Source organism: Pseudomonas sp. GW822-FHT02D10 (assembly GCF_058802345.1).
In genome coordinates this window covers 56,363-97,534 of the sequence record NZ_JBXAOB010000020.1, presented here as the reverse complement: position 1 = coordinate 97,534, position 41,172 = coordinate 56,363, and the positions used below count along the sequence as shown (strand labels likewise).

Annotated in this window: 37 protein-coding genes, 1 tRNA gene and 1 pseudogene (1 of these 39 running past the window's edge); 12 read left to right on the top strand and 27 right to left on the bottom strand. The window is 59.4% G+C overall.

Annotated features, from left to right (window positions below):
* Position 1 precedes the first annotated feature (1 nt).
* Positions 2 to 74 (bottom strand) — tRNA-Glu (locus tag AC1RPZ_RS24650).
* 370 nt (positions 75 to 444) lie between these two features.
* On the opposite strand from AC1RPZ_RS24650, the gene AC1RPZ_RS24645 reads away from it, so the two are divergent.
* Complete coding sequence (locus AC1RPZ_RS24645; RefSeq protein ID WP_493140147.1) at positions 445 to 1,203, top strand: hypothetical protein; 759 nt, start codon at positions 445 to 447, stop codon at positions 1,201 to 1,203.
* 93 nt (positions 1,204 to 1,296) lie between these two features.
* Here AC1RPZ_RS24645 and AC1RPZ_RS24640 read toward each other — a convergent pair whose 3' ends face one another.
* The 4 genes and pseudogenes from AC1RPZ_RS24640 to AC1RPZ_RS24625 all read right to left on the bottom strand — a co-directional run bounded on the left by AC1RPZ_RS24640 (position 1,297) and on the right by AC1RPZ_RS24625 (position 5,700).
* The gene (locus AC1RPZ_RS24640) at positions 1,297 to 2,160 is read right to left on the bottom strand and encodes a methyl-accepting chemotaxis protein (RefSeq protein ID WP_493140149.1); all 864 of its coding nucleotides are present in this window, start codon (positions 2,158 to 2,160) and stop codon (positions 1,297 to 1,299) included.
* Positions 2,158 to 3,225, bottom strand: a pseudogene (locus tag AC1RPZ_RS24635) (HAMP domain-containing protein); the annotation flags it as partial. The gene AC1RPZ_RS24640 and the pseudogene AC1RPZ_RS24635, both read right to left, overlap by 3 nt.
* 170 nt (positions 3,226 to 3,395) lie before the next feature.
* Positions 3,396 to 4,802, bottom strand: a complete 1,407-nt coding sequence (locus AC1RPZ_RS24630; protein WP_493140145.1) for an aminotransferase-like domain-containing protein — start codon at positions 4,800 to 4,802, stop codon at positions 3,396 to 3,398.
* 136 nt (positions 4,803 to 4,938) lie between these two features.
* On the bottom strand, positions 4,939 to 5,700 hold the full coding sequence (locus tag AC1RPZ_RS24625) for an SDR family oxidoreductase (protein WP_493140143.1): 762 nt from the start codon (positions 5,698 to 5,700) through the stop codon (positions 4,939 to 4,941).
* Positions 5,701 to 5,932: 232 nt separating this feature from the next.
* Here AC1RPZ_RS24625 and AC1RPZ_RS24620 point away from each other — a divergent pair, with 232 nt between their 5' ends.
* Positions 5,933 to 6,937: an NADP-dependent oxidoreductase gene (locus AC1RPZ_RS24620; RefSeq protein WP_493140141.1), complete on the top strand. Its 1,005-nt coding sequence runs from the start codon at positions 5,933 to 5,935 to the stop codon at positions 6,935 to 6,937.
* 152 nt (positions 6,938 to 7,089) lie between these two features.
* On the opposite strand, the gene pyrF is transcribed toward AC1RPZ_RS24620, so the two are convergent.
* Positions 7,090 to 7,788, bottom strand: a complete 699-nt coding sequence (gene pyrF, locus AC1RPZ_RS24615; RefSeq protein ID WP_185015265.1) for an orotidine-5'-phosphate decarboxylase — start codon at positions 7,786 to 7,788, stop codon at positions 7,090 to 7,092.
* Between the two features lie 305 nt (positions 7,789 to 8,093).
* Between pyrF and AC1RPZ_RS24610 the strand changes: the two genes are divergently transcribed.
* From AC1RPZ_RS24610 to xopAW, 3 genes are all read left to right on the top strand, one after another.
* The gene (locus AC1RPZ_RS24610; RefSeq protein ID WP_493140139.1) at positions 8,094 to 8,858 is read left to right on the top strand and encodes a response regulator; all 765 of its coding nucleotides are present in this window, start codon (positions 8,094 to 8,096) and stop codon (positions 8,856 to 8,858) included.
* A complete protein-coding gene (locus tag AC1RPZ_RS24605) occupies positions 8,858 to 9,898 on the top strand; it encodes a sensor histidine kinase (protein WP_493140137.1) in 1,041 nt (346 codons plus the stop codon). The genes AC1RPZ_RS24610 and AC1RPZ_RS24605 overlap by 1 nt, the downstream gene beginning before the upstream one ends.
* Positions 9,899 to 10,011: 113 nt before the next feature.
* Complete coding sequence (xopAW, locus tag AC1RPZ_RS24600; RefSeq protein ID WP_493140135.1) at positions 10,012 to 10,857, top strand: XopAW family type III secretion system calcium-binding effector; 846 nt, start codon at positions 10,012 to 10,014, stop codon at positions 10,855 to 10,857.
* A gap of 50 nt (positions 10,858 to 10,907) precedes the next feature.
* Here the strand turns inward: xopAW and AC1RPZ_RS24595 are convergent, their stop codons facing one another.
* From AC1RPZ_RS24595 to AC1RPZ_RS24575, 5 genes are all read right to left on the bottom strand, one after another.
* Positions 10,908 to 11,960 carry an AI-2E family transporter gene (locus AC1RPZ_RS24595; protein ID WP_493140133.1) on the bottom strand — a complete coding sequence of 351 codons (1,053 nt, stop codon included), beginning with the start codon at positions 11,958 to 11,960 and terminating at the stop codon, positions 10,908 to 10,910.
* A gap of 72 nt (positions 11,961 to 12,032) precedes the next feature.
* Positions 12,033 to 12,839, bottom strand: a complete 807-nt coding sequence (locus AC1RPZ_RS24590) for a DUF4892 domain-containing protein (protein ID WP_493140131.1) — start codon at positions 12,837 to 12,839, stop codon at positions 12,033 to 12,035.
* A 23-nt stretch (positions 12,840 to 12,862) separates the two neighbouring features.
* A complete protein-coding gene (locus AC1RPZ_RS24585; protein ID WP_493140129.1) occupies positions 12,863 to 13,522 on the bottom strand; it encodes a glutathione S-transferase family protein in 660 nt (219 codons plus the stop codon).
* Positions 13,523 to 13,572: 50 nt separating this feature from the next.
* Positions 13,573 to 14,424 carry an alpha/beta hydrolase gene (locus tag AC1RPZ_RS24580; protein ID WP_493140127.1) on the bottom strand — a complete coding sequence of 284 codons (852 nt, stop codon included), beginning with the start codon at positions 14,422 to 14,424 and terminating at the stop codon, positions 13,573 to 13,575.
* Positions 14,421 to 15,227 (bottom strand): alpha/beta fold hydrolase, encoded by an 807-nt coding sequence (locus AC1RPZ_RS24575; protein ID WP_493140125.1) that lies wholly within the window; start codon positions 15,225 to 15,227, stop codon positions 14,421 to 14,423. The genes AC1RPZ_RS24580 and AC1RPZ_RS24575 overlap by 4 nt, the downstream gene beginning before the upstream one ends.
* 192 nt (positions 15,228 to 15,419) lie before the next feature.
* Here AC1RPZ_RS24575 and AC1RPZ_RS24570 point away from each other — a divergent pair, with 192 nt between their 5' ends.
* A complete protein-coding gene (locus tag AC1RPZ_RS24570; RefSeq protein ID WP_493140123.1) occupies positions 15,420 to 18,377 on the top strand; it encodes an RHS repeat domain-containing protein in 2,958 nt (985 codons plus the stop codon).
* 60 nt (positions 18,378 to 18,437) lie between these two features.
* On the opposite strand, the gene AC1RPZ_RS24565 is transcribed toward AC1RPZ_RS24570, so the two are convergent.
* The 5 genes from AC1RPZ_RS24565 to AC1RPZ_RS24545 form a co-directional block, all read right to left on the bottom strand.
* Positions 18,438 to 18,881 (bottom strand): hotdog fold thioesterase, encoded by a 444-nt coding sequence (locus AC1RPZ_RS24565; RefSeq protein WP_493140121.1) that lies wholly within the window; start codon positions 18,879 to 18,881, stop codon positions 18,438 to 18,440.
* A 32-nt stretch (positions 18,882 to 18,913) separates the two neighbouring features.
* A complete protein-coding gene (locus AC1RPZ_RS24560; protein WP_493140119.1) occupies positions 18,914 to 20,581 on the bottom strand; it encodes an AMP-binding protein in 1,668 nt (555 codons plus the stop codon).
* 84 nt (positions 20,582 to 20,665) lie between these two features.
* A complete protein-coding gene (gene sixA, locus AC1RPZ_RS24555) occupies positions 20,666 to 21,115 on the bottom strand; it encodes a phosphohistidine phosphatase SixA (protein WP_493140117.1) in 450 nt (149 codons plus the stop codon).
* Positions 21,112 to 21,459, bottom strand: a complete 348-nt coding sequence (locus AC1RPZ_RS24550) for a DUF4389 domain-containing protein (protein WP_493140115.1) — start codon at positions 21,457 to 21,459, stop codon at positions 21,112 to 21,114. Before AC1RPZ_RS24550 ends, sixA begins: the two co-directional genes overlap by 4 nt.
* A 31-nt stretch (positions 21,460 to 21,490) precedes the next feature.
* Positions 21,491 to 22,516, bottom strand: a complete 1,026-nt coding sequence (locus AC1RPZ_RS24545) for an NAD(P)H-dependent glycerol-3-phosphate dehydrogenase (protein WP_493140114.1) — start codon at positions 22,514 to 22,516, stop codon at positions 21,491 to 21,493.
* A gap of 264 nt (positions 22,517 to 22,780) precedes the next feature.
* Between AC1RPZ_RS24545 and AC1RPZ_RS24540 the strand changes: the two genes are divergently transcribed.
* The 5 genes from AC1RPZ_RS24540 to AC1RPZ_RS24520 all read left to right on the top strand — a co-directional run bounded on the left by AC1RPZ_RS24540 (position 22,781) and on the right by AC1RPZ_RS24520 (position 28,756).
* Positions 22,781 to 23,710: an ABC transporter substrate-binding protein gene (locus AC1RPZ_RS24540; protein ID WP_493140112.1), complete on the top strand. Its 930-nt coding sequence runs from the start codon at positions 22,781 to 22,783 to the stop codon at positions 23,708 to 23,710.
* Positions 23,707 to 25,605 carry an ATP-binding protein gene (locus AC1RPZ_RS24535; RefSeq protein ID WP_493140110.1) on the top strand — a complete coding sequence of 633 codons (1,899 nt, stop codon included), beginning with the start codon at positions 23,707 to 23,709 and terminating at the stop codon, positions 25,603 to 25,605. The genes AC1RPZ_RS24540 and AC1RPZ_RS24535 overlap by 4 nt, the downstream gene beginning before the upstream one ends.
* 297 nt (positions 25,606 to 25,902) lie before the next feature.
* Entirely contained in the window at positions 25,903 to 26,418 is a 516-nt protein-coding gene (fabA, locus tag AC1RPZ_RS24530) for a 3-hydroxyacyl-[acyl-carrier-protein] dehydratase FabA (RefSeq protein ID WP_010211704.1), read from the top strand.
* Between the two features lie 11 nt (positions 26,419 to 26,429).
* Positions 26,430 to 27,650, top strand: a complete 1,221-nt coding sequence (gene fabB, locus AC1RPZ_RS24525) for a beta-ketoacyl-ACP synthase I (protein ID WP_493140108.1) — start codon at positions 26,430 to 26,432, stop codon at positions 27,648 to 27,650.
* 245 nt (positions 27,651 to 27,895) lie between these two features.
* Positions 27,896 to 28,756 (top strand): pirin family protein, encoded by an 861-nt coding sequence (locus AC1RPZ_RS24520; protein ID WP_493140107.1) that lies wholly within the window; start codon positions 27,896 to 27,898, stop codon positions 28,754 to 28,756.
* A 161-nt stretch (positions 28,757 to 28,917) separates the two neighbouring features.
* On the opposite strand, the gene AC1RPZ_RS24515 is transcribed toward AC1RPZ_RS24520, so the two are convergent.
* The 4 genes from AC1RPZ_RS24515 to AC1RPZ_RS24500 all read right to left on the bottom strand — a co-directional run bounded on the left by AC1RPZ_RS24515 (position 28,918) and on the right by AC1RPZ_RS24500 (position 32,632).
* Positions 28,918 to 29,646 carry a dienelactone hydrolase family protein gene (locus AC1RPZ_RS24515; protein WP_493140106.1) on the bottom strand — a complete coding sequence of 243 codons (729 nt, stop codon included), beginning with the start codon at positions 29,644 to 29,646 and terminating at the stop codon, positions 28,918 to 28,920.
* 66 nt (positions 29,647 to 29,712) lie between these two features.
* On the bottom strand, positions 29,713 to 31,617 hold the full coding sequence (htpG, locus tag AC1RPZ_RS24510) for a molecular chaperone HtpG (RefSeq protein WP_493140104.1): 1,905 nt from the start codon (positions 31,615 to 31,617) through the stop codon (positions 29,713 to 29,715).
* 89 nt (positions 31,618 to 31,706) lie between these two features.
* Complete coding sequence (locus AC1RPZ_RS24505; protein ID WP_493140102.1) at positions 31,707 to 32,159, bottom strand: PaaI family thioesterase; 453 nt, start codon at positions 32,157 to 32,159, stop codon at positions 31,707 to 31,709.
* Positions 32,156 to 32,632: a PaaI family thioesterase gene (locus AC1RPZ_RS24500; RefSeq protein ID WP_493140100.1), complete on the bottom strand. Its 477-nt coding sequence runs from the start codon at positions 32,630 to 32,632 to the stop codon at positions 32,156 to 32,158. Before AC1RPZ_RS24500 ends, AC1RPZ_RS24505 begins: the two co-directional genes overlap by 4 nt.
* Positions 32,633 to 32,792: 160 nt before the next feature.
* Between AC1RPZ_RS24500 and AC1RPZ_RS24495 the strand changes: the two genes are divergently transcribed.
* Positions 32,793 to 33,032, top strand: coding sequence for a hypothetical protein (locus AC1RPZ_RS24495; protein WP_493140098.1), 240 nt, complete (start codon positions 32,793 to 32,795; stop codon positions 33,030 to 33,032).
* Positions 33,033 to 33,133: 101 nt separating this feature from the next.
* On the opposite strand, the gene AC1RPZ_RS24490 is transcribed toward AC1RPZ_RS24495, so the two are convergent.
* The 7 genes from AC1RPZ_RS24490 to AC1RPZ_RS24460 all read right to left on the bottom strand — a co-directional run.
* Positions 33,134 to 33,871 (bottom strand): DUF599 domain-containing protein, encoded by a 738-nt coding sequence (locus AC1RPZ_RS24490; protein WP_493140096.1) that lies wholly within the window; start codon positions 33,869 to 33,871, stop codon positions 33,134 to 33,136.
* 222 nt (positions 33,872 to 34,093) lie between these two features.
* The gene (brnQ, locus tag AC1RPZ_RS24485) at positions 34,094 to 35,407 is read right to left on the bottom strand and encodes a branched-chain amino acid transport system II carrier protein (RefSeq protein WP_493140094.1); all 1,314 of its coding nucleotides are present in this window, start codon (positions 35,405 to 35,407) and stop codon (positions 34,094 to 34,096) included.
* A gap of 409 nt (positions 35,408 to 35,816) precedes the next feature.
* On the bottom strand, positions 35,817 to 36,698 hold the full coding sequence (gene sucD / locus AC1RPZ_RS24480) for a succinate--CoA ligase subunit alpha (protein ID WP_123423265.1): 882 nt from the start codon (positions 36,696 to 36,698) through the stop codon (positions 35,817 to 35,819).
* The gene (gene sucC, locus AC1RPZ_RS24475; RefSeq protein WP_008148602.1) at positions 36,698 to 37,864 is read right to left on the bottom strand and encodes an ADP-forming succinate--CoA ligase subunit beta; all 1,167 of its coding nucleotides are present in this window, start codon (positions 37,862 to 37,864) and stop codon (positions 36,698 to 36,700) included. Before sucC ends, sucD begins: the two co-directional genes overlap by 1 nt.
* 182 nt (positions 37,865 to 38,046) lie before the next feature.
* Positions 38,047 to 39,483, bottom strand: a complete 1,437-nt coding sequence (gene lpdA, locus AC1RPZ_RS24470; protein WP_019692318.1) for a dihydrolipoyl dehydrogenase — start codon at positions 39,481 to 39,483, stop codon at positions 38,047 to 38,049.
* A gap of 111 nt (positions 39,484 to 39,594) precedes the next feature.
* Positions 39,595 to 40,812, bottom strand: coding sequence for a 2-oxoglutarate dehydrogenase complex dihydrolipoyllysine-residue succinyltransferase (gene odhB, locus AC1RPZ_RS24465; protein ID WP_493140092.1), 1,218 nt, complete (start codon positions 40,810 to 40,812; stop codon positions 39,595 to 39,597).
* Between the two features lie 42 nt (positions 40,813 to 40,854).
* Positions 40,855 to 41,172, bottom strand: the 3' portion of a protein-coding gene (locus AC1RPZ_RS24460; RefSeq protein WP_493140090.1) for a 2-oxoglutarate dehydrogenase E1 component. Its footprint extends 2,514 nt past the window's final position; 318 of the gene's 2,832 nt are visible here — the last part of the coding sequence; its start codon lies off the right edge, out of view — the gene reads right to left on this strand; its stop codon occupies positions 40,855 to 40,857.

Genomic DNA, 41,172 nt, shown 5'->3' with positions numbered 1-41,172 from the left:
GCGTCCCCTAGGGGACTCGAACCCCTGTTACCGCCGTGAAAGGGCGGTGTCCTAGGCCACTAGACGAAGGGGACACACGTACAACATTCACTCCCTACCGCGTTTTGCTGTTCGCTTTACGCTGTAAGTGGCGCGCATTCTATGGATGGATTGAGGGGTCGTCAACCCCCAACTATAAATTTATTTAAATCAATGACTTCGCTGCCCTTTGCGGGGCAATTCCGGCTTTTCGCCCGACCAGGGTTTGACGCCTATATTCTGACACTCGCCAAGGCGCTATAGTCCTCTCCAGCAGATGATGGCAATGTGCACCCATCCACACATTGCCTATATAGACAGCGCACCGGCTCGACTCAACTCGTCGCGCCACCCTATGCGCTCCCAGGCTTAGCCACTACACTCGCACGCAAACCCTATAAAGAGGTCTTCACGGTGACTCCACTCATGATCACCCTGCTAGTAATAGTCGGGATCGCACTATTGATCGCCATTGGCTACATGAACCATGTGGTGGAAAACAATAAGCTGGAAAAGGCCCGCACCAAGGTCGAACTCAATGATCGGCTGCGCCGCTGTGGCGAAATCACCGAAACCTTTCCTGGCCAGCTGATGACACCGGCGCTCAAGCTGCTGCTGACGCGACTGGAACTCAACGTCTGCCAACGCCTGCTTAATCTGGATAAAGCCAATTCGGCGGTCAAAGCCCGCCTTGACGAACTGAGTGCTCTGGTCGCACAAGGCGAATCCATTCCGGTCAACAACCCACCGGCACCGATCCAGACCGAAGCCAAGGCCAAGGACGTGCGCTTTCTACTTGAGGCCCTGCATGGTCAGGTCACTCGCGCGGCACAGGACGGTTTCCTGCCAGCCAACGAAGCCAAGCGCTGGATCCGCGAAGTTCGGCATATCCTGGTGTTGTTGCACATCGAGTTCTTCAACAACCTCGGCCAACATGCACTGCAACAGGAACAACCCGGACAAGCCCGCCTGGCGTTCGAGCGTGGCGTGCAGTACTTGCGTAAACAGCAAGACCCGCAGGTTTACAGCGAACAGTTGCAGTACCTGGAAAAACTCCTGGCGCGCGCCAACTCCATGGTGCTGACCAACATTGCACCGGTGGAAGGTGAAGTTAACGAGTTGACCGAAGGCCTCAAAGACGTGGAAGCCGACGCAGACTGGAAGAAGAAAGCTATCTACGACTGATAGTGATGGTGTGCAAAGCCGTTCCAAAGGCTTACACAACACCGGTGGCGAGGGAGCTTGCGCCCTCGCCACAGACCCAGAGCGATCTCACGCTTACAACCTGAAATGCCCCACCATCCCCTTCAGCTCAGCCCCCAATTGCGCCAGCTCGATACTCGACGTGGCATTGCCTTGCATGGCCACCGAGGATTGATCGGCACTGGCGCGGATGCTGGTCACGCTGCGATTGATCTCTTCGGCAACCGAACTCTGTTGTTCGGCTGCTGCAGCGATCTGCTGGTTCATCTGCTGAATCAGCGAGACCGCCGCAGCGATACTGCCCAGCGCACTTTCGGTCTGTAGCGCATCACTGACTGCAAGCTTGACCAACTCACCACTGCTCTGGATTTGCTGCACCGAAGCCTGCGCGGCTGAACGCAAGGCACTCACCAGACGCTCGATTTCCTCTGTGGATTGCTGGGTACGCTTGGCCAAGGCACGAACTTCATCGGCCACCACGGCAAAGCCCCTGCCCTGTTCACCCGCTCGTGCGGCTTCGATGGCCGCGTTGAGCGCCAGCAGGTTGGTTTGCTCGGCAACGCTCTTGATCACGCTGAGGACAGTGCCAATGTTCTGGATTTCCGCACTGAGGCTTTCGATGCTCGAACTGGCCGATGTCGCCGAGTCAGCCAATTGCTCGATGCGCTGCATGCTCTGACGTACCACCTGCTGGCCGGTTTCGACCTTGCCGTCTGCCGTCTGCGCCGCCAGCGCCGCTTCCTCGGCGTTGCGGGCAACGTCGTGTACGGTCGCGGTCATCTGATTCATCGCGGTGGCGACTTGCTCGGTTTCTTCCTTCTGGCTGCTGACTTCCAGGTTGGTCTGCTCGGTCACCGCAGAAAGTGATTGCGCGGAACTCGCAAGCTGCTCGATGCCGGCCTGCAAACCACTGACGATACTGCTCAGCCCCGCGCCCATTTGCTGCATGGCCTGCATCAACTGGCCGATCTCATCACGTCGCGTCACCTGCACGGTTGCGCTCAGATCGCCCGCAGCTATTTGCTGAGCGACAAGAATCACGCTGCGCAGTGGCGCAACGATCAAGCGGGTAATCACCCACGCTGCAACCAACCCGACCAACAATGCCAAGGCCGACGAAGCGATGATCAGCAGCGAATTCTTCTTCAGCTCTGCCTGCATCGACTGGTCTTCAGCACCGTATGCCAGGTCGACCCGCTGCACCACTTCGGCGGCGCGCTCATGCAACTGCTGATAGACCTTTTTCTCCTCAGTCAGCAGCCCTGTGTACTCGGCAAGTTTTTCGCTGAAACTGGCAATATGCCCGGTCACTTCGTTGAGCACGGTCTGGTAGCCCGCGTCCTTGACCGCGCTCTTCAATGCCTCAGCCTGGGTCAACGCCTGATCGGCCTGTTCAATCTTGCCTTGCTCGGTGCTTTCGGCGCTGGCCTTGCGGCTTTGATCCAGACGCACTCGCGCCTCGTTCATCGCCTGCAACATCAGTCGCGACACCTGACTGACCTGATTGGCCTGCTCGATAAACTCCGCGCCATCCTTGCCTTGCGAATCCTTGAGCGCATAAGTGCCATCGTCGGCAAGACCGGCCTGCAGCACATCGAGGTTATTGGCCACGCTGGACACCGACCAACTGGCCATTTCCAGCGCCAGGTCCTTGGACTGGGTCAGCTCGACGAACTCATCGAAAGCTTTGCGGTAAGCCCCCAGCGACTGCTCGACATCATTCATCACCGGGACATTAGCCGCTGACTGAGCCTTGAGTTGCGTTGCCAGGGCGATCAACGCATCAACCCCCTTGTGCAAGGCATCGACGGTTTTCGGATCACTGTGCAGGGCGTATTCCTGCTCCAGCAATCGCACCTTGAGCAAACCACTGTTGAGCGACGACATCTGCTTGAGCCCGTCGAAGCGCTGACTGATGGTTTGCAAGGACCAGACGCCGATCGCGGCCACCAGGGCCGTCAGCTGCAGGACCAGAACAAAACCGACACCCAGTTTTTTTGCCATACCGAGGTTGGCAAAACGTCCTTGCACGGCCGAAATCATTGCTCGTAACCCCCTTCCCATACCCAATGGCAACACGGCCATTTCCAGTTATTGCAGGTTCGCAATGGGGTGCCCCCAAGCACAAGTCTTTGGCGCCGCAATAATGGCAAAAAGCTACGAAGAAGTCGTTTTCAGAACGGTCGAAGTCGATCCGGTAATGCGCAGGCCTGAAAAAACGCCAGCGCGCGAGGGTCACTGGCATGAGCCACATTAATGCGTAACCAGTCGCTCGCCTCACCACTGGGACTGAAGGCCGTTCTGGAGGACAGCACAATACCGAATTCGTGAGCCAGCGCGCGGACCCGCGCCGGATCTTGCGCTCGTGGCCGGCACCAAATGTACAACCCACCGGCAGGCTTGCCGAACACCTCCCACTCGGCATCTTCAAGCACCAGCAATGTCACCGCCATATCACGCTTCAAACGCTGACGCTGGCGCTGTACCAGTTTGCGATAGGCACCATTGACCATCAGGCTGCTCAACACCGACTCGCAAAACCGTGAAGCACCCAGGCTGGTAATCATCTTCACTTCTGCCAGGCGGGCAATGATTGCGGCGCTGGCCACGACATAACCAACCCGCAGCGAACTGCTGAGGGTTTTCGAAAAGCTGCCGACATAGACCACGCTCTCCCCTGCGCCCATCGCCGCCAGACGGGTACCCGCACTGCTCTGAAAATCAGCGTAGACGTCATCTTCGACAATGATGAGTTCATGACGCGTCGCCAATTCAAGAATCCGTTGCGCAACGGCGGGTGCCAGGCTGCTGCCAGTCGGATTGTGGAACAGGCTGTTGATGAACAAGGCGCGGGGATTATTCGCACTCAACAGTGCCTCCAGGACTTCAATGTCCGGACCGCGGGGGGTTCGTGGCACCTCCAGCATTCTGACGCCGTGCAGCCTGAGCAGCTCGAACAGATTCGAATAGCCCGGACTTTCGACCACCACGCAATCACCCGGCTTGAGCAGAGCCCGTACGATCAGATCAAGCCCATGAGTGGCCCCCGCGGTGGTGAGTACCTGATTCTCATCGACGGTGATCTTGATCTGTTGCAGGCGCTTGAGAATCTGCTGGCGCAAGGCAGGCAACCCATACGAGGTGCTGTAGTTGAACAATCCAGCCATGTCGGTACGAGAAACCTGGCGAATGGCATAACTGAGATCGTCGCTCTCACGCCAGCTTTCAGGCATACCACCACGCCCTAGCGGCAGCTTGCCCAACGGGCTATCGCCCAACCAGGCGCTGTTTGCGTCAGCCCCCGCGGGGCCCGATTGATCACCACAACGACAGGTCGCAACCAAAGGCCCGGCCACGAAAAAGCCCGAGCCATGACGCGACGCAAGCACGCCTTGGGCGACCATGCGTTCATACGCTTCAATGACACTGGACTGACTGAGCAAGTTATCCCGGGCCAGCTGCCGAATAGACGGCAAACGTGTTCCTGGCTCAACGGCACTTTGGCGAATCCAGCCAGCAAGGGCGTCAACGATTTGCTGCACGACAGGCACCAACGCCTGTCGATCGATTCTCAATTCCATGAGAGACCCACTCCAACTGTTTTTCTGGAGTCAGTTAAGCACAGGCGCTCTCATGAAGCTGTGCGACAACGCCGCTAAAACGCGCTCCTCTAACCCTTTGAAACACAATGCCTGGCGATACGCCGCACGCAAACCATCAGAACGCCGTCACCCCACCGTCCACCGCCAGCGAGTGACCGGTCGTGAACGCAGCACCATCGCAGCACAGATACAGCACCGCACTGGCAATTTCCTCGACCTTGCCGATACGTCCTACCGGGTGCATGGCTGCGGCAAAATCGGCCTTCTTTGGATCGGCTTCATAAGCGCGGCGGAACATATCGGTGTCGATGACGGCCGGACAGACCGCATTCACGCGGATTTTCTTCTTCGCATATTCGATGGCTGCGGATTTGGTCAGGCCGATGACCGCGTGCTTGGACGCCGCGTAGATGCTCATCTTCGGCGCCGCGCCGAGACCCGCCACCGAGGCGGTATTGACGATCGCGCCGCCACCCTGGGCAAGCATCAGCGGCAGCTGGTACTTCATGCACAGCCAGACGCCTTTGACGTTGACGCCCATGATCGCGTCGAACTCATCGACTGTGCCTTCAGCCAACTTGCCCTTTTCGATTTCGATCCCGGCATTGTTGAAGGCGTAGTCGACGCGGCCATAAGTGCTCACCGCCTTCGCCATCAGATTCTGTACATCGCTCTCCAGAGTCACGTTGCACCGCACGAAAACCGCTTCGCCACCGGCCGCCCGAATCAGCTCGGCGGTGCCTTCGCCGCCCGCCACATCGAGGTCCGCGACCACCACTTTCAACCCTTCGGCGGCAAACGCCAGGGCGGTCGCGCGGCCAATACCGGCGGCTGCCCCCGTCACCAACGCTACCTGGCCGGAAAACGTCATGCTCATTGTTATGTCCTCGAAAAATGTGGGTGATCGCGTTTTCGCAGTCTAGCCACCCCGCCCCGTCACGCGGCAGCACTATCAGAGGGCCGGTTGATGGCTTATGAGTTGCAGTGATGAATAACCCCGCCCAACTATCACTCCACTGGATCGGGCTGTATTCGCTGCGTCAGCACACCTTGCGACAACGGCCATGAGGGTCTATCAATCAGACTTCATTCAACCTTGAGTGCCCGCCATGACTGCCCAGACCAACCGTCAATTCCTGCTCGCCAAACGCCCGGTGGGAGCTGCGAACCGCGAGACCTTCACTTATCAGCAAGTCCCTGTCGGCGAACCGGCGGCGGGCCAGATCCTGGTCAAGAACGAGTACCTGTCGCTGGACCCGGCCATGCGTGGCTGGATGAACGAAGGCAAGTCCTACATCCCGCCAGTGGGCATCGGCGAAGTCATGCGCGCGCTCGGCGTAGGCCAGGTGATTGCCTCGAACAACCCGGGATTTGCTGTGGGTGACTACGTAAACGGTGCGTTGGGTGTGCAGGATTACTTCCTCGGTGAGCCCCGAGGTTTCTACAAGGTCGATCCGAAACTGGCGCCATTGCCGCGCTATTTGTCAGCACTGGGCATGACCGGCATGACCGCTTACTTCGCGCTGCTCGACGTCGGTGCGCCGAAGGCCGGGGATACCGTGGTGCTGTCGGGGGCTGCAGGTGCAGTGGGCAGCATTGCCGGGCAGATTGCCAGGATCAAAGGCTGCCGCGTGGTGGGGATCGCCGGCGGCGCAGACAAGTGCAAGTTCCTGATCGATGAACTGGGCTTCGACGGTGCCATCGACTACAAGCACGAAGACGTGGTTGCCGGCCTCAAGCGCGAATGCCCAAAAGGGGTCGACGTGTATTTCGATAACGTCGGCGGGGATATTCTCGACGCCGTGCTCAGCCGCCTGAACATGAAGGCTTGCGTGGTGATCTGCGGTGCCATCAGCCAATACAACAACAAGGAAGCGGTCAAAGGCCCGGCCAATTATCTATCGCTGCTGGTCAATCGCGCGCGGATGGAAGGCTTTGTGGTGATGGATTACGCCGCGCAGTTTGCCGCCGCCGGGCAGGAAATGGCCGGATGGATGGCCAAGGGGCAGCTCAAGAGCAAGGAAGACATCGTCGAAGGACTGGAGACGTTCCCGGAAACGCTGATGAAACTGTTCAGCGGTGAGAACTTTGGCAAGTTGGTGTTGAAGGTTTAACGAAGTATCTGACTACATCAAAACCCTGTGGGAGCGAGCTTGCTCCGGGCGGCGTTCCGACGATGACGGACTTACATTCAACATCAATGCTGACTGTTATGGCCCCATCGCGAGCAAGCTCGCTCCCACATTATTGGATCTTCAGTGTCTGATCAGGCCAGTTCGGCCACGACGTCGGCCAAGGCCTTGGCCGGATCGGCCGCCTGGCTGATCGGACGACCAATCACCAGATAATCAGAACCGGCATCCAGTGCCTGACGCGGTGTCAGGATGCGACGCTGATCGTCCTGGGCGCTGCCCGCTGGACGGATCCCCGGGGTCACCAGTTGCAGCGACGGATGCGCCGTTTTCAAGGCACGGGCTTCCAGTGCCGAGCATACCAGACCGTCCATCCCGGCTTTTTCCGCCAGTGCCGCCAGACGCAATACCTGCTCTTGCGGTTCGATGTCCAGGCCAATCCCGGCCAGATCCTCACGCTCCATGCTGGTCAGCACGGTCACGCCGATCAACAGCGGTTTCGGACCGCTGCGCTGGTCGAGCACTTCGCGACAGGCCGCCATCATGCGCAGACCGCCGGAGCAATGCACGTTGACCATCCACACGCCCATTTCCGCTGCCGCCTTGACGGCCATCGCGGTGGTGTTCGGAATGTCGTGGAATTTAAGATCGAGAAATACTTCAAAACCCTTGTCACGCAAGGTTCCGACGATTTCCGAAGCGCAGCTGGTGAACAGTTCCTTACCGACTTTGACCCGGCACAGTTTCGGGTCCAACTGGTCGGCCAGCTTCAGTGCGGCGTCACGGGTAGGGAAATCCAGGGCGACGATGATAGGAGTCTGGCAGGCGGACATGAGTGGGCTCTCAGGCAAGTCGAAATCGGCGCGCATTGTAGCGGAACGCGAGCCTGTCCGGGACCCGATGATCGGTAAATCATCTTCATCGGTGCCCAATAGCGGATGATAAACCCCGAAGGCACGGCAATTGTGTCGAGTCCGATACACTCACGACACGCCCTCAACACCGCCAAAGACTACCCTCGCCAACCGCAAGACCTCCTACAGCACTTCCCGCCTCACGGCCGGACGCCTATGCTGAAGCCACAACCTCGCAGCCCATCTTTTGTGGTTGGCAGCCTCTCTGGCAGATGAACGTACGCATGCATAATAGCCCCGCTCCTCTGAACGACGATCAAAAAGCCCCCGCCGTCGCTGAAGACAAACGCTGGAACACTCGCGCGCTGATCGTTGACGATGACGTTCCGATCCGCGAATTGCTGATCGACTACCTGGCCCGCTTCAACATCCACGCCAGTGGCGTTACCGATGGCACCGCGATGCGCCTGGCGCTGCAAGCAGAACATTACGACGTGGTGGTGCTGGACCTGATGCTGCCCGGCGAAGACGGTCTGTCGCTGTGCCGCTGGTTGCGCGCCGAATCGGACATCCCGATCCTGATGCTCACCGCCCGCTGCGAACCCACCGACCGCATCATCGGCCTGGAACTCGGTGCCGACGATTACATGGCCAAGCCGTTCGAGCCACGAGAGCTGGTCGCACGGATTCAAACCATCCTGCGCCGCGTGCGCGATGACCGCACCGAGCAACGCGCCAACATCCGCTTCGACAACTGGCGCCTCAACAGCGTGCTGCGCCAGTTGATCGCCGCCGATGGCCTGGTGGTGCCGCTGTCGAACGCCGAATTCCGTTTGCTCTGGGTATTCATCGAACGCCCGCGACGGGTGCTCAGCCGCGAACAATTGCTGGATGCCGCCCGTGGACGCTCGATCGAAGCGTTCGATCGCAGTATCGATCTGCTGGTCTCGCGCCTGCGGCAAAAACTCGGTGACGATCCCAAATCACCTCAGCTGATCAAAACCGTTCGCGGCGAAGGTTACCTGTTCGACGCCCGAGACATCGGTTGATGCGTGCACGCTTCGATACGCTGTTCGGCCGCCTGTTTGGCGTGCTGTTACTGGCGATTATCCTGGCGCACCTTCTGGCGTTCTTCTGGTTCCACCATTACGGCCATCCCCCGCCCCCTCCACCGCCGGAGTTTTCCACCGAGTTCAACGGACAACCGCCGCCGCACTTCAAAAACAGACCACCGCGGCCGTGGTTTGGTGGCCCGATCGTACCGCTGACCTTTCAGCTTATCTCGCTGGTGATTGCTGCCTGGTACGGCGCGAAGCTGCTCTCCCGGCCAATTCAACGCCTGAGCGCCGCCGCCGAAAGCCTCAGCGAAAACCTCGACAGCCCACCACTTGATGAGTCCGGCCCGCGGGAAGCACGGCAAGCGGCGCACACGTTCAACCTGATGCAGAAGCGTATCCGTGAGCAAGTGCAGCAGCGCTCGCGGATGCTCGGCGCCGTCTCCCATGACCTGCGCACGCCACTGTCGCGGCTCAAGCTGCGCCTGGAGCAGATCGACGACGACAAACTGCAAGGGCAGATGCGTCAGGACCTCGACGACATGATTCGCATGCTCGACGCGACCCTCAGCTACCTGCACGAACAACGTACCAGCGAAGCCCTGCAATGGATGGACGTGCAGGCGCTGATCGAATCGCTCTGCGAAAACGCCCAGGACCAGGGCGCTGATGTACAGGCCAGCGGGCACTGTGCGCCGTTGCAGGTCCAGCCGATGGCCTTGCGGTCCTGCATCAACAATTTGCTGGACAATGCTTTGCGTTACGCCGGTCAAGCGCTGATCAACCTTGAAGACAGCCGTGAGCAGGTGATCATTCGAGTGATCGACCATGGCCCCGGTATCGCCGCTGACAAACGCGAAGCGGTGTTCGAGCCTTTCTATCGCCTTGAAGGTTCACGCAACCGCAACTCCGGCGGCGTTGGCCTGGGCATGACTATCGCGCGCGAAGCCGCCGAACGGCTGGGCGGTGCGTTAAGCCTGGAAGAAACCCCGGGCGGTGGCCTGACCGCCGTGGTATGCCTGCCGCGGGTCTGAACAGCCTCTGTGTGCTGTTTCGTACAAATCCCACATACCCACGACAACTCCGCCCCCGAGGCTGCATGGACCGGTGCCTTCACCGGTTTTTTCCATCCGTAAGGAGTGAGCCTATGATCGGCAGCGTCAGCAGTAACTCCAGCTATACCAGCGCCACCAGTGCGGCCTATGCCGCCCGCCTCCAGCAGCGTCAGAAAGAACTGTTCGCCAAGCTTGATACCAATGGCGACGGAAGCGTTTCCAAGGATGAACTGAGCACCGCCCTGGCGAAGAAAAGCGACAGCGGCGTACTGAACAGCCTGAGCAAGCAATTCAGCAGCCTGGACAGCGATAATAGCGGTGGTCTGAGCAGCGAAGAAATGGCTGCCATGGCCCCACCGGCACGCCCCGCTGACAATCAGCCACCCAGCACGGAAATGGCCGACGCGATGCTCAGCCTCCTGGACAGCAACAGTAATGGCAGCATCAGCAGCGATGAGCTGAGCGCGGGCCTGACGAAAGCCGGCAGCACTGCCGACAGCAAGAGCCTGTTCGCCGCGCTGGACACGAACAACGACGGGACCGTGAGCAAGGACGAGCTGGTTGCCGCCCTCACACCGCCTCAGCCGTCGCAGCCGCCGCAGCAACTGTCCAGCCAATCCTTGTTCGGTCAGCTCGACACGAACGGTGATGGCAGTATCAGCGCCAGCGAACTGAACAGCGCCCTGGCTTCAAGCTCATCCACCAGCAGCACCGATAATGGCGCAGCCCTGCTCAAGGCGCTCGACACGGACAACAGCGGTAGCATCAGCAGCAACGAGCTGAAATCGGCGCTGCAAACGAGCAGCAGTCAGAGCAGCGGCACCATTGATCAAAGCGCGGTAGCCGAGGCCCTGAGCAAGTTGATCGTCAGCATGAATCAGCAGTACTCACAGACCAATACGCTGAGCTCAAGCACAAACCTGTCCGCCGCAGCCTGATTCAGGCAAAACCTGAAAAGATCGCAGGCTGCGATCTTTTCACCAGCGACTCAACTCTTGTTGTCAACTCGCCCCTGACTGTTACTCCAGTCGATCAACAGGCTGTACGCCACAGCCAACAAGGTCGGGCCTATAAACAACCCGATGAACCCAAAGGCAATCAACCCGCCAAACACCCCAAGCAGCACGATCACCAGCGGCAGGTTGCCACCACGGCTGATCAGGTAGGGTTTGAGCACGTTGTCGACACCGCTGATGATGAACGTGCCCCAAATGCCGAGGAATATCGCCAGGCCGTATTCGCCCTTCCAGGCCAGCCAGGCAGTGGCCGGAATCCACACCAGCGGCGGCCCCATGGGAATCAGACTAAGCAGGAACGTGACGATACCCAGCACCAACGCGCCCGGCACCCCGGCGATCAGGAAGCCGATCAGTGCCAGGATCGCCTGGGCGGCGGCAGTGCCGATGACCCCGTTGACCACCCGCTGCACCGTTCCGGCCACCAGTTCGATGTAATAACCGGCACGCTCGCCGATCAGCCGCTCCAGCAGACGATGAACAAACACCGCCAATCGCGGGCCATCCCGATAGAAAAAGAACACGAAAACGATGCTCAAGGTCAGCTCGAGAATGCCGCCGCCGATCTGCGCACTGCGCGCGAGCAACCAGTTGCCGACCTGCCCCAGATAGGGTTTGACCGCCAGCATCAGCGCCGCGCCTTGCTGGTCAATGCTGTTCCAGAGTCCTACCAGCCGCTCCCCCACCAAGGGAATCCCGGCCAGCCACACCGGAGCTTCCGGCAAACCTTCAACCTGCACGTCTTTGATGAACGCCGTGGCATCGCGCACATGATCGGCCAGGTTAAAACCGAGCCACACCAACGGCACCGCCACCAGCACCATCCAGCCCAGCGTCAGCAGCGCCGCCGCAAGGGATTCGCGACCGTTGAGCCAGCGGGTCAGCAAGCGCATCAGCGGCCAACTGGCAAACGCCAGCACGGCGCCCCAGAAGAGCGCCGACCAGAAGGGCGCCATCACCCAGAAGCTGGCACCGAACAACGCCAGGAGCAGGATCTGCACCAACAGTCGATCGTTATTGAGCATGAAATGTCTCGAGCAAGGTCAACCAACAAAGAGTAGGCGAACGGTCAATGACACGTTCGCCAGGGGAAAAGCCTAGCGCAGGAACTCGATGTGCAGGCCGCTTGCTGGCACGTTGCCAAGCTCCATCCGCGCCGCACGCACGCCCTGCCCGACCAGCGCCTGACGCCAGGCTTCGGCGTTGGCTCCGGAAACACTCACGCGCAAGGTCGTATCGAGGTTCAAGCCACGTGACAGCAATGTCAGCCAGACCGCTTGCGGATCGCCCGTCAGACGCGGCAGATCGAGCACGCCGGTGTCCTTGAGCTGACGTAGCAGGGTCGCCGAGGTCGGCAACAACTCGCCCATTGGCTTGCTGGCCTCGAACTGTTCGACGTGCAAATAGGCCTTTCGATTGCCGCGAGTGATGCTGTAAAGCGCCACCAGCGAGTTGTCCTGTGGTGCCGCAAGTCGCAGCAGCAGATAAGCCTGTTGATCGTCGGCGCCATAGAGTTTTGCGTTGCCGAACACTTGATTGGCCCACAGGCTGCTTTCGCCGCAATCGCGGGCCTGGCACCAGAACAACAGCTCTGCGCCCTGTTTCTGCAAGGCTTCGCGAGCGGCGGTGAAGGCCTCGGTGGACGAATGCTCCGGCGGCAACTCGTAAGTCACCGACGTCGCTTGTCCACGGGCGCTGACCTGACCGTCGAAACGCAGTTGGCCGCTGATTTTGCGGATCGAGCCCATGGGATAGATCCGTTCAAGCTCGGCAGCCGGGCGATAGTCGACGATCTGCGCATCGGCCAGACGTGGCACCAGCGGCAAATCGTGACTTCCAGGTACATCGGCGGCAAACACCAGCGAACTGAAACACCCCAGCCCCAACACACTGATCAAACGCATGCTTTTCAATCGTGAAGGTACTCTCATCGGATCAGCATGGCCTGAGCGCCTTTGACCACATTGGCGTCGTCGACACGCGGCGGGACCTGCAAGCCACGCTGCACCGCCGGGCGGGCCTCCATCGCGGCCATCCAGCGCTGCAAGCCGGGTAAACCCTCTACCGAAACACCCGACCATTCATGGCCACGAACCCACGGATACGTGGCGATGTCAGCGATGCTGTATTCATCGGCCAGGTACTCGACAGTTTCCAGGCGCGTGTTGAGCACTTCATACAAACGCCGGGTTTCATGCTGATAGCGGTCGATGGCACCCTGAAGCTTTTCCGGGAAGTAACGGAAAAACACGTTGGCCTGGCCCTGCATCGGACCAATACCCCCCATCTGGAACATCAGCCACTGGATCACCACTGAGCGCCCTTTCGGGTCTTTGGGCAGCAGTTTCCCGCTCAGCTCAGCCAGGTAGATGAGAATCGCGCCGGATTCGAACACGGCGAAATCACCGTTGGCGCGGTCGACAATCGCCGGGATCCGGCCATTGGGATTGATCTTGAGAAAGGCTGGAGCCTTTTGTTCCTTCTTGTCGAAACTCAAGGCATGCACCGTGTAGGGCATGCCGAGTTCCTCGAGCACGATAGAGACCTTGTGGCCATTCGGGGTCGCAGCGGTGTAGAGATCTATCATGGTTGTCTCCCATTTCAACCCGCCCAGCCTCGACAGTTGCCCGCTGCAAGTCAAGGAACGGCGAAGAACCGATTGAAACAGTCTGCAACAAGGGCGGCGCCGGGCTCGTCATTCAGGTGCAAATGATGGCCGCCGGGCAGCTGTTCACGGCTAAAGGGTAGACGCTCCAGCAATTCTGGATGCTTGGCGAGCATGCCGTCAGCGGCGACCACCAGTTGCGCAGGACAACTGATGCGCTGAACGAAGGACATCGCCTGTTCATCTGACAGACGCAGTGGAGACGCCAGCGTCAGGCGACTGTCGGTGCGCCAGGTGTAGCCGCCCGGCACGGGCATCAATCCACGCTGAGCGAGTAGTTCGGCGGCTTCGCGACTGACCGCGACCAGGCCTTTCATGCGCGCTTCGATGGCCCGATCCAGAGTGTTGTAAACCGGTTTGCGCTTTTCTTGCAGGTCCAGTTGCGCTTGCAGGGCCATGCCCATGCGTTCGGCGGCGTTGTCGTGAGCGGCGGTGGGCGGAATCACCCCGTCGATCAGCGCCAGGTGCGTCACGCGCTCGGGCAGGGCACCGGCGAGCACCACCGAAACGATCGCGCCCATGGAGTGGCCCAGCAGCGCAAAACGCTTCCAGCCCAACTGTTCGGCTACTCGCAGCACGTCGTGGGCGTAATCCCACAGTGCATAACCGGCGCCCAATGGCCGATGCCCGGAATGCCCGTGCCCGGCCATGTCCAGCGCGACAATCCGCAAACCTTCAAGCTTCGGCGCCAGGCGCGCGAAGCTGTTGGCGTTGTCCAGCCAGCCATGCAAGGCAATCACCGGCAGGCCATCTTCGGGGCCGAACAGGTGCGCGGCCAACTCGATGTGCGGCAGGCTCAAACGAACTTCTTCGACGTTGCTCATGCGCAACTCCGTTCGCTGCGCCCTTCCCAACGACTGAACAGGCTTTTCAGCAACGTCGCGGTGTCTTGTGGGCGTTCGAGGGGAAACATGTGGCCGCCGGGCATCGTCAGCGACTCGCCTTGCGGTAGACGCCCCACGAAGCTTGCGTGATGGCGCATGACCACCCGGCTCTGCCGGCCACGAACCACCGCCAGCGGCACTTTCAACTGGCGAGGACGGCCTGGACTTGTGTGCGGAACGCCACGGTAGATGCTGATCTCGGTGGCCGGATCGAAGCGCAAGCGCAGGCGATCACCGACCTGGTGCAGGCCGTGTTGCAAATAAGCATCGAAGCATTCCGGGTCGAAGCCGCGAAACAGGGTTTTACCGGCGAAATAGCGGCGCGCCGATTCCAGATCGGCGAACTCCTCACGACGTCCCAGGGTACGGCCGGCCGGGGTCAAACGGTCGATAAAACCAAAACGCTTGGCCGCGCGGATGACCCATTGATCGGGGCGCGTCAGCACCGGTGAATCGAGCATCACCACGCCGCGATACAGTTCAGGGCAACGCAGGGCCGCGTGCAGGTGCAAGACACCACCAAAGGAATGGCCAACGCCCCACACCGGTTCAGGTTGCAGCTTAAGGTGATGGATCAGTTCGTCCACCAGGTTGTGCCAGTTATCGTCGGCCGGGAACCGCGGGTCATGAGCGTGCTGCTGCAGATGCGCGACCTGGTACTCCGGCGCCAGCGCGGCGAACAACTTGCCGTAGGTGCCTGAAGGAAAGCCATTGGCGTGGGCGAAAAAAATCTGCTGCGACATCACGGCGTACCCATAAACGAAATCAGGTGTTGATTGTCCGTAAGACGCAAGCTCACAGCAATGACCGTAACTGCCAGGAATGATGACAGTCCTGCCGTGGTAATGGGCTTACCTGTTAGTTCTGACAGTTGACAGCGGGCCCGGTTAGTTCGAAAAGGACCGTTCCCCCAACATCGTTGATATGGGTAGTCCATGACACACGCCAACACGCCGACCCTTGCTGCAATCGACCCTCGCGGGCTAGCGGTGCGGGCAGTGGCTTATCATCGCACGGTGGATTCACACATCACTCAGCAGGTCTACGATGCGGCTGGGCGCGCCGTTCATAGCCGTGACCCGCGTCTGTTCCAGTTGTTCGAAGGCGGCTCCGGGGTGGCGGTCAACCAGTCCACGGTATTCAGCCTGTCGGGCGCAGCACTGCTGTCCGATAACAGCGACGCCGGATGGCGCCTGGGGTTACTCGGTGCTACCGGACAACCGTTGCAAGGCTGGGATCAAAAACGTAACCAAAGCCGCGCGATCCATGACGCTCTCCTGCGACCGAGTGCAGTTTTCGAACAGGCTCACGGTGAACCGGAGCGTTGTACCGAGCGCTTTTCCTACGCCGATGCCACAGCAGAAACCGCAGCCCACAACCGCTGCGGTCGATTGATCCGCCTTGACGATACCGCCGGCACCCAGCACTTCACTGAATTCAGCCTTGCGGGTGCCCCCCTCGAGCAGTCTCGACAATTCATCGCTGACCCTCAGTGGCTGGTGAATTGGCCCGAAGTCGAAACCGAACGCGACGCCTTGCTGGAACTCGAACCCGCTATCACCCGCGTACGCTACAACGCCGTTGGCGAACCGTGCGAACAGACCGACGCCGGGGGCAACCGGCAAATCTTCAGTCAGACCTGCGCCGGCGAACTGCGAGAAGTGCGCCTGAAACTGGACGGCGCTGCCGAAGAGAAGACGCTGGTCAGCGCCATCCGCTACAACGCCTTCGGCCAGATTGAACAGCAACGTGCAGGCAATGGGGTGGTGTCCTACGCGACCTATGCCGCCGAGGACGGCCGGCTACTCCAGCTCAAGGCACAGGCCCAGGGAAAAGCACCGTTGCAAGACCTGACCTACGACTACGATCCCGCGGGCAATATCTACAGCGTCAGCGATGCAGCCCAGCCGATTCGCTACTTCCGCAATCAGCGGGTGGCTGCGATCAATACCTACGAGTACGACAGCCTGTATCGATTGATCTTTGCCAGCGGCCGACAAACCCGTAATGCTCCGGGCGGCCCGCACTTACCAGCCTTTCAGTCACCCGCCGATCCCGGCCAACTGGAAAACTACCAGCAGACCTACCACTACGACCCGGCGGGCAACCTGGAACTGCTGCAACACACGGCCGTCAGTGGAAGCCGCACCGAACACACCGCTGTCGCCGCACTTAGCAACCGCAGCCTGCCGTACAGCGCTGATGGTAAACGCCCCGACGAAGACGAGATTCACGCCGGCTACGACCGCAATGGCAACCTGAAAACGTTACAACCTGGCCAATCCCTGCTGTGGGACCTGCGCAACCAATTGCGTCAGGTCGATCAGGTGGTACGTGAAGAAGAGCCCAACGACGCCGAGTTCTACATTTACGACAGCAGCGGCCAGCGCCAGCGAAAAATCCGCACGGCTTACACCGGGAAACTGACCCGCACTCACGAAACCCGTTACCTGCCTGGCCTGGAAATTCGCACCGGCCCAAGCGAAACCCTGCACGTCATCACCGTGCAGGCCGGACGCTGTACGGTGCAGGTGCTGCATTGGAAAAACGGCCAACGAGCGGACATTCCCGAAAACCAGCACCGTTACGCCTTCAGCGATCATCTGGGTTCAAGCGCCCTGGAACTGGATGACAACGCCGAACTCATCAGCCAGGAAAGTTACTACCCCTACGGTGGGACGTCCTGGTGGGCCGGACGGGACAAGGTCGAGGCGAGCTACAAGACCCTTCGCTACTCAGGCAAGGAACGGGATGCAACGGGGTTGTATTACTACGGCCGCCGATACTACCTGCCCTGGCGACAGCGCTGGCTGAGCGCTGATCCGTCGGGGTTGGCGGATGGGTTGAATCTGTACGCCATGGTCGCCGGCAACCCAATAAGCCATGTGGATATGCAAGGCTTGATGAAGGTCGATGCCAATCGCTTCAACGCAGCCGCGGCAGCAGCAGTGCGCGACGGAGCTGCCGCTGCCTTCGGCATCGGGGTGCAACTTGCAACACGGCATATACTCGAACAAATCCCACCGAGCCCCGAAGTCAATTTTGGCCTGCATATGCTAGCCGCATCATTAGAGGGGGGAGCAGCCTTGTATGTCGGCTACGGGCTCACAAAAGGCTATACGCAAAGCAGTGGCATAGCCGCAATTGTCGGCGGTGTAGGTGCTATCTCTGCTGCAACTCCTGCGTTGCTCAGTGAACAAGGTGTCCCATCGGCCGGTTCAGATCCAGAACTCCACAGCGATGCCATCGGACGCATCGCCGCCGTGCTCGGTGGATATGCACGCCAATTTGCAGCGGATACGTTCACCCCTGGCGCAGCAATCAAATTCCAAGCGACTGCCGGCTTCTCCGAAAAATCCCCCTCAGTGCTTAAGACATCGCTGGGATATGGGGTCATTCGAGCCGGCATAGGCGCGCTCAACTCGCTCCTGCCCTCGTCGTTCAGTGGAATCCTGGGTCCTGTGGCCGAATCGATAGATGGTTTTCTAGGGACCTATATGCGGCCCTATCCTTCAGACCAGACCTACTACGACGACAGCACCAACGCTGCCATACCGAGTAACTGGGGAAACACTCTTCATGGGGGCGCTGGGCGTTCGGTATCGGGCTCCACGTACCGTTTTCTGAACGGATTGCTCACCCCTCACATCAAGAGTCTGCATCCAGCACTACAGGGAGCACTGAGCGGCCTGCTCGGGTTCTACACTGAAGGTCGCGGACTGGCCATGGAGCAAGTCAAGAAGGGGTATATCAAAGATTCTCTATCCCCGCTGTTTGACATTGAAGCGCCTGGTGCTGCGAAACGAGGTAGTGATGCAACACCTTCCAATCCACACCGGGGATACTGGGAAGGAAGTCTGCATCTGGACAGGCTATTTCGTGAACAACATTGATCCGAAATACAAAGAGCATCGGTACGAGTTCCGCACCGATGCTCACACGATCAATCCTCATCAACGCACCGGCGGCGTTTCACCCAGTGGCACCACCGCCATGGTCAACCGCGACACGCAGCTGGCCTTGCCTTCATCGCTGCTCAAGCGAATATCCCAGACGTGCGTAGTGCGGCCGATGTGGATCGGCTTGGCCACCGCCGTCACCCGCCCGCTGCGCAGGCCGCGCAAGTGGTTGGCGTTGATTTCCAGGCCCACGCAATAGAATTTGCTGGTGTCGATGCACAGGAAGCTGGCCATGGAACCGACGGTTTCGGCCAGCACCACCGAGGCGCCGCCATGCAGCAAACCGTAGGGCTGATGGGTGCGATGGTCGACGACCATGCTGGCGGTCAGCGATTCGCCATCAAACGCTTCGAAGCGAATATCCAGCACTTCGCCAATGGTGTTTTTCTGAATCGCGTTCAACTGTTCAATGTTGGGAGCGGTACGCCACAGACTCATCGCTGACTTCCTTCGTTGGTTTTGTTCGTGACTCAATCTTGCCACAGCACCGCTTCGCTGCGCGCGCTCCACTCTTCGAACCGTGCGCCATACACCGCTTCGATCATGTTGCGCTTGATCTTCAAGGTCGGTGTGAGAAAGCCGTTTTCCACCGCCCAACTGTCTTTGACCACCACCAGTTGGCGCAGACGTTCGTGTTTGTCGAGGGCGCCGTTGACCTCTTCGAGCAAGCGTTCCAGGCTCGACTGCAAGGCGTTGCGCGCGACGCTGGCGGCGTCCTGCAAGCCTACCGCCGAGAGCACGCAAAGCCCAAGAGGCGCACTCAGACCGTCGCCGACCACACACACCTGCTCGATACGCGAATGCACCGCCAGACGGTTTTCGATCGGCGCCGGCGCCACATACTTGCCCTTGCTGGTCTTGAAGATTTCCTTGAGCCGCCCGGTCAGGCGCAAATAGCCTTCGGCGTCCTGCTCACCCTTGTCGCCGGTGCGCAGAAAGCCGTCCTCGGTGATCGTCTCAGCGGTTTTCTGCGGTTCCTTGAAATAGCCGAGCATGGTCGCGCCACTGCGCACCAGCACTTCACCCGAGTCCTCGATCCGAACCTCCACCTCCGGGCACGGTTGGCCGATCCAGCCAGGTTTGTTCTGGCCCGGCCGGCATATATGGGAATAACCGCAGCTTTCGGTCATACCGTAGACCTCAAGCACGTCCAGACCCAGGCGTTTGTACCAGTACAGCAAGGCCTGCGGCACCGGCGCAGCTCCGGACAAGGCAACGCGCAAGGCATCCAGCCCCAAACCTGCGAGCACCTTGTGCCCGACCCGTTTACCGATGATCGGCAAGCCAAGGAGAAAGTCGAGACGTTTTGCCGGAATCTTGCTGTACACGCCCATCTGAAACTTGCTCCAGATGCGCGGAACACCGAACAGCGCCGTCGGCCGGGCGCGCTGCAAATCGGTGAGGAAGGTGTCGAGGCTTTCGGCAAAAAATACCGTTTGCCCGGTATAGATCGACGCCAGCTCGACGAACATCCGTTCGGCGACATGGCACAACGGCAGGTACGATAACAACCGGTCCGACTCATTGAGCCCAAACAACTGCGTGCCGTGAGTCGTGGCGAAGCCCAGGTTGCCGAAGCTGTGCATCACGCCTTTGGGCAAACCGGTGGTGCCGGAGGTGTAAATGATGGTCGCCAACTGGTCAGCGCCGGGGGTTGGATCGTCCTGAATCGGAGAGCTGCGTTGCAGGTCGGCCCAGCTGAAATCGAATTCACCCGTCGGGCACAGCGGCAAGCTGATGGTCGGCAGGTCGGCTCTGACACCGCTGGACATGCCCGGCCAGTCGTCCAGCTTGCCGATGAACACCAGCGCGGCTTCCGAGTGCTCAAGCACCTGGGCCACCGAGTCGGCCGTCAGGTTGGGGTACAACGGAACGCAGACATGCCCGGCCATCCAGATCGCCAGGTCGGCAATGATCCAGTGCGCGCAGTTTTTCGAGATCAGTGCAATGTGGCTGCCTTGAGGCAGCTCCCGGGCCCGCAGCCAGTGCGCGGCGCAGCGCGCCTGATGGCCGACGTCGGCCCAGGTCAGCGTCTCGACCTGGCCACCGCCAATCGGCTGGACCAGAAAACGCTGACGGGGGTGGCGAGCTTCACGCTCGTAGAACACTTGCAGCGGCAAACGAAAAGCGGCGGACATGCGATGCGCTCCTTTTTGTTCGGTGTGGCGGCAAGCGTAGCCCAACCAAGCGATTGCTTGGTTGGCTATTTCAAATCAAATAATCTACGGGTTTTTGACGCTATTGAGCGTCATGCCCCCGGCCAGCGGCAAATCAGCTTCAAGCTCGGCCAGACTGGCGGTGTTCATCGGCTGCGGTGCGCGCAAATGGCCGTGCTGCAAGTAGCCAATCAGATTGCCCACCAGAGGGTTATGGCTGACCAGCAGGATATTTTCCGCCGAATCGAGATGATCGACGACGATCAACGGATTGTTGTCTGGCGCCAGCCACGGCACCGTGCGGATTTCCGGCTCAAAGCCCAGCGCCTCGCGCACCAGTTGCGCGGTCTGCTGCGCCCGCACGTACGGGCTGGCGATAATTGCCTGAATCGGCTGGCCGATCAGCTGCGCGGCACTGCGCAACACTTCTTCGCGACCCTGCGCGGTCAACTCCCGTTCAGCGTCGCTACGGGCGTGAGACTCGGCTTGACCGTGACGCAACACCCAGACTTTCATAGCTTCGGCTCCTCATCACGGGCCGGATGCGGCGCTGGCGGTACGGCGTGCGGGGCCTCGCCTTCCGGTGTCCGCGGGGCCGGCCAATCGGCGAATGGCCACGGTTTCTGGTCGCTGTGGAAACTGCCGAAACGGCCGATCTGCGCCAGGAACTGGCTGAGGCTGTCACCGAAGTTCATCAGGCCGGCGCTCGGTGCGCCGTAGATCAACCGATAGATGAGCTGCACCAGCACCACAGCGCCAAGGATAAATTGCGCGACCTGCCAGACCAGCACATACACCAGCATCCACAGCACGCGCAGCAGAATGGATTCGTACCTGGCTTCTACTTTTGGATCGTTCATATCTCGCTCCCTGCCCCTGTAAATTGAGTACTCAGTTGAAACCGCTGGTGGAGATAAAGTCGACATCGGTTTTCGGCTCACCGCGCATCAACAGTTCAATAACCTGATTGAGCGTGCGCCCTTCAAACAGGATTGCATGCAAACCGGCGACCAACGGCATGTAAACTCCGACTTCCTGGGCCTTGGCCTTGAGTACCTTGAGGGTGTTGACGCCCTCGGCGACTTCACCAAGACTCGTCACCGCCGCTTCCAGGCTCATGCCTTGGCCGAGGGCAAAACCCACCTGATAGTTGCGGCTTTTCGGTGACGAACAGGTGACGATCAGGTCGCCGACCCCGGCCAGCCCCAGGAAGGTCATCGGGTTGGCCCCCTGATTCACCGCGAAGCGGGTCATTTCCGCCAAGGCTCGGGTGATCAGCATGCTCTTGGTGTTCTCGCCCATGCCCAACGCCACCGCCATACCGGCGATGATCGCGTAGACGTTTTTCAGTGCCCCGCCCAGCTCCACGCCATAACGGTCGGCACTGGCGTACACGCGAAAAGTCCGACCGTGCAGCGCAGCCTGAACCCGCTGGCACAGTTCTTCATCTTCACTGGCGACCACCGTAGCCGTCAGTGCATGTTCGGCCACTTCACGGGCCAGGTTCGGCCCGGACAACACGCCGATGCGCGCTTGCGGGGCGATTTCCTGAAGAATTTCGCTCATCAGCTTGAAGGTGTGGGCTTCGATGCCTTTGGTCAGGCTCACCAGCAACTTGCCGCTCAGACGCTCGGCATATGGCACCAGTACCGAACGCAGGGCGTTGGAAGGCAGTGCGACGAAACACAGATCGCACTCAGTCAGGGTGGCCAGCAAGTCGGTGACCGGCTCCACCGCAGGGTGAACCTTGATGCCTTTGAGGTAGCGTGGATTCTCGCGGTTGACCCGTATGGCCTCGGCCTGTTCAGGATCGCGCATCCACTGCCGGACCTGATGACCGTTCTCGGCCAGCAGATTAGCCACGGCGGTACCAAAACTTCCGCCTCCCAGGACCGCAATCGGGCGCTGTTCAGTCATATGTAATCCGTTAATCCATACCAGTGGCAATAGCCGCATTATACGGGGCGGTCCAGCGCCGGCCAGCCCCTGTGTCAATTACCGGCACTTGTAGGAAGCAGACCTACAAAACCGAGGAAAATGCCGGCATCGTGACTGAAAAACTCGAACAGCTCGGTTAACATGCGCGGCAATCACGCCTCGTCAACCAGGCGATCACCTTCGTGGACAACCACTATGACTCGCGCCACGTGCCCTACTTCAGCGCAGAGTTAGAGTTCTGACATGGACCACAGCCAGACTCGCACCCTCTCCCCCCGAAGCCGCCGGCCTTGGGTTTGGGGACTGTTGCTTGTCTGCCTGAGCTGTCTGCCCGTGCGCGCGGCCGACGTGTTGCTGACTGGCGCCGAAGACAGTCCCGGCGTGCAGGCCTTTACCCGCGCCCTGGCCGAGCAGAGGCCCGAAGACAGCGTGCGCTTCACACGCCTTGCCGACCTCCCCCCACCGTCCCGGATACCCGACGCGACGCGGCTGATCCTGCTCGACCTGCCGAGCCTGGACTGGCGCCTGCAAGACAACCAGGGGCCGGCGACGCTGGTGCTGCGCATCAGCCGGCTGCAAGCCAATCAGCGCTTGGGTAACGCCCTGCCCCTGCACCTGAGTCTGTTGTGGAGTGATCCACCGCTGAGCCGCCAGCTTCGTCTGACCCAGGCCCTGTTGCCACAAGCGCGACGAGTCGGCGTGCTGTACGGGGCGAACAGCGAGTTTCTACTCAAGGAACTGCACCACGCCGCGCACCGACTGGGGTTGGAGATCGTCGCCGAACGTTGGGACAACACCAATGACAGCCGGCCTCTGCAAAGCCTGTTGAAGAACAGCGACGTATTGCTGGGGCTCGACGACCCCGACCTATACAACCCGAAAACCGCCAAGAATCTACTGCTCAGCAGCTATGGCCGACAGCTGGCATTGATCGGTCCCAACGCGGGCTTCGTCAGGGCCGGCAGCCTGGCCAGCAGCTACAGCGATCAGAGTGATTGGCTGGCGATCCTGGATGACTTGCTTGACCGCTCGCCGGCCAGTTGGCCGCGCACCCTCTATCCGCAGCGCTTCAAGGTATCAAGTAACCCGCAAGTCGCTCGTTCCTTAGGCATCGAACAGATTGAGCCCGCGGCGGTTGCAACACAGTTGGCCGAAGGAGAAAACCGCCCATGAGCTTGCGTCGCCATTGGGGCATCAATACCCGCACCCAGATCATCAGCCTCGGCCCGGCTCTGCTGTTGACGTTGCTGCTGATCAGTTTCTTTACCGTCGTGCGAATCCAGGATTTGCGCCAGGAGCTCAACCACACCGGTCAATTAATCGCCAATCAACTGGCCCCGGCCACCGAGTACGGTGTGATCTCTGGCAACAATGAGGTGCTCGAAAGCCTGATGAAGGCCTCGCTGACAACGCCGCATGTGCGTTTCCTGGAGGTACAGGACAACGCCGGCAAGGTTCTGGTGCACGTCGAGCAACCCTCGCAAATCCGCCAAGGCTCGCAACAGGTCGAAGAGTTTCAGGCTCCGGTGCGCTTGCAACGGATTCAGCTCAACGACGATTTCCTGCAGGGGCCGCCACCGGCCATTGGTCCCGCCGAAGACTATCTGGGGCGAGTCGTCGTCGGCATGTCCAACGATGCCTTCAGCCAGCGACAACAGGAAATCCTGCTCAAGGCCGCGATCCTCGCACTGTTCGCCCTGCTCTTTACCTTCCTGCTGGCCCGGCGCCTGGCCGCCAGCCTGTCAGAGCCCATCAGCGCGATGGGCAATGCGGTGAAGGCCATTCAGCAAGGCGACTACAAAACGCCGCTGCCGATCGTCGACGATGCTGAACTGGGCAACCTGTCGCGCCACATCAACAACCTCGCCGATGGCCTTGAGCTCGCAAGCCGCGAGCAACATCAAGCGATGGCGCAACTGATCCAGACCCGCGAAGAAGCGGAAAAGGCCAACAGCGCCAAGTCTGACTTCCTGGCGATGATGAGCCACGAGCTGCGCACGCCGATGAATGGCGTGCTGGGCATGCTGCAACTGCTCGAAACCACCGACATGACAGAGGAACAGATCGAGTACGCCGCGCTGGCGTCGGAGTCCACCGAGCACTTGCTCAAGGTCATCAACGACATTCTCGACTTCTCGCGTATCGAACGCTCGGCCCTTGAACTGGAGCACATTCCGTTCAACCTCGCCGAGCTGATCAACAGCTGCGCCCTGGCCTTCCAGCACAGTGCGGTGCAACGGGGCCTGAGCCTGGAATTGCAGATCCCCGACGACATGCAGGCGCTGCAAGTCCAGGGCGACCCGACACGGATCAGGCAAATTCTGGTCAACCTGATCGGCAATGCCCTGAAGTTCACCGAGAAAGGCCGGGTGACGATTGAACCGCAGTGGCAATCGCTGGACCATGAACTGCTGTGGTTCACCTGCACCGTGCGCGATAGCGGGATTGGCATTTCGGCGCAAAGCCTGGAGCTGATGTTCAACGCGTTCCAGCAGGCCGACAGCTCGATCTCCCGGCGCTACGGCGGCACCGGCCTGGGCCTGCCGATTGCCCGTACGCTGGCCGAGCGGATGGGTGGCACACTGCGCGCTCAGAGCGAGGAAAGCCGAGGCTCGGTGTTTACCCTGGAAATTCCACTGGCGCTGTCCCGGCAGACGCCGCCGGCCCTGGCCCCGCGCACGCCAACCGGCAACGACCACGGCGAGGGGCGCAATGTGCTGCTGGTAGAAGACAACCCGGTGAATCAGACGGTCATCGAAGCAATGCTGCGCAGTCTGGGCTTTACTGTCAGCGTCGCCACCGATGGTGCGCAGGCGGTACGCAGTGCCGAGAGCCTGATTTTCGAGGCGATTCTGATGGATTGTCGGCTGCCGGTCATCGACGGTTACGAAGCCACCCGGCAGATCCGCCAACTGCCCGGCTGCACCGATCTACCGATTATCGCCCTCACGGCCAACGCTTTGCAGGGTGACCGCGAGGCCTGCCTGTCGGCGGGGATGAACGATTATCTGGCCAAGCCTTTCAAACGCACCGATCTGCAACAAATTCTGCAACGTTGGGTACGCTAGGGTCTGCTGACGTTTGGTGGTGGTCGCCACCAATCGTCAACAGACCCTGGTGCAGACTGATCGACCATCTGCGACTGGCGTGAAAGGCGAAAGTGCGGCAGTCTTAGGCACCTTGAGAAGCTCGAAATTGGGCTTGAAAAATAATTTCAGTGCACAAGTGTACATTCATGTCCCTTGTGCTGTGACTTTCACCACAACGCAATAGTCTATGAGTAGGCTGCCAATTCGAAGCATGAACGCTTCGATCGGCCGGGAAGATTTGCCCCACCTGCCGCATGGGATTATTGAGGAGCTCGCATGACCAAACAAAACGCCTTTACCCGGGAAGACCTGCTGCGCTGCAGTCGCGGTGAGCTGTTCGGCCCTGGTAACGCGCAACTGCCCGCCCCGAACATGCTGATGGTGGATCGCATCACTCATATCAGCGAAGAGGGTGGCAAGTACGGCAAAGGTGAATTGGTCGCCGAGCTGGATATCACTCCAGACCTGTGGTTCTTCGCCTGCCACTTCGAAGGTGACCCGGTGATGCCAGGCTGCCTGGGCCTTGACGCCATGTGGCAGCTGGTTGGTTTCTTCCTCGGCTGGCAAGGCCTGCCGGGCCGCGGCCGCGCCTTGGGTTCGGGCGAAGTGAAATTCTTCGGCCAGGTTCTGCCAACCGCCAAAAAAGTCACCTATAACATCCAGATCAAACGCGTTCTGAAGGGCAAGCTGAACCTGGCCATCGCCGATGGTTCGGTCAGCGTCGACGGCCGCGAGATCTACACCGCCGAAGGCCTTCGGGTCGGCGTATTCACATCCACTGACAACTTCTAAGGGTTATTCGCATGCGCCGCGTCGTTATCACTGGTCTGGGCATCGTTTCGTGCCTGGGCAATGACAAAGAGACCGTCTCCGCTAACCTGCGTGCAAGCCGCCCTGGCATCCGGTTCAACCCGGAATATGCCGAAATGGGTCTGCGTAGCCAGGTTTCCGGCTCCATTGACCTGCCACTCGAAGAGTTGATCGATCGCAAGATCTATCGCTTCGTCGGCCACGCGGCGGCTTACGCCTACCTGGCCATGAAAGACGCCATCACTGACTCCGGCCTGACCGACGAGCAGGTTTCCAACCCGCGCACCGGCCTGATCGCCGGCTCCGGTGGCGCATCGACCCTGAACCAGATGGAAGCGCTGGATATCCTGCGCGAAAAAGGCGTCAAGCGCGTCGGCCCATACCGCGTTACGCGGACCATGAGCAGCACGGTTTCCGCTTGCCTGGCCACCCCCTTCAAGATCAAGGGTCTGAACTACTCCATCGCATCTGCCTGCGCCACCAGTGCTCACTGCATCGGTAACGCCATGGAACAGATCCAGATGGGCAAGCAGGACGTCGTGTTCGCCGGCGGCGGTGAAGAAGAGCATTGGAGCCAATCGTTCCTGTTCGACGCCATGGGCGCACTGTCCAGCCAGTACAACGAGACACCGGAAAAAGCCTCCCGTGCCTACGACGCCAAGCGTGACGGTTTTGTCATCGCCGGCGGTGGCGGCATGGTCGTGGTCGAAGAGCTGGAACACGCTCTGGCCCGTGGCGCGAAGATCTACGCGGAAATCGTCGGCTACGGCGCGACCTCCGACGGCTACGACATGGTCGCTCCAAGCGGCGAAGGCGCCATCCGCTGCATGCAGATGGCCATGTCCACCGTCGACACGCCAATCGACTACCTGAATACCCACGGCACTTCGACTCCGGTCGGCGACGTCGCGGAAATGAAAGGTGTACGTGAAGTCTTCGGCGACAAGGCTCCGGCCATCAGCTCTACCAAGAGCCTGTCCGGTCACTCCCTGGGCGCCGCCGGCGTTCACGAAGCGATCTATTGCATGCTGATGATGGAAGGCAACTTCATGGCAGGTTCTGCCAACATCGAAGAACTGGACCCGGAAGTGGCTGACATGCCGATTCTGACCAAGACTCGCGAAAACGCCACCATCAACACCGTGATGAGCAACAGCTTCGGCTTCGGCGGCACCAACGCCACCCTGGTTCTGAAACGCTGGCAGGGCAAGTAAGCCCCGCCGCTTCGCTGTACATAAAAACGCCCCGACTGGTTCGGGGCGTTTTTTATTGGGCGATCGATAAATCAGTGGAGCGCCTGAATCGCCAGATGTTCTATTACTGCAAGGTCTGTTCCTATGACCTCCAGCGAAGTGACCATCGAGACCCACCTGTCCGAAGGCGCCTTCAGCCAATAGCGGCAAGCGCAGGCTGTGCGGGTTATGCTCAACGGCATCACTCGTACAGCCTGGAATGCACCATGAACAGTCCGCTCGTGATCCGCCCACGCACCGAAGATGTCGAAGGCCAACCAATCTTGCGCCCGCTGCCATCGGCCCAGTGCCGCAGCGTCGGGCCTTTCGTTTTTTTCGATCACATGCTCGAAACCCGCTATCCGGCAGGCAAAGGCATGAATATCCGCCAGCACCCGCACATCGGTCTGTCCACCCTCACCTACCTGTTCGAAGGCGAGCTCCAGCACAAGGACAGCCTGGGCTCTGACCAGATCGTGAAACCGGGTGACGTCAGCTGGATGACGGCTGGCAGTGCGATTGCTCACGTCGAGCGCACACCGAAAGCGCTGTGGGATACCGACTTCAAGATGCACGGTCTGCAAATCTGGCTGGCCTTGCCAAAAGAGCACGAACAGGACCCGGGCCACTACAGTCATTACCCGGCCGCCAGCCTGCCGGCCAGCGATAACCTTGGGGTGAAGATCAGGATGATTGCCGGGAAAGGGTTCTGCCTGGAGTCACCGGTGCCGGTGCTTTCTCCTACGTTGTACGCGGAGCTTGAGCTGAAAACAGCGACGACGTTGCTGATCCCCACCGAGCATGAAGAACGCGCACTTTACGTGCTGGACGGTGACGCCCAACTCAATGGCGAGCCCATTGAGCCGCACTCGCTGGTGGTGTTGCCTGCCGGGGAAGCAATGGACCTGTTCGCCGAAAGCGATTGCCACGCCATGCTGTTCGGCGGCGCGCCGATGGACGGACCGCGACGGATCAACTGGAATTTCGTCGCCAGCGATCCAGCGGTAATCGATGAGGCGCGCAGACGCTGGGCGGCCGGGGATTGGCCGACTGTGCCGGGTGAGAGTGAGCGGATCGAACTGCCCTGAGATCTTCGGCGCCAGTTACATCGCCATCGCGAGCAAGCTCGCTCCCACATTTGACAGAGTCGTACACAATATTAATGGTCGACTCCAAACCACTGTGGGAGCGAGCTTGCTCGCGATGAGGCCAGCCCTGACACTGACGGTGCCAGGTCTAGAGACAGCACTCAGCCGTTGAACACTTCTTCCAGCAAATTATGCATCGACACAAAGGCCCGCCTGGCGGTCCTGGCGTCATACATCATCATGCCCGGCACATTGGCGTGCGGGTCGGTAAAGGAATGCACCGCGCCGCCGTAGCTCAGCAATTGCCAATCCACACCTGCAGCGTTCATTTCAGCTTCGAAGGCCGGCAGCTGCTCTTTCGCAACCAATGGATCGGATGCACCGTGCAACACCAACACCGAGCCTTTGATGTTTTTCGCATCGGCAGGGTTCGGCGTGTCCAGCGTACCGTGGAACGACACTGCCGCTTTGAGCGGCGCGCCGGTACGGGCCAGTTCCAGAGCGCAGCAACCGCCGAAGCAGAAACCGAACGTCGCCAGTTTCAAGGTATCGACCACCGCCTCACTCTGGCTCTGCAAGGCAGTGAATGCCGCCTGCATGCGCTTGCGCAGCAACGCACGATCATTCTTCAACGGCATCATCGCCGCGCCCGCCTCGTCGCTATTCTGCGGACGAATCGCCTGCCCATACAGGTCAGCGATCAATACCACATAACCTTTGGCGGCAACCTCCTGGGCAATCTTCTCGGCCCCGGCGCTGACACCCATCCAGTTCGGCGCCATCAGCAAACCCGGACGCGGGCCTGTGTGGCTGGCATCGAACGCCAGACGACCTTCGTAAGACTGACCATCAACCTGATAAACCACGGAACGCACAGTGACCTGGCTCATGACTAACTCCCGTAAAGAAACGCCAGAATGAAAAAACCCGCCGAAGCGGGTTTTTCTTTAACGCGATTAAACCGACAGTTCAACCAGCAGCTTGTTCAGACGGCGCACATAGGCGGCCGGGTCTTTCAAGCTGTCGCCGGCAGCCAGGGCCGCCTGATCGAAGAGGATGTGCGACAAGTCGCCAAAACGCTCTTCGCTCTGCTCACCGTCGAGTTTTTCGATCAGCGGGTGCGCCGGATTGAATTCGAAGATCGGCTTGGAGTCCGGAACTTTCTGACCGCTGGCTTCGAGGATCTGACGCATTTGCATGCCCAGGTCCTGCTCGCCGATGGCCAGAATCGCCGGGGAATCGGTCAGACGGTGGGAAACCCGCACTTCGCTGACGGTTTCACCCAGAGCCGTCTTGATACGCTCGACCAGGCCTTCTTTGCTCTTGGCGACTTCTTCTGCGGCTTTCTTGTCTTCTGCCGAGTCCAGGTTGCCCAGGTCCAGATCACCGCGTGCCACGTCGACAAAGCTCTTGCCGTCGAAATCGTTGAGGTAGCTCATCAGCCACTCGTCGATACGGTCGGTCAGCAGCAGCACTTCGATGCCTTTCTTGCGGAAGACTTCCAGGTGCGGGCTGTTCTTGACCTGTGCGTAGGTTTCGCCGGTCAGGTAGTAGATCTTGTCCTGACCTTCCTTGGCGCGAGCCAGGTATTCGGCCAGTGCGACCACTTGCTCGCCTTCTTCACCCTGGGTGGAGGCGAAGCGCAGCAGGCCAGCGATTTTTTCTTTGTTGGCGAAATCTTCAGCCGGGCCTTCTTTCATGACCTGACCGAAGTTTTTCCAGAAGCCTTTGTATTGCTCAGGCTCGTTCTTCGCCAGTTTTTCCAGCATGTCCAGAACGCGCTTGGTCAGCGCCGACTTCATCGAATCGATGATCGGGTCTTTCTGCAGGATTTCCCGCGACACGTTCAGCGACAGGTCGTTGGAATCGACCACGCCTTTGATGAAGCGCAGGTACAGCGGCAGGAACGACTCAGCCTGATCCATGACGAACACACGCTGCACGTACAGCTTCAGGCCACGTGGTGCTTCACGCTGATACAGGTCGAACGGAGCACGGGCCGGCACGTAAAGCAGCGAGTTGTACTCCAGCTTGCCTTCGACCTTGTTGTGACTCCAGCTCAGCGGGTTCTCGAAATCGTGAGCGATGTGTTTGTAGAACTCCTGGTATTCCTCATCCTTAACTTCGGTACGCGGACGGGTCCACAAAGCGCTCGCGCGGTTGACGGTTTCCCACTCCTGCGCCGGCTTCTCTTCACCTTCGGCGGCCGTCACTTCTTTCGGCAGTTCGATCGGCAAGGCGATGTGATCGGAGTATTTCTTGATGATGTTGCGCAGACGCCAGCCATCGGCGAACTCGTCTTCAGCAGACTTCAGGTGCAGGACGATGCGCGTACCACGGTCTTCCTTATCAACGGTGGCGACGTCGAATTCGCCTTCGCCCTTGGACGACCAGTGCACGCCTTCGCTGGCAGCGAGGCCGGCACGGCGGCTGAATACGTCAACCTTATCGGCGACGATGAACGCGGAGTAGAAACCTACGCCGAACTGACCGATCAGGTGCGAATCTTTCTTCTGATCGCCGGACAGGTGTTTCATGAAGTCGGCAGTGCCGGATTTGGCGATGGTGCCCAGGTGGGTCACGACATCGTCACGGCTCATGCCGATACCGTTGTCTTCGAGGGTGACGGTTTTCGCGTCCTTGTCGAAGCTCACACGGATTTTCAGTTCGGCGCCACCTTCCAGCAACTCAGGCTTGGACAGGGCTTCGAAACGTAATTTGTCGACAGCGTCGGAGGCGTTGGAGATCAGTTCGCGAAGGAAAATTTCCTTGTTGGAATACAGCGAATGGATCATCAGGTGCAGCAGTTGCTTCACCTCGGTCTGGAAGCCCAGGGTTTCCTTTTGAGTTTCCACGCTCATGGTCATCAAACTCCGATTGGATGGCAGTGGCCGCGCCCGGAAGGGGTGGCGGCGGGATGTCATCAAAGTTGGGGGCTATGACGGGGATTTCAAGGGCTGGGGGTCTCTTCAATCTTGAAATGCGCACGCGCCGTAGCAATCGGCTCGGTCTGAGTGCTCTGCCATGCGGTTATCGCCACGTTGGCGACCCGGCGACCCTGACGGCACACCTGGCATTTGGCGTAGGTGTCGCGAAACTGCCCGGCGCGCAGGTAGTCGAGGGAGAAGTCGATGATCTTCGGTACACCCGGGGAGCCGGTAAAGATCAGCAAATGCAGGGCCGCCGCCAGCTCCATGAAGCCTGCAATCACCCCGCCATGAATCGCCGGCAACAACGGGTTACCAATATTGTCCTTGTTCGCCGGTAGACGAAAAAGCAGCTCATCGCCCAGACGCGAGCACTCGACGCCAATCAGCTTGGCGTAGGGAATCAGGTGCAGCAGCGAGGCGTAATCCCCACGCTCATGAGCCTGCTGTAATTGTTCTTTGAAGTTGTCAGTCATTTCGTACCACCACTGATGACGCCACCAAAACCTTTGGTGCCTTTGACCCCCTTGCCCATGCGCATGAAGGTCCCGACCACATGAGCGATCGGCTTTTCCGGATCATCCTGATAAGCGAATCCGCGCGTGAAAATCACATCGGTCGTCACCCGGTAGCACTGGGCGAAGCCATGCACTTCTTTATGCGGTTCGGCCGGGTGCATGTAGTCGATACGCAGATCCAGGGTCGGGCAAACCTCGAACTCCGGCAAAACGCAGAGTGTGGCCATGCCGCACGCGGTATCCATCAACGAGGTGATGGCGCCACCATGAATCACACCGGTTTGCGGATTACCGACGATCTGCGGGCTGTACGGCAAAGTGATCGTCAGCCCGTCGTTACTGGCGCTGCGCACGCGCAACCCGAGTACCTGGCAATGCCGCAGCGCCGATAGAAACCGCGTCGCGCGCTCGAAAATGGGGTTGTCGGTCATTCGATAAAGGCTCTTTTTAGTGTTGTTGCATAGCAGCAGAGGGACTAAGAAAAAGTTCCCTCCAAGATAAATCTTATATATCTGTAGGTAACGTGGAACTTAATCCGTAGTACAGCGCTCGAAAGGGCAAGTAGATATTTTCCACCAGGAGAAACACCCCATGCGTAAGACTTTAGCTATTGCCTTGATGTTGACCGCTTCCCTCGGCATCGCTGCCTGCGGTAAAAAAACCGAGGACAAAGCTCAAGAAGCCACCCAACCGGCTGCACAAGCCCAGCAAAAAATGAGTGAAGCTCAGGATAAAGTGAGCGACGCTGCGAAAGAAGCCGCCGATGCTGCCAAAGCTCAGGTTGATTCGACCAAAGCAGCTGCTGAACAAGCCGCACCTAAAACCAACTAATCGGTTTTAGTGCTGCAAAAATAAAGCCCGCCAAGTGCGGGCTTTACTTTGCGCGTCGATAAAGCGTTAGAGCAATACCGTGCGCAAGGTCGGGCTAACCATCAGCCCATCTCTTTGATCGCCTCAGGCAATGGTGCCTCTGTTGGGGTATAGACCATTACGTCCAGCACGTCGGAATGAAACTCCCGGCGATACAACACCAGCACTACACCGGCGCTCATCAACATGAACAGCCACGGACTGACGAACCAGGCGAGCATGGTCATGCCGAAGTAATAAGAACGCAGACCAAAGTTGAATTGGTTGGCCGCCATCGAGATCACCCGCGCAGCGCGCGAAGCGAAAGCCTTGCGCTCCTGCTCGGAAACGTGGCGCTCACCGAGCATCGGCGCCGAGCCAATCAGGATCGCCGCGAAGTTGTATTGGCGCATGCACCAACTGAAGGTGAAGAAGGCGTAGACGAACACCAGCGCCAGGCACAGCAGCTTGATCTCCGACATGCCTTGGGAAGCCTGTTGCACCATCGGAATGTCGGCCAACAACGACAGCGCCCGCTCAGAGGAGCCCAGCACGGTGAGAATACCGGCGAGGATGATCAAGGTACTCGAGGCGAAGAATGAGGCGTTACGCTCCAGGTTGCCCACCACGCTGGCATCAGCGATGCGGTTGTCACGCAGCAGCATGCGGCGCATCCAGTCTTCGCGATACAAGTGCAGCACACTGGCCAGGCACGCGGTATCACGGCCCTTCCAGATAGCGTAGCGGGTGTAACCGCCCCAGCAGATGACGAACCAGAGCGCGGCGAGAATGTGGATCAGGTTGGTGTGGATGAACGACATGCAGGTCCTTGTGATGTTTAGGCGCAATACTGAAAACCCGTGGGAGCGGGCTTGCTCGCGAAAGCGGACTTTCAGTCAACATCACTATTGAATGTTATGCCCTCTTCGCGAGCAAGCCCGCTCCCACATTAGATTTGCGCACGCCCAAAAAAATGCCCCATATCGATTGATACGGGGCATTTCTGTTGTTGCTCAAGGCCCGCTTGTGGCGGGCCTTGAAGCTTAAGCCAAGGCTTCGCTGCGCTTGCCCAGCAAACGGTCGCAGGCGAATGCAACAACCAGGGTAAAGACGCATGGCACCAGCCACGCCAGACCTTGCTCAGCCAGCGGCAAGTGCGCCAACTGAGTTGGCATCCAGTCCGCCAGACCCGCGCCCTTGAGGGCGTCGATCATGCCGAACAGGAACGACACCAGCATTACCGGACCGACAATACGGCCCTGCTCAAGCCAGAAGTCTTTGCAGAAGCTCAGCGCCACCAGGACGATGCACGGTGGGTAGATCGCGGTCAGTACCGGGATCGAGAACGCGATGAGCTTGGTCAGGCCAAGGTTCGACACCAGCAGCGAGAACGCGGCCAGGATGATCACCAGTGTCTTGTAAGACAGTGGCAGCACGCGGCTGAAGTACTCGGCGCACGCGCAGGTGAGACCGACTGCCGTCACCAGGCAGGCCAGGGAGATCAGCACCGCGAGGAAACCGCTGCCCAGGGAACCGAACGTGTGTTGCACATAAGCGTGCAATACCGCTGCGCCGTTGGTAGCGCCGACGGCCACTTCATGGCTGCCCGAGCCCAGGCGGAACAGACTCACGTATACCAGCGCCAGACCGACGCCGGCAATCAGCCCGGCGATGATCGCGTAACGAGTGATCAAGGCTGGAGACTCGACGCCACGGGAACGAATGGCGTTGACGATAACGATGCCGAACACCAGTGCGCCAAGGGTATCCATGGTCAGGTAACCATTGATGAATCCCTGGGAGAACGGTGCCGCGACGTACTCAGGCGTCGCGGTGCCGATGTCGCCCGCCGGCAAGGCGAACGCGGCGATGCCGAGCGCGGCCAGTGCGATGATTTTCAGTGGCGCGAGGAAACGGCCAACGGTATCCAGCAGACGACCCGGGTACAGCGAAATGAAGAACACCAGCAGGAAGTACACCGAGCTGTAGAGAAACAGCGCCAGCGGGCTTTCGCCAGTCAGTGGCGCCAGGCCCACTTCGAAAGACACGGTCGCGGTACGCGGGGTGGCGAACAGCGGACCCACAGCGAGGTAGCACGCCGCCGCCAGCACGCCACCGGCGATTTTGCCGATCGGGCTGCTCAAGGCGTCCATGGCGCCACCGACCTTGGCCAGCGCGACAACGGTGATCACCGGCAAACCGACTGCGGTGATCAGAAAGCCCAGCGCCGCCATCCAGACATGAGGCCCGGACTGCAAACCGACGATAGGCGGGAAGATGATGTTGCCAGCCCCGACGAACAGGGCAAACGTCATAAAGCCAAGTGCCAGGATGTCCTGGCCTTTCAACACTTTCATTAAGGAAATACCACACTACTGAATCGGAATTTAGAGAGGGATTTCCCTTAGGGGTGAGGGAAATGCTGTCGGTCCGTATGGGACTGACCCGTTTAGCGCGTAGCGTCCTTGTGGGCAGCAAACGCAAAATGGCGGCTAGCGTAGCGAATTTGCGCGACAAACGCACTGTTACGGGGCGTAACTATCCGATACGCGACATTCCTATGTCGCGTTTTCGCATTGAAATGGTTGTCGACTGTAAGTAAGCCATCGCGAGCAAGCTCGCTCCCACAGGTTTTGTGAACTCTTGAGATTCAATGTGGGGCTTAGCTCGCGATGAGGCCCTCACCGACACCACATAAGCGTCAGAAACGACAAAGGCCACCCGAAGGTGGCCTTTGTTTGGTGAAGCGTAAGGTAAGCGCGAGGCTTACTTCATCGCCCAACCAGTCAGCTCGGACAGAGCCTTGCCGATGTCTGCCAGCGAACGCACGGTTTTAACGCCTGCGTCTTCCAGGGCAGCAAACTTCTCGTCTGCAGTGCCTTTGCCGCCAGAGATGATTGCGCCAGCATGGCCCATGCGCTTGCCCGCAGGGGCAGTCACACCAGCGATGTAGGAAACAACCGGCTTGGTCACGTGTGCCTTGATGTAGGCAGCCGCTTCTTCTTCAGCCGAACCGCCGATCTCACCGATCATCACGATCGCTTCGGTCTTCGGGTCTTCCTGGAACAGTTTCAGGATGTCGATGAAGTTCGAACCCGGGATCGGGTCACCACCGATGCCGACGCAAGTCGACTGACCGAAACCGGCGTCAGTTGTCTGCTTCACAGCTTCGTAGGTCAGGGTGCCGGAACGCGAAACGATACCGACCTTGCCTGGCAAGTGAATGTGACCTGGCATGATGCCGATCTTGCATTCGCCTGGAGTGATCACGCCTGGGCAGTTAGGGCCGATCAGGATCACGCCCAGTTCGTCGCACTTGACCTTGGCATCCAGCATGTCCAGGGTAGGAATGCCTTCAGTGATGCAAACGATCAGCTTGATGCCGCCGAACGCTGCTTCAAGGATCGAGTCCTTGCAGAAAGGAGCCGGAACGTAGATCACGCTGGCGGTGGCGCCAGTGGCTGCTACAGCGTCTTTCACGGTGTTGAAGACAGGCAGGTCCAGGTGAGTGGTGCCGCCTTTGCCTGGAGTTACGCCGCCAACCATCTTGGTGCCGTACTCGATGGCTTGCTGGGTGTGGAAACTACCTTGCGAACCGGTAATACCCTGGCAGATAACTTTGGTGTCTTTATTGATCAGGACGCTCATTATTTGCCCTCCGCAGCTTTAACGACTTGTTGAGCAGCGTCGGTCAGGCTGGTAGCAGCGATGATGTTCAAACCGCTTTCTGCCAGTACTTTAGCGCCCAGCTCAGCATTGTTGCCTTCAAGGCGAACAACAACCGGGATTTTCACGCCGACTTCTTTCACAGCGCCGATGATGCCTTCGGCAATCATGTCGCAGCGAACGATGCCGCCGAAGATGTTGACCAATACTGCAGCGACGTTAGTGTCGGACAGGATGATCTTGAACGCTTCGGTAACGCGTTCTTTGGTAGCACCGCCGCCTACGTCGAGGAAGTTGGCTGGTTTGCCGCCATGCAGGTTGACGATGTCCATGGTACCCATGGCCAGGCCAGCACCGTTGACCATGCAACCGATGTTGCCTTCCAGCGCTACGTAGTTCAGTTCGAACTTGGCAGCGTGCGCTTCGCGCGGATCGTCTTGCGACGGATCATGGAATGTCTTCAGCTTAGGCTGACGGTACATGGCGTTGGCGTCGATGTTGATCTTCGCGTCCAGGCAATGCAGATCGCCGTCAGCCTTGATCACCAGCGGATTCACTTCCAGCAGAGCCAGGTCGTGATCCTTGAACAGCTTGGCCAGACCTACGAAGATCTTGGCGAACTGAGCAACTTGCTTGCCTTCCAGACCCAGCTGGAATGCCAGCTCGCGACCCTGGAATGGCTGAGCGCCAACCAGTGGATCGATAGTGGCCTTGAGGATTTTCTCAGGGGTGTCGTGAGCGATTTTCTCGATGTCCACGCCACCTTCGGTGGAAGCCATGAACACGATGCGACGGCTCGAACGGTCAACGACAGCGCCCAGGTACAGCTCTTTAGCGATATCAGTGCACGATTCAACCAGGATCTTGGTGACTGGCTGACCATTGGCATCAGTCTGGTAAGTCACCAGACGCTTGCCCAACCACTGTTGAGCGAATGCTTTAGCGTCTTCTTTGCTGCGAACCAGCTTGACGCCGCCCGCTTTGCCGCGACCACCAGCGTGAACCTGGGCTTTGACAACCCATTCGGTCCCACCGATTTTGTCGCACGCTTCTGCTGCTGCTTCCGGGGTGTCTACGGCGAAACCCTGGGATACTGGCAGGCCGTACTCAGCGAACAGCTGCTTACCCTGATACTCGTGAAGATTCATGCTTATTACCGTCTTCGTTAGGTACTGCGCATTCGGTGCTGCACTCATTCAAGTGCCGCACCACCTGTGACTGCTGCTCGCGTAGCTGAGCTACGCAAGACTGCGTCCAGCGGATATTCCGCGGTGAGTCTTGCATGCAAGGCTCACGACGGGCCAAACCGCCGTGGTTTCTTATTATCCGCTTAGCGTTTCTTGCGATTGGCAATGTGAATGGCGCCGCCATTCACTGCCAGAGCTGCTTCGTGCAAGGCTTCGGACAGGGTCGGATGGGAGAAAACCATCATGCCCAGGTCTTCGGCGCTCGTGCCGAATTCCATGCCGATTGCACCCTGCTGGACCAGTTCTGCGGCGCTCGGGCCAATCACGTGGACGCCCAATACGCGGTCAGTCTTGGCATCGGCGATAACTTTGACGAAACCACCGGTATCGTTGGCTGCCATGGCACGGCCAGAGGCTGCGAACGGGAAAGTGCCGACGTTAACTTCAACGCCTTCAGCTTTCAAGGCCTGCTCGGTTTTACCGACCCATGCAATTTCCGGGTGAGTATAAATAACCGAAGGGATCAGGTCATAGTTCATCTGGGCTTTGTGGCCCTTGATGCGCTCGACAACCATGATGCCCTCTTCCGAGGCCTTGTGTGCCAGCATCATGCCGCGAACCACGTCGCCGATCGCGTAAACGCCAGGAACGCTGGTAGCGCACTGGTCGTCAACGAAGATGAAGCCACGCTCGTCGATGGTCACGCCGCTATCGGCAGCCAGCAGATCGGTGGTCACTGGACGGCGACCAACGGCTACGATCAGCTTGTCGAACGTGATGGTCTGTTCGCCGTTGGCGTCGGTGTAGGTCACCACGACTTCTTCGCCGTTGACTTTGGAACCGGTAACGCGCGCGCCCAGCTTGATGTCCAGACCTTGTTTGGTCAGGGTCTTCAGCGCTTCTTTGGAAACGGCGGTGTCAGCAGCCATCAGGAACGTGTCCAGGGCTTCCAGGACAGTCACTTGAGCGCCCAGACGGGACCATACCGAACCCAGTTCCAGGCCGATCACGCCAGCGCCGATCACGCCAAGACGTTTTGGAACCGATTGGAACTCCAGAGCGCCAGTCGAATCGACGATGACTTTCTGGTCAACCGGAGCCGGCGGAATGTCGATCGGACGCGAGCCCGAAGCGAGGATCACGTTCTCGGCTTCGATGATTTCGACGCTGCCGTCAGGCTTGGTCAGTTCGACTTTCTTGCCGGCCAGCAGTTTGCCGTGGCCTTGCAGAGAGGTCACGCCGTTGGCCTTGAACAGGGTAGCAACGCCGGAGGTCAGGCCTTTGACGATGTTGGCCTTGCGGCCGACCATTGCTGGCACGTCCATGGTCACGCCAGCGTGGTTGATACCGTGGATCGCGAAGCCGTCTTGCGCTTCGTGGAACTTCCAGGAGCTGTCCAGCAGCGCCTTGGACGGAATGCAGCCGACGTTCAGGCAAGTACCGCCGAGGGCCAGCTTGCCCTCTTTGTCGGTGTATTTCTCGATGCAGGCAGTCGAAAGGCCCAGTTGCGCTGCTTTAATGGCAGCTACGTAACCGCCAGGGCCCGCACCAATCACTACCACGTCGAATTTCTGAGTCATGTGTCATTCCTTCTCGAATCAAACCGGACGATCCCTTTCAGGGGACCGTCGTGGGACGAAGCTGGTCATTACAGATGGGCCGCTCATCGCTGAGCGGCCCGTGCAACGAAATCAGATATCCAGCAGCAGACGAGCCGGGTCTTCCAGCAGGTTCTTGATGGTAACCAGGAAAGTCACAGCTTCTTTGCCGTCGATCAAACGGTGATCGTAGGACAGAGCCAGGTACATCATCGGACGGATAACAACTTGACCGTTGATCGCCATTGGACGCTGCAGAATGTTGTGCATGCCCAGGATAGCCGCTTGCGGCGGGTTGACGATCGGGGTCGACATCATCGAGCCGAATGTACCACCGTTGGTGATAGTGAACGTACCACCGGTCATCTCGTCGATGGTCAGCTTGCCGTCGCGAGCCTTCTTGCCGAAGGTAGCGATGCCGCCTTCGATTTCAGCCAGGCTCATCAGTTCGGCGTTACGCAGAACCGGTACTACCAGGCCACGGTCGCTGGACACGGCAACGCCGACGTCAGCATAGCCGTGATACACGATGTCGCCGCCGTCGATGGAAGCGTTGACTGCCGGGAAGCGTTTCAGCGCTTCGGTGGCCGCTTTCACGAAGAACGACATGAAGCCCAGGCGCACGCCATTGTGGGACTTCTCGAACAGGTCCTTGTACTTCGAACGCAGCGCCATGACTTCAGTCATGTCGACTTCGTTGAAGGTCGTCAGCATCGCCATGTTCGACTGGGCTTCGACCAGGCGCTTGGCCACGGTAGCCCGCACGCGGGTCATCGGTACACGCTTCTCGGTGCGGTCGCCAGCAGCGAACACCGGAGCAGCGGCAGCCGGGGCAGCGGCCTTGGCAGGCGCGGCAGCCGGAGCGGCTTTCTTGGCAGCAACCGCTGCAACCACGTCTTCCTTGGTCACACGACCGCCTTTGCCAGTACCGGCAACGGAAGCGATGTTGATGCCGTTTTCTTCAGCCAGCTTGCGAGCGGCCGGTGCAGCAACAGGATCATCTTCGCCAACAGCGGCCGAAGCAGCAGCCTGTGCAGGCGCAGCAGCGGCAGCCGGAGCGGCGGCAACAGCACCGCCCTCCCCGATGGAGCCCAGGACTTCGTCGGACAGAACGGTGTCGCCTTCGTTCTTGACGATAGCGCCCAGCACGCCATCAGCGGTAGCCAACACTTCCAGTACGACTTTATCGGTTTCGATGTCGACGATCAGTTCGTCGCGCTTGACCGCGTCGCCCGGTTTTTTGTGCCAGGTGGCAACGGTGCCATCGGCAACCGATTCCGGGAAAGTGGGGGCTTTGATCTCGATAGCCATTGTCTGTGGTTCCTTAAATTCGGTTTCAGGTGCGCGAAGGCGTTAAACAGTAAAGGCGTCTTGCAGCAGTTTTTCCTGCTGCTCGGCGTGCATCGATGCATAACCACAAGCAGGTGCAGCAGAAGCGTCACGGCCCGCGTACTCGAGTACGAGAGACTTGTTGTGACCGCCAACGATGCGGCGCATGTGATGCTGGCTGCAGTACCACGCACCCTGGTTCATCGGCTCTTCCTGACACCAAACGATGTGTTTGAGGTTGGAATAAGGAGCCAGGACTTCAATCAAGTCGTCCTCAGGGAATGGGTACAGCTGCTCAAGACGCACGATGGCGATGTCGTCACGACCTTCGGCACGGCGTTT

Bases quoted from the DNA above. Each gene is read 5' to 3' on its own strand.
- AC1RPZ_RS24495 (WP_493140098.1), top strand. From the start codon at position 32,793: ATGCGTAAGACTTTAGCTATTGCCTTGATGTTGACCGCTTCCCTCGGC.
- AC1RPZ_RS24585 (WP_493140129.1), bottom strand. From the start codon at position 13,522: ATGATAGATCTCTACACCGCTGCGACCCCGAATGGCCACAAGGTCTCT.
- pyrF (WP_185015265.1), bottom strand. From the start codon at position 7,788: ATGTCCGCCTGCCAGACTCCTATCATCGTCGCCCTGGATTTCCCTACC.
- lpdA (WP_019692318.1), bottom strand. From the start codon at position 39,483: ATGACTCAGAAATTCGACGTGGTAGTGATTGGTGCGGGCCCTGGCGGT.
- AC1RPZ_RS24550 (WP_493140115.1), bottom strand. From the start codon at position 21,459: ATGAACGATCCAAAAGTAGAAGCCAGGTACGAATCCATTCTGCTGCGC.
- AC1RPZ_RS24565 (WP_493140121.1), bottom strand. From the start codon at position 18,881: ATGAGTCTGTGGCGTACCGCTCCCAACATTGAACAGTTGAACGCGATT.
- brnQ (WP_493140094.1), bottom strand. From the start codon at position 35,407: ATGAAAGTGTTGAAAGGCCAGGACATCCTGGCACTTGGCTTTATGACG.
- AC1RPZ_RS24570 (WP_493140123.1), top strand. From the start codon at position 15,420: ATGACACACGCCAACACGCCGACCCTTGCTGCAATCGACCCTCGCGGG.
- sucD (WP_123423265.1), bottom strand. From the start codon at position 36,698: ATGAGCGTCCTGATCAATAAAGACACCAAAGTTATCTGCCAGGGTATT.
- fabB (WP_493140108.1), top strand. From the start codon at position 26,430: ATGCGCCGCGTCGTTATCACTGGTCTGGGCATCGTTTCGTGCCTGGGC.
- AC1RPZ_RS24625 (WP_493140143.1), bottom strand. From the start codon at position 5,700: ATGAGCATGACGTTTTCCGGCCAGGTAGCGTTGGTGACGGGGGCAGCC.
- AC1RPZ_RS24515 (WP_493140106.1), bottom strand. From the start codon at position 29,646: ATGAGCCAGGTCACTGTGCGTTCCGTGGTTTATCAGGTTGATGGTCAG.
- AC1RPZ_RS24595 (WP_493140133.1), bottom strand. From the start codon at position 11,960: ATGCTCAATAACGATCGACTGTTGGTGCAGATCCTGCTCCTGGCGTTG.
- AC1RPZ_RS24505 (WP_493140102.1), bottom strand. From the start codon at position 32,159: ATGACTGACAACTTCAAAGAACAATTACAGCAGGCTCATGAGCGTGGG.
- AC1RPZ_RS24490 (WP_493140096.1), bottom strand. From the start codon at position 33,871: ATGTCGTTCATCCACACCAACCTGATCCACATTCTCGCCGCGCTCTGG.
- AC1RPZ_RS24535 (WP_493140110.1), top strand. From the start codon at position 23,707: ATGAGCTTGCGTCGCCATTGGGGCATCAATACCCGCACCCAGATCATC.
- AC1RPZ_RS24590 (WP_493140131.1), bottom strand. From the start codon at position 12,839: ATGCGTTTGATCAGTGTGTTGGGGCTGGGGTGTTTCAGTTCGCTGGTG.
- AC1RPZ_RS24540 (WP_493140112.1), top strand. From the start codon at position 22,781: ATGGACCACAGCCAGACTCGCACCCTCTCCCCCCGAAGCCGCCGGCCT.
- AC1RPZ_RS24520 (WP_493140107.1), top strand. From the start codon at position 27,896: ATGAACAGTCCGCTCGTGATCCGCCCACGCACCGAAGATGTCGAAGGC.
- AC1RPZ_RS24645 (WP_493140147.1), top strand. From the start codon at position 445: ATGATCACCCTGCTAGTAATAGTCGGGATCGCACTATTGATCGCCATT.
- htpG (WP_493140104.1), bottom strand. From the start codon at position 31,617: ATGAGCGTGGAAACTCAAAAGGAAACCCTGGGCTTCCAGACCGAGGTG.
- sucC (WP_008148602.1), bottom strand. From the start codon at position 37,864: ATGAATCTTCACGAGTATCAGGGTAAGCAGCTGTTCGCTGAGTACGGC.
- AC1RPZ_RS24545 (WP_493140114.1), bottom strand. From the start codon at position 22,516: ATGACTGAACAGCGCCCGATTGCGGTCCTGGGAGGCGGAAGTTTTGGT.
- fabA (WP_010211704.1), top strand. From the start codon at position 25,903: ATGACCAAACAAAACGCCTTTACCCGGGAAGACCTGCTGCGCTGCAGT.
- AC1RPZ_RS24640 (WP_493140149.1), bottom strand. From the start codon at position 2,160: ATGGGCGCGGGGCTGAGCAGTATCGTCAGTGGTTTGCAGGCCGGCATC.
- AC1RPZ_RS24575 (WP_493140125.1), bottom strand. From the start codon at position 15,227: ATGTCGCAGCAGATTTTTTTCGCCCACGCCAATGGCTTTCCTTCAGGC.
- AC1RPZ_RS24630 (WP_493140145.1), bottom strand. From the start codon at position 4,802: ATGGAATTGAGAATCGATCGACAGGCGTTGGTGCCTGTCGTGCAGCAA.
- AC1RPZ_RS24605 (WP_493140137.1), top strand. From the start codon at position 8,858: ATGCGTGCACGCTTCGATACGCTGTTCGGCCGCCTGTTTGGCGTGCTG.
- AC1RPZ_RS24620 (WP_493140141.1), top strand. From the start codon at position 5,933: ATGACTGCCCAGACCAACCGTCAATTCCTGCTCGCCAAACGCCCGGTG.
- odhB (WP_493140092.1), bottom strand. From the start codon at position 40,812: ATGGCTATCGAGATCAAAGCCCCCACTTTCCCGGAATCGGTTGCCGAT.
- AC1RPZ_RS24560 (WP_493140119.1), bottom strand. From the start codon at position 20,581: ATGTCCGCCGCTTTTCGTTTGCCGCTGCAAGTGTTCTACGAGCGTGAA.
- AC1RPZ_RS24500 (WP_493140100.1), bottom strand. From the start codon at position 32,632: ATGACCGACAACCCCATTTTCGAGCGCGCGACGCGGTTTCTATCGGCG.
- AC1RPZ_RS24580 (WP_493140127.1), bottom strand. From the start codon at position 14,424: ATGAGCAACGTCGAAGAAGTTCGTTTGAGCCTGCCGCACATCGAGTTG.
- AC1RPZ_RS24610 (WP_493140139.1), top strand. From the start codon at position 8,094: ATGCATAATAGCCCCGCTCCTCTGAACGACGATCAAAAAGCCCCCGCC.
- xopAW (WP_493140135.1), top strand. From the start codon at position 10,012: ATGATCGGCAGCGTCAGCAGTAACTCCAGCTATACCAGCGCCACCAGT.
- sixA (WP_493140117.1), bottom strand. From the start codon at position 21,115: ATGAAAGTCTGGGTGTTGCGTCACGGTCAAGCCGAGTCTCACGCCCGT.